General features: G+C 54.1%; 50 protein-coding genes (1 of these 50 running past the window's edge). 27 read left to right on the forward strand and 23 right to left on the reverse strand.

Annotated elements, in window-relative coordinates:
* Positions 1 to 338 precede the first annotated feature (338 nt).
* The gene (locus tag SHEW_RS15575) at positions 339 to 1352 is read right to left on the reverse strand and encodes an IS110-like element ISSlo1 family transposase (RefSeq protein ID WP_011864733.1); all 1014 of its coding nucleotides are present in this window, start codon (positions 1350 to 1352) and stop codon (positions 339 to 341) included.
* 390 nt (positions 1353 to 1742) lie between these two features.
* Between SHEW_RS15575 and SHEW_RS15580 the strand changes: the two genes are divergently transcribed.
* On the forward strand, positions 1743 to 2534 hold the full coding sequence (locus SHEW_RS15580) for a DUF4344 domain-containing metallopeptidase (RefSeq protein ID WP_223294730.1): 792 nt from the start codon (positions 1743 to 1745) through the stop codon (positions 2532 to 2534).
* Positions 2535 to 2820: 286 nt separating this feature from the next.
* The gene (gene mgtE / locus SHEW_RS15585; RefSeq protein WP_011866807.1) at positions 2821 to 4176 is read left to right on the forward strand and encodes a magnesium transporter; all 1356 of its coding nucleotides are present in this window, start codon (positions 2821 to 2823) and stop codon (positions 4174 to 4176) included.
* A 6-nt stretch (positions 4177 to 4182) separates the two neighbouring features.
* On the opposite strand, the gene SHEW_RS15590 is transcribed toward mgtE, so the two are convergent.
* Positions 4183 to 5076, reverse strand: coding sequence for a mechanosensitive ion channel family protein (locus SHEW_RS15590; RefSeq protein WP_011866808.1), 894 nt, complete (start codon positions 5074 to 5076; stop codon positions 4183 to 4185).
* Positions 5077 to 5679: 603 nt separating this feature from the next.
* Between SHEW_RS15590 and SHEW_RS20855 the strand changes: the two genes are divergently transcribed.
* From SHEW_RS20855 to proC, 5 genes are read left to right on the forward strand one after another with little or no spacing between them, the layout of a single operon-like run.
* A complete protein-coding gene (locus SHEW_RS20855; RefSeq protein ID WP_186300604.1) occupies positions 5680 to 5856 on the forward strand; it encodes a hypothetical protein in 177 nt (58 codons plus the stop codon).
* Between the two features lie 4 nt (positions 5857 to 5860).
* Positions 5861 to 7357 (forward strand): sodium/proline symporter PutP, encoded by a 1497-nt coding sequence (gene putP, locus SHEW_RS15595; protein ID WP_011866809.1) that lies wholly within the window; start codon positions 5861 to 5863, stop codon positions 7355 to 7357.
* 12 nt (positions 7358 to 7369) lie between these two features.
* Entirely contained in the window at positions 7370 to 8470 is a 1101-nt protein-coding gene (proB, locus tag SHEW_RS15600; RefSeq protein WP_011866810.1) for a glutamate 5-kinase, read from the forward strand.
* 2 nt (positions 8471 to 8472) lie between these two features.
* Positions 8473 to 9720 carry a glutamate-5-semialdehyde dehydrogenase gene (locus SHEW_RS15605; RefSeq protein WP_011866811.1) on the forward strand — a complete coding sequence of 416 codons (1248 nt, stop codon included), beginning with the start codon at positions 8473 to 8475 and terminating at the stop codon, positions 9718 to 9720.
* Positions 9721 to 9743: 23 nt separating this feature from the next.
* Entirely contained in the window at positions 9744 to 10601 is an 858-nt protein-coding gene (gene proC / locus SHEW_RS15610; RefSeq protein ID WP_263053319.1) for a pyrroline-5-carboxylate reductase, read from the forward strand.
* 79 nt (positions 10602 to 10680) lie between these two features.
* Here the strand turns inward: proC and SHEW_RS15615 are convergent, their stop codons facing one another.
* From SHEW_RS15615 to SHEW_RS15625, 3 genes are all read right to left on the reverse strand, one after another.
* On the reverse strand, positions 10681 to 11976 hold the full coding sequence (locus SHEW_RS15615; protein WP_011866813.1) for a glycerophosphodiester phosphodiesterase family protein: 1296 nt from the start codon (positions 11974 to 11976) through the stop codon (positions 10681 to 10683).
* Positions 11977 to 12045: 69 nt separating this feature from the next.
* Positions 12046 to 12834: an alpha/beta fold hydrolase gene (locus tag SHEW_RS15620; protein WP_011866814.1), complete on the reverse strand. Its 789-nt coding sequence runs from the start codon at positions 12832 to 12834 to the stop codon at positions 12046 to 12048.
* Positions 12831 to 13853, reverse strand: a complete 1023-nt coding sequence (locus SHEW_RS15625) for a M14 family zinc carboxypeptidase (RefSeq protein WP_011866815.1) — start codon at positions 13851 to 13853, stop codon at positions 12831 to 12833. Before SHEW_RS15625 ends, SHEW_RS15620 begins: the two co-directional genes overlap by 4 nt.
* A gap of 311 nt (positions 13854 to 14164) precedes the next feature.
* On the opposite strand from SHEW_RS15625, the gene SHEW_RS15630 reads away from it, so the two are divergent.
* Positions 14165 to 14692 (forward strand): acyloxyacyl hydrolase, encoded by a 528-nt coding sequence (locus tag SHEW_RS15630; protein ID WP_011866816.1) that lies wholly within the window; start codon positions 14165 to 14167, stop codon positions 14690 to 14692.
* Between the two features lie 68 nt (positions 14693 to 14760).
* Here the strand turns inward: SHEW_RS15630 and SHEW_RS15635 are convergent, their stop codons facing one another.
* A complete protein-coding gene (locus SHEW_RS15635; protein ID WP_011866817.1) occupies positions 14761 to 16422 on the reverse strand; it encodes an endonuclease in 1662 nt (553 codons plus the stop codon).
* 256 nt (positions 16423 to 16678) lie between these two features.
* Positions 16679 to 17359, reverse strand: a complete 681-nt coding sequence (locus tag SHEW_RS15640; protein WP_011866818.1) for an energy-coupling factor ABC transporter permease — start codon at positions 17357 to 17359, stop codon at positions 16679 to 16681.
* Between the two features lie 243 nt (positions 17360 to 17602).
* On the opposite strand from SHEW_RS15640, the gene SHEW_RS15645 reads away from it, so the two are divergent.
* Together SHEW_RS15645 and SHEW_RS15650 are read left to right on the forward strand one after the other, a co-directional pair.
* Complete coding sequence (locus SHEW_RS15645; protein WP_011866819.1) at positions 17603 to 18691, forward strand: GGDEF domain-containing protein; 1089 nt, start codon at positions 17603 to 17605, stop codon at positions 18689 to 18691.
* Between the two features lie 136 nt (positions 18692 to 18827).
* Positions 18828 to 20498, forward strand: a complete 1671-nt coding sequence (locus SHEW_RS15650) for an amidohydrolase (RefSeq protein ID WP_011866820.1) — start codon at positions 18828 to 18830, stop codon at positions 20496 to 20498.
* A 55-nt stretch (positions 20499 to 20553) separates the two neighbouring features.
* Here the strand turns inward: SHEW_RS15650 and SHEW_RS15655 are convergent, their stop codons facing one another.
* Positions 20554 to 22065, reverse strand: a complete 1512-nt coding sequence (locus SHEW_RS15655; protein WP_011866821.1) for a hypothetical protein — start codon at positions 22063 to 22065, stop codon at positions 20554 to 20556.
* Positions 22065 to 23717: a hypothetical protein gene (locus SHEW_RS15660; protein WP_011866822.1), complete on the reverse strand. Its 1653-nt coding sequence runs from the start codon at positions 23715 to 23717 to the stop codon at positions 22065 to 22067. The genes SHEW_RS15655 and SHEW_RS15660 overlap by 1 nt, the downstream gene beginning before the upstream one ends.
* A 249-nt stretch (positions 23718 to 23966) precedes the next feature.
* Here SHEW_RS15660 and SHEW_RS15665 point away from each other — a divergent pair, with 249 nt between their 5' ends.
* Positions 23967 to 24266, forward strand: coding sequence for a DUF1840 domain-containing protein (locus SHEW_RS15665; RefSeq protein ID WP_011866823.1), 300 nt, complete (start codon positions 23967 to 23969; stop codon positions 24264 to 24266).
* 662 nt (positions 24267 to 24928) lie between these two features.
* Positions 24929 to 26374, forward strand: a complete 1446-nt coding sequence (locus SHEW_RS15670) for a phospholipase D-like domain-containing protein (protein WP_011866824.1) — start codon at positions 24929 to 24931, stop codon at positions 26372 to 26374.
* A 65-nt stretch (positions 26375 to 26439) separates the two neighbouring features.
* Here the strand turns inward: SHEW_RS15670 and SHEW_RS15675 are convergent, their stop codons facing one another.
* From SHEW_RS15675 to SHEW_RS15685, 3 genes are all read right to left on the reverse strand, one after another.
* Positions 26440 to 26910: a cupin domain-containing protein gene (locus SHEW_RS15675; RefSeq protein WP_011866825.1), complete on the reverse strand. Its 471-nt coding sequence runs from the start codon at positions 26908 to 26910 to the stop codon at positions 26440 to 26442.
* Between the two features lie 228 nt (positions 26911 to 27138).
* Complete coding sequence (locus SHEW_RS15680; protein WP_041407409.1) at positions 27139 to 27384, reverse strand: hypothetical protein; 246 nt, start codon at positions 27382 to 27384, stop codon at positions 27139 to 27141.
* 232 nt (positions 27385 to 27616) lie between these two features.
* Positions 27617 to 28969 (reverse strand): phosphatase PAP2 family protein, encoded by a 1353-nt coding sequence (locus SHEW_RS15685; protein WP_049766539.1) that lies wholly within the window; start codon positions 28967 to 28969, stop codon positions 27617 to 27619.
* Between the two features lie 215 nt (positions 28970 to 29184).
* On the opposite strand from SHEW_RS15685, the gene SHEW_RS15690 reads away from it, so the two are divergent.
* On the forward strand, positions 29185 to 29670 hold the full coding sequence (locus SHEW_RS15690; RefSeq protein WP_011866828.1) for a hypothetical protein: 486 nt from the start codon (positions 29185 to 29187) through the stop codon (positions 29668 to 29670).
* 140 nt (positions 29671 to 29810) lie between these two features.
* Here SHEW_RS15690 and SHEW_RS15695 read toward each other — a convergent pair whose 3' ends face one another.
* From SHEW_RS15695 to SHEW_RS15715, 5 genes are all read right to left on the reverse strand, one after another.
* A complete protein-coding gene (locus SHEW_RS15695) occupies positions 29811 to 31997 on the reverse strand; it encodes an OsmC domain/YcaO domain-containing protein (RefSeq protein ID WP_011866829.1) in 2187 nt (728 codons plus the stop codon).
* Between the two features lie 224 nt (positions 31998 to 32221).
* Positions 32222 to 33790 carry a sensor domain-containing diguanylate cyclase gene (locus SHEW_RS15700; RefSeq protein ID WP_011866830.1) on the reverse strand — a complete coding sequence of 523 codons (1569 nt, stop codon included), beginning with the start codon at positions 33788 to 33790 and terminating at the stop codon, positions 32222 to 32224.
* A gap of 221 nt (positions 33791 to 34011) precedes the next feature.
* A complete protein-coding gene (locus tag SHEW_RS15705) occupies positions 34012 to 34260 on the reverse strand; it encodes a hypothetical protein (RefSeq protein WP_011866831.1) in 249 nt (82 codons plus the stop codon).
* A 163-nt stretch (positions 34261 to 34423) separates the two neighbouring features.
* Positions 34424 to 35251 (reverse strand): class II glutamine amidotransferase, encoded by an 828-nt coding sequence (locus SHEW_RS15710; protein ID WP_011866832.1) that lies wholly within the window; start codon positions 35249 to 35251, stop codon positions 34424 to 34426.
* A complete protein-coding gene (locus SHEW_RS15715) occupies positions 35236 to 36189 on the reverse strand; it encodes an ATP-grasp domain-containing protein (protein ID WP_011866833.1) in 954 nt (317 codons plus the stop codon). The genes SHEW_RS15710 and SHEW_RS15715 overlap by 16 nt, the downstream gene beginning before the upstream one ends.
* A gap of 206 nt (positions 36190 to 36395) precedes the next feature.
* Here SHEW_RS15715 and SHEW_RS15720 point away from each other — a divergent pair, with 206 nt between their 5' ends.
* The gene (locus SHEW_RS15720; RefSeq protein WP_011866834.1) at positions 36396 to 38168 is read left to right on the forward strand and encodes an N-acetylglutaminylglutamine amidotransferase; all 1773 of its coding nucleotides are present in this window, start codon (positions 36396 to 36398) and stop codon (positions 38166 to 38168) included.
* 29 nt (positions 38169 to 38197) lie between these two features.
* Here the strand turns inward: SHEW_RS15720 and SHEW_RS15725 are convergent, their stop codons facing one another.
* The gene (locus tag SHEW_RS15725; RefSeq protein WP_011866835.1) at positions 38198 to 38767 is read right to left on the reverse strand and encodes an SOS response-associated peptidase; all 570 of its coding nucleotides are present in this window, start codon (positions 38765 to 38767) and stop codon (positions 38198 to 38200) included.
* Positions 38768 to 39334: 567 nt separating this feature from the next.
* Here SHEW_RS15725 and SHEW_RS15730 point away from each other — a divergent pair.
* Positions 39335 to 41050 carry a hypothetical protein gene (locus tag SHEW_RS15730; RefSeq protein ID WP_011866836.1) on the forward strand — a complete coding sequence of 572 codons (1716 nt, stop codon included), beginning with the start codon at positions 39335 to 39337 and terminating at the stop codon, positions 41048 to 41050.
* A complete protein-coding gene (locus tag SHEW_RS15735; protein WP_011866837.1) occupies positions 41043 to 41972 on the forward strand; it encodes a hypothetical protein in 930 nt (309 codons plus the stop codon). Before SHEW_RS15730 ends, SHEW_RS15735 begins: the two co-directional genes overlap by 8 nt.
* 78 nt (positions 41973 to 42050) lie before the next feature.
* Here SHEW_RS15735 and SHEW_RS15740 read toward each other — a convergent pair whose 3' ends face one another.
* Positions 42051 to 42437 (reverse strand): ribosome recycling factor family protein, encoded by a 387-nt coding sequence (locus SHEW_RS15740; RefSeq protein ID WP_011866838.1) that lies wholly within the window; start codon positions 42435 to 42437, stop codon positions 42051 to 42053.
* Between the two features lie 190 nt (positions 42438 to 42627).
* Between SHEW_RS15740 and SHEW_RS15745 the strand changes: the two genes are divergently transcribed.
* From SHEW_RS15745 to SHEW_RS15770, 6 genes are all read left to right on the forward strand, one after another.
* Positions 42628 to 42876: a DUF3297 family protein gene (locus tag SHEW_RS15745; RefSeq protein WP_011866839.1), complete on the forward strand. Its 249-nt coding sequence runs from the start codon at positions 42628 to 42630 to the stop codon at positions 42874 to 42876.
* 307 nt (positions 42877 to 43183) lie between these two features.
* On the forward strand, positions 43184 to 45250 hold the full coding sequence (locus SHEW_RS15750; RefSeq protein ID WP_011866840.1) for a methyl-accepting chemotaxis protein: 2067 nt from the start codon (positions 43184 to 43186) through the stop codon (positions 45248 to 45250).
* 245 nt (positions 45251 to 45495) lie between these two features.
* Positions 45496 to 46518, forward strand: coding sequence for a substrate-binding domain-containing protein (locus tag SHEW_RS15755; RefSeq protein WP_041406699.1), 1023 nt, complete (start codon positions 45496 to 45498; stop codon positions 46516 to 46518).
* A 187-nt stretch (positions 46519 to 46705) separates the two neighbouring features.
* Positions 46706 to 47026: a carboxymuconolactone decarboxylase family protein gene (locus SHEW_RS15760; RefSeq protein WP_011866842.1), complete on the forward strand. Its 321-nt coding sequence runs from the start codon at positions 46706 to 46708 to the stop codon at positions 47024 to 47026.
* Positions 47027 to 47312: 286 nt separating this feature from the next.
* Positions 47313 to 48380, forward strand: coding sequence for an alpha/beta hydrolase (locus SHEW_RS15765; RefSeq protein WP_011866843.1), 1068 nt, complete (start codon positions 47313 to 47315; stop codon positions 48378 to 48380).
* A 111-nt stretch (positions 48381 to 48491) separates the two neighbouring features.
* Positions 48492 to 49538, forward strand: a complete 1047-nt coding sequence (locus SHEW_RS15770) for an NAD(P)-dependent alcohol dehydrogenase (protein WP_011866844.1) — start codon at positions 48492 to 48494, stop codon at positions 49536 to 49538.
* A gap of 139 nt (positions 49539 to 49677) precedes the next feature.
* Here SHEW_RS15770 and SHEW_RS15775 read toward each other — a convergent pair whose 3' ends face one another.
* The 3 genes from SHEW_RS15775 to SHEW_RS15785 form a co-directional block, all read right to left on the reverse strand.
* The gene (locus SHEW_RS15775) at positions 49678 to 50895 is read right to left on the reverse strand and encodes an MFS transporter (RefSeq protein ID WP_011866845.1); all 1218 of its coding nucleotides are present in this window, start codon (positions 50893 to 50895) and stop codon (positions 49678 to 49680) included.
* A gap of 53 nt (positions 50896 to 50948) precedes the next feature.
* Positions 50949 to 51305: a cyclophilin-like fold protein gene (locus tag SHEW_RS15780; RefSeq protein WP_011866846.1), complete on the reverse strand. Its 357-nt coding sequence runs from the start codon at positions 51303 to 51305 to the stop codon at positions 50949 to 50951.
* Between the two features lie 98 nt (positions 51306 to 51403).
* Positions 51404 to 51892 (reverse strand): (R)-mandelonitrile lyase, encoded by a 489-nt coding sequence (locus tag SHEW_RS15785; RefSeq protein ID WP_011866847.1) that lies wholly within the window; start codon positions 51890 to 51892, stop codon positions 51404 to 51406.
* Between the two features lie 214 nt (positions 51893 to 52106).
* On the opposite strand from SHEW_RS15785, the gene SHEW_RS15790 reads away from it, so the two are divergent.
* A complete protein-coding gene (locus SHEW_RS15790) occupies positions 52107 to 53003 on the forward strand; it encodes an AraC family transcriptional regulator (protein WP_011866848.1) in 897 nt (298 codons plus the stop codon).
* A 21-nt stretch (positions 53004 to 53024) separates the two neighbouring features.
* On the opposite strand, the gene SHEW_RS15795 is transcribed toward SHEW_RS15790, so the two are convergent.
* A complete protein-coding gene (locus SHEW_RS15795) occupies positions 53025 to 54209 on the reverse strand; it encodes a serine hydrolase domain-containing protein (RefSeq protein ID WP_223294731.1) in 1185 nt (394 codons plus the stop codon).
* A gap of 314 nt (positions 54210 to 54523) precedes the next feature.
* Between SHEW_RS15795 and SHEW_RS15800 the strand changes: the two genes are divergently transcribed.
* The 4 genes from SHEW_RS15800 to SHEW_RS15815 form a co-directional block, all read left to right on the forward strand.
* Positions 54524 to 55072: a DUF2726 domain-containing protein gene (locus tag SHEW_RS15800; protein WP_049766540.1), complete on the forward strand. Its 549-nt coding sequence runs from the start codon at positions 54524 to 54526 to the stop codon at positions 55070 to 55072.
* Between the two features lie 255 nt (positions 55073 to 55327).
* On the forward strand, positions 55328 to 55777 hold the full coding sequence (locus SHEW_RS15805) for a dCMP deaminase family protein (protein WP_011866851.1): 450 nt from the start codon (positions 55328 to 55330) through the stop codon (positions 55775 to 55777).
* Between the two features lie 742 nt (positions 55778 to 56519).
* Positions 56520 to 56852: a hypothetical protein gene (locus SHEW_RS15810; RefSeq protein WP_011866853.1), complete on the forward strand. Its 333-nt coding sequence runs from the start codon at positions 56520 to 56522 to the stop codon at positions 56850 to 56852.
* A 189-nt stretch (positions 56853 to 57041) separates the two neighbouring features.
* A protein-coding gene (locus SHEW_RS15815) for a serine hydrolase domain-containing protein (RefSeq protein ID WP_011866854.1) crosses the window boundary here: on the forward strand, positions 57042 to 57671 show its 5' portion. The gene runs 567 nt beyond the window's last position; only the first 630 of its 1197 coding nucleotides appear in the window; it begins with the start codon at positions 57042 to 57044; its stop codon lies off the right edge, out of view.

Raw genomic sequence — 57671 nt, forward strand, 5'->3', positions numbered from 1 at the left:
GAACTGAATTCACTTTTTGAATACCTTACCTTCGCTGTAACCTATCGCCTGCGGCGAGCCCATGTGCAAACACTATTTTGGCTCGCCGCGAGCACTTATATGGACACCTCGGATAGATCAAACATTTTGTGAGTAACAGAAAGTAATACTGCGTACGTATATCCGACCTGTTTGTGAGCATCATTGTGCTCTGGCCTTAATGAGAACCGCGCCTTCGCTGCTTATCGTCCGTTCGGTGTTACAACACCTTGTGCTCTCTCAGCATTTACGAAGGCCGGTATTACCTGTTACTTCATTAATTGTGTTCGGTTTTTAGGGTATGTAATTGTTCTTGTTGTTTAGCTAGGTCTGTACTCCGTTTTGTAGTAAAGCATCGCCCAAATTATCCTGGCGAGTTTGTTGGCCACAGCTACCGCCGCTTTCTGTTTGCCTCTTCGTTCAATGACCTTTCTTGCCCAGACAGATAACCTGTCGTCATTATTCTTTGCATAGCGTATGACAGACCAAGCACCTTGAATCAGCTGTCGTCTTAGATAGCTGTTTCCCCGCTTGGTGATAGCTCCTAATTTCTGTTTTCCACCACTTGAGAATTCTTTCGGTACCAGCCCCAAATTTGCCGAGAAATGTCGCCCATTTTGATACCCAGAACCATCACCAGCGAACGATACCGACGCCGTAGCAATAATTTCAGCGACACCTCGTATGGCGGTTAACCGCTTGGTATCTTCATGATTTCTTGCCTGTAGTCGAATCTCTTTTTCCAGTGCTTTAATCGAAGCATTGATGGCATATAGCTCATCAAGTAACTCTCTGATATACCTGCGGGCGGTGGTGGTTAGTGAGTTATCGGCATCTTCGAGTAACTCAGGTAGAGCAAGGTTGAGCGGGTCGCGGCCTTTGGGAATAACAATGCCGTATTCACTCAACAATCCACGTATTTGATTGGTCAACGCGGTTCTGACACGAATACGACGCTCGCGAATTCGATGGGAAATAATGATATCGACCTGCGCTAAGGTTCTTGGCTTAACGAAGATAATGTTGGGGCGCATCGCAGCCTCACAGATTGCAAAGGCATCATTGCGGTCATTTTTATTGCCTTTCACGAAGGGCTTCACATGCTGTGGTGGGATAAGTTTTACCTCAAATCCACGCGACAACAGCTCTCGGCCCCAATAATTTGAGCCACTACAGGCTTCCATGGCAATCACTGCATCTGGATACTGAACGAGCGTTTTCAACAGTTGAGTGCGTTTAACGGTGCGATTAAAGAGCGTTTTACCGACTTGATTGACACCGCAAACCTGAAGAACATTTTTTGCCAAATCGATACCAATTAGAGTAACTTTCATAGTGGACACCTTTTGTTGACATTGAACCTTGTAAATTCAATATGGCGCTTTTGACGCCGACTTCACAAGAGGTGTCCATCTCATCATCCGTGTGGGCTCTACGAAATCATCCCTGATTTCGAAGGCCAAAATTGTGTTTACACTGACTTCTATCGTCTCTTCGATTTAACTTCATTTATCACAGACACACTAAACAAAAAACATAAAATACTACTTCTCATAAGCCTAACGTCCCTGATTCTAAACCCATAATAATAGACAACAAATCAGCTAGATATCGCAAGTATTGATTCCGCCATTTCTAGCTTTCATTGATCTACATCGAGTTAAAATCCCATAATACAGTTTGGCTGGCGAGGTTAAGGTCCTTTTACCTAGTAAGGAACAAAATTGAATATCGTAAAATCTTTATCGCTTGCTGTGGCGGGTGTGGTCTTGATGGCTTCGTCAGCCTGTGCTGACGTTGGTGTGCGTCTCGAGTATGGCAATCCTAGCGACGCGGCAGATAAGGCGGTGAGAGAGGAGCTTATCGCATCTGATGTCATGAATACGGGCGTTAGCTTTATCAATAACCACTTCAAACTCGCAGAGCCCCTTGTGGTTGCCTTTGGCGGCGATGATGGCCCGCTGTTTGATGGCGAGAGCGGCAGCATAATGATCCCCTATGCTTTCGTTGACGAGGTCAGGCACAGATTCAAGCAGGCTAACTATGATAAGACTGGCGTAACACCCAAGCAGGCGACAGATGATGCCTTGCTGCACACCCTGTTTCATGAGTTTGCCCACGCCCTCATCGACATGTATCAGCTGCCAGTTCTCGGAAAAGAGGAAGATGCTGCCGATGCCCTCGCCACAACGCTACTCGTCGAGTTTTTCGATGATGGTCAGGAGATAGCATTAAGCGCCGCCGATCTGTTTGATATCGAGAGTGACGACAGAGAGGTGCTTGAAGATGAAGACTTTTGGGACGAGCACAGCCTAGACGATCAACGCTATTTTACGACCCTATGTCACGTCTACGGCAGCGCTCCCGACAAGTATGCAACCATAGTTAAAGAGGGGCTGCTAGGGGAAGAGAGGGCCGAGCTATGCATCGAAGAATATGCCGCCATCTCACGCAGCTGGCTGTCAATACTGGAGCCTTACATCAAGGCCAACGCAACGGAAAAGCTCAGCCAGTAAAGGTGGTGAGCCCCCAGAACATCACCTAGGCAAAACGCACCTGATCGAGGGAGCTGTCGGCGCTTTAAGGGATGGATTATATAAATCATCCAACTTGCCAGCTCCCCTATCTTACGCCATCGACTAAGCACTTTAGCTAACAGCTTAAGAAGCAAAGCTATCACTAAGGCTCTAAATTCGTTAGCGTATACTAAGCTTGGCTTATTCCTTCCGTCACTTGACAGATAAGAGTCCAACTCACAACGGACAGGCCGAGTCGTGCAACCCAAGCAGTAAAGGATATCGAATGACCGACAAATTTCAGCAGCTTGCAGACAAGATAGATGCCGCCCTACTCACAGGCGATAACACCGCCATTGCGACCATCTTAGCCGAGATAGCCAGCGCCGAAATCGCCAGGCTGCTGGAGTCCCTGCCACCAAAGGAGAGACTAAGCGTCTGGGCCCAGGTTGCCCCCAAGCGCTGCGCCAAGGTGCTCCTGGCCCTGCCACAGCCCCAGCGCCGGGCGCTCATTCACCATACGGATAAAGCCAAGCTGATCGCCGGTCTTAGCCAGATGCAGATGGATGAGCTGGCGGATATCGACGCCGACCTGCCCATGCCAGTGGTCTCGGCCATGGTGCAGGCAATGGACTCCCAGCGCAGGCAGAGATACGAGCTGGTCAGAGACTACCCCGACCAGAGCGCCGGCGGCCTGATGGATGTGGATATCAGCGCCCTGCGCGCCGATGTCTCGATCAAGGCCGCGCTGCGCTATCTGCGCCGCCTGCGTCAGCGCGAAGGCCAGCTACCGGAACATCTGGACAGCTTAATGGTGGTCGATAGAAACAACACCCTGGTCGGCATCATCCCCCTGAGTCTGCTGGTTTCCAGCGAGATGGACACCAGCATAAGCGAGCTGATGTCCACAGAGATCACCAGCTTTACCCCAGAGATGTCCGCCAGCAAGGTAGCGCAAGTCTTTAAAGACAAGGATCTGCTGTCGGCCCCCGTGGTGGACGCTGAGCATAAGCTGATTGGTCGCATCACAGTGGATGATGTGATCGACGTGATCCAGGATGAAGCCGACAAGGCCCTCTATTCCCAGGCGGGCCTGAACAATCACCCAGACCTGTTTGCCCCTATAGTACGCAGCGCCAGCCGCCGGGCACTCTGGCTCGGCATCAACCTGCTCACCGCCTTTCTGGCGGCCTGGGTGATCGGCTTGTTCGAGGCGGCTATCGAGAAGGTGGTCGCCCTCGCCGTACTCATGCCCGTGGTGGCCAGCATGGGCGGCGTCGCCGGCAGCCAGACCCTCACCATGGTGACCCGAGGCCTGGCACTGGATCAGATCAATCGTAATAACATCATCAAGTTGATTGGCCACGAGTTTGGTATCGGCGCGCTCAATGCCCTGCTTTGGGCATCCCTGGTCGCCTTCATCGCCCTCAAGTGGTTTGGCGACTGGCAGCTGGGGCTGGTGTTTGGTCTCGCCATGGTGATAGTGCTGATCACCGGCGTGTTGGCGGGCGCCAGCATCCCTGTGCTGCTAAAGAAGATAGGCATAGATCCGGCCCTGGCGGGCGGCGTGGTGCTGACCACAGTCACAGATGTGGTGGGCTTCTTCGCCTTCTTAGGATTGGCGACCCTGTTCATTCTTTAAAGCTGATTATTCAGCGGCTTTATCCTCAGAGTTGCCTCGCTGGGCCTTGACTATCTTAAGCTCGCCATCCAGATGCAGATCCCGCTGAGGAAAGGCGATCACTATGCCGGCCTGGGTAAACAGCTTGTAGATGCGAAAACGGATATCGCTACGGATCCGGCGAATGTCCGCCTCTGTGTTGGCACACACCCAGAAGATACCATCGAAGATGAGCGCGTTATCACCAAAGTCTTCGAAGATGGCGACCGGAGACGGCGTAGTTAAGATCTCCTCATGCTCATCCAGGGTCTGCTTGATGATATCCGCCACCCGCTCCACATCCGACCCATAGGCAACCCCTACCCTCACGGTCGAGCGGGCGATGTTGTCTATCAGGGTCCAGTTGGTGACAGTATTTTCCAGTAGCTGGCTGTTGGGCACCAGCATATGCACCCCGTCGTTGCGGCGGATCAGAGTCGAACGGGTATTGATGCTCTCCACCACCCCCTTGGTCTCGCCTATCTCCAGAAAATCGCCGATGCGGATCGGCCGCTCCCACATCAAGATCCAGCCGCTGATGAAGTTGTTGATGATGTTCTGCGCGCCGAAACCGACACCGATTGCCACGGCGCCCGAGACGAAGGCGAAGGCCTTAATGGGAATATTGAGGATCTCCAGGCTGGTCACCAAAATGATGGCGATCGCCAGGATGAGATAGATGCGGGAGAAGAGATGCACCGCATCCGGGGCCACCTTACGGGCCAGCAGGGCGCGGCGGATCAGCTTGCCGATGCGAGTCACGATAAACCAGGCCAGTAGCAGGAGCAGCGGCACCTGTAACACCTGGGAGACGGTGATCGCCGAGTCCCCATAGGTGAAGAGAACGAAAGATAAGATCTCTTTAATATCCTGCCAGCTCATGCCCCGCCCCTCACTTTGCGCCGTTCATTGAGTATAACAGCCGGGGCGAAAAGCGTGATTTATCTATCGGGGTCAATCACTTGGGCATTAGATCCCATTATGCCTTCACCGTTAGACGCTACAACTCCAGACTCATAGCAGCCAGGAGGCCTGCATATATCTTTACCTCAAGGTCTTTAGGCTTGGCACGCCCGTCAAAGCGCCAGCCAAATAGTTACAGATATAACAAAATCCGAGTTTAACCAGCTCTCCTGCATAGGCAGTCTAGGCGCTGAAATCACTCACATCCTGTCGCTATTGCAGCGCTAGCTAGCAAACTCACCCGCGTTTACGGCAGCAATCACACAATGCAAATCCGTCTATAGGCCCTAATAAAATTAGGCTTATTATCTTTTTATGTTTTTATTTTTCGTGATAGCGCATCCACAGCAATCCCTTTACCAACATGGGATACAGGCTGATTTCAACCAGATACCTTTAAGGTCTCATCCAAAACCGGGGTGGAAAAATAGATCGAACGAATGTTAATATAGTTCGAGCACTAACTATTAGTTGTGTAATTAATTTTTCATAAGAAACACTCACTTCGCTCGGGAGGGCACTATGTCGTCAGACAATGCAACGGAAGAAAATCTCATCTCACAGGTGTGGCAAACCGCCCGCCGCAAGGCCACTTACGCCATGCAACTCACCTGTCTTTTCGCCATCTTAAGTACCTATCTTTTTGTCATGTTGAAACCCGGTGGGATTCAAAATAACAAAGCGTTAGGAGGCCACTAACTCAATGCATTATTTAACCTACATCTCCCTCGCTATCTATTTTCTTGCCATGTTGGCCATAGGACTGTTTGCCTACCGCCGTTCGACCGATGATGTGTCGGGCTACATCCTGGGCGGCAGACAGGTGAGCCCTCAGGTCACCGCCCTCTCAGCCGGTGCGTCCGACATGAGTGGCTGGATGCTGATGGGTCTGCCCGGTGCCATGTTCCTGGTGGGCTTCGAGACCATCTATATCGCCTTAGGCCTGTTACTTGGCGCCCTGGTGAACTATCTGATCGTCGCGCCTAAGCTGAGGGTCTATACCGAGGTGGCCAACAACGCGCTGACGATTCCGGAATTTTTCGCCAAGCGCTTTCATGACCCCAGCTGCAATGTACGCATCATCTCTGCGGCCATCATAGTGATCTTCTTTACCCTCTACACCTCGGCAGGCCTGGTGGCGGGCGGTAAACTGTTCGAGTCGGCCTTCGAGGTCAACTACGAGCTGGGATTGGTGATCACCCTAGGGGTCGTCGTCTCCTACACCCTGCTCGGCGGCTTCCTGGCCGTCAGCCTGACCGACTTCGTCCAGGGTTGTATCATGTTTGTCGCGCTGATCTTAGTGCCCGTGGTGGCCTATCAGGAGTTCAGCAACGCCGATAAGATGATGAACTTCGCCTACGAGTCTATCCCTCATTTCGGCGAGGCGATGCAAAACGTCACTCTGCTGGGACTGATCTCTGCGCTCTCCTGGGGCCTGGGTTACTTTGGTCAGCCCCATATCATAGTGCGCTTCATGGCGATCCGTAGCGTGTCTGACATCAAGACGGCCAAGAACATAGGCATGAGCTGGATGACGGTCACCATCATAGGCGCCCTGGCCACCGGCCTGGTGGGTATCGCCTATGCCAACAAGTTCGACATGAAACTGAGCGACCCAGAGACCATCTTTATCGTCTTCTCTGAGTTGTTGTTCCACCCCTTGATCAGCGGCTTCCTGCTGGCGGCGATCTTGGCGGCCATCATGAGCACCATCTCGTCTCAGCTACTGGTGTCATCCAGCTCGCTGACCGAAGATATCTATCGCGTGGTGTCGAAGAAGGAGGCCAGCGAAGAGGAGATGGTGAAATTGGGACGCTTCGGCGTAGCCGGGGTGGCCATAGTCGCCAGCCTACTGGCACTGGATCGCTCCAACAGCATCTTATCTTTGGTGAGTAATGCCTGGGCCGGCTTCGGCGCCGCCTTCGGTCCGCTGGTGCTGTTTAGCCTGTACAAGAAGAACCTGACCCATAAGGCTGCCGTAGCCGGTATCGTCGCCGGTGCCGCCACCGTACTCTTCTGGATCTACGCACCCGTGCTGCCCGAGGGTAAGGCTCTGAGCTCCATGCTCTATGAGATGATCCCTGGCTTTATGGCCAGCAGCCTGGTGATCTGGGGCGTGAGCGCCTTAGATGGCGATCCATGTGAAAACACCATAGAGACCTTCGATGAGGCCGGGCGTCAACTAGCCGAGCAGAGATAAGGCGGGGGAAACATGGCAAACATACACTGGAAACGCATCGTCGTTAAGGTGGGTAGTGCCCTGATCGCGCCCCATAAGCAAGGATGCAGCAGCCACTATCTGCTGGGTATCGCCCAATTTATCGCGAACTGCCGCGCCCAAGGCGTCCAGGTCGTCCTGGTCTCCTCGGGTTCTGTGGCCGCCGGCTGGCACCGACTGGGTGACGTCAAACAGCCAAGCGTATCGCAGAAGAAGGCGATGGCCGCCGCGGGCCAGGCCGATATGATGGCCACCTGGGATAAGTTATTCGACTTTCCCTCGGCCCAGCTACTGGTTACCCATGGGGATCTCAGGGATCGCGAGCGTTACATCAGCATCAAGAACACCCTGTTTAGCCTGCTGGACCACGGCCTGCTGCCCATAGTCAACGAGAACGATGCGGTCACCACAGACACACTGCGTGTCGGTGACAACGACAACCTGTCGGCCATGGTCGCGGCGGCGGCCGATGCCGACGCCCTGATCATCTGCTCCGACGTTAACGGGCTCTACACCAAGAATCCCCAGCTGCACGATGATGCCAAGCTGATCAAACAGGTGAACGAGATCAATGAAGCCATCTACGCCATGGCTGGCGGAGCCACCAGCGAGGTCGGCACCGGCGGCATGCGCACCAAGATAGAGGCGGCCGAGAAGGCGATCGCCCACGGCATAGAGACGGTGATCATCAATGGCTTCGACCCCGATGCCTTCAACCGTCTGCTCAAGGGGCAGAACCCAGGCACCCTGTTTACCCCATTCGACCAGCCCATGCAGGAGCATGTGCACTGGATGACCCATACCTCACAGGCCCAGGGCGAAGTGATTGTCGAAGATAACTTCGACGCCCCCCTGGACGACCAGGAGACGCAACTGACCAGCGACGATGTGGTGGCCGTAAAAGGCAACTTTTCCGTCGGTGACACCATCTTAGTGCGCAAAGGCGATGGCACTAAGCTGGCGAAGGCCCAGGCCAATTACAGCAGTTGCTTACTGAGTTTTATCGCCAAGCAACCGGACCGAGCCTTTGCCCACGATGTCGAGCAGCAAACCGGTCCCATCTTAAGCGATGAGAACATCGCCATATTGGAGTAAATATGAGCATAATTGAAACCCTATCTAGGGATGCCGCCCAGGCCGCCAAGACGCTGGCCCAGGTCGACACCCAAACCAAGAACACCATCTTACTGGACATGGCACGCAGCCTGCGTGACAACAGCTTCGAGATCCGCAGCGCTAACCTAATCGACCTGGCCTCCGCCGAGCAGGCGGGGCTGAGTCACGCCATGATAGACAGACTCACCCTGGACGGTGATCGCATCGAGGCGATGGCCCATGGAATAGAAATTATCGCCACCCTGCCCGACCCTATCGGTGTCCAGCGCGACCTGAGTACCCGTCCCAACGGCCTCGCCATCAGCAAGATGCGGGTGCCGCTCGGCGTGGTTTGCATGATCTACGAGGCGCGCCCTAACGTTACCGCCGATGCCGGCGCCCTCTGCTTCAAGTCGGGCAATGCGGTGATCTTAAGAGGCGGCAAGGAGGCGCTGCACACCAGCAAGGTGATCGCCTCTGTGCTGCAGAAGGTCCTCAAACAATATGGCCTGCCGGCATCGCTAATCGCCGTGGTGCCAGACCCAGACCGCGCCCTGCTGATGGAGCTGATGCAGCAACGTGACACCATAGATGTCATCATCCCCCGCGGCGGTGAAGGCCTGATCAACTTCGTCACCGAACACAGCAAGGTGCCTGTGATTCAGCACTTTAAGGGTGTCTGCCACCTGTATGTGGATAAGGATGCGGACCTGGACAAGGCACTGGCCCTGCTGCTGAACGGTAAGACCCAACGTACCGGCGTGTGTAACGCCCTCGAGGGCCTGCTGGTACACAGCGAGGTAGCCCCCAAGTTTCTCGCCATGGCGGCCACCGCGCTGGCCAAGCACCAGGTGAAGATCAACTGCTGCGCCAATACCCAGCAATACTTCGCGGCCGCCCAGGTACTCAGCGATGAAGAGTTTGGCCAGGAGTATCTGGATCTCGAACTCGCCGTGCGTCAGGTGAAGGATTTTGACCAGGCCGTCGCCCATATTCACCGCTTCGGCAGCCGTCATACCGAGGTGATCTGCACCGAAAATGAGCTGACCGCCAAACGCTTTCAGCGCACGGTCGACGCCTCTGTGGTCATGGTCAACGCCTCGTCGCGCTTCTCCGATGGCGGCGAGCTGGGCCTGGGCGCCGAGATCGGCATAGCCACCACTAAGCTGCATGCTTACGGCCCCATGGGGCTGGAGTCCCTCACCACGGAGAAATACCTGGTCAATGGCGACGGTCAGATCCGCGCCTAGCAAACATTCATAGGAGGCCCAACATCTCTTATCAAGACCCGGGGTTAAATCCCCAGTTACGCATCGCCTTCATCGGCGGCGGCAACATGGCCAGCGCCATCATTCGCGGCCTGATCAAGCACGGCCACAGGAGCGCACATATCTTGGTCTGTGCCCCCAGCCAGCGCACACGCAGCCGCCTGGTGCAGGATTTTAATGTCAGGGTGCACTCGGACAACAGCGCCGCGGTGGCCTTTGCCGACATCATCATACTGGCGGTGAAACCCTTCATCGTCCCCTTGGTGTGTGACGAGTTACGCCCCCTGCTTGGGCAAGTTAACAACGGCAGAAGCGAGCAAAAATTGCTGATCTCCATCGCGGCAGGGCTAACCCATGCCAGCATTTCAGACAAGCTGCCCCAAAATGTTCAGCTGGTCTGCGCCATGCCCAACCTGCCAACGGCCATCGGCAAGGGACTCACCGGCCTCTTTGTGCCGGGCCACCTGGACAGACAGGCCGTCGATGATGCCGAGCAGTTGATGCGCGCCGTCGGCGATACCGTCTGGCTCGAGGATGAGCAGCAGATGGCCAGCATAGTGGCTACTGCCGGCAGTTCGCCCGCCTACTTCTTCCTGTTTTTAGAGGCGATGGAGAAGGCCGCTATCGCCCAGGGGCTGCCAGCCAAGACCGCCAGCAAGGCGGTGCTGCAGAGCGCCATGGGCGCCGTCTCTATGGCGATGGCCAGCAAGGAGGGGCTCGCTAATCTACGCCATCAGGTCACCTCCCCTAAGGGCACCACTGAGCAGGCGGTGCTGGCCTTTCAGCATGGGGATCTCGATGCCTTAGTCGCCAGGGCGATGGACAGCGCCGCCCGCCGGGCCAAGGAGCTGGCGCTCGGCTAAGCCGCGCCTTTTACTGTACCGCTAAAGCGAAGAGGCGCGCTCATTTGAGCGCGCCTCTTGTTTAATCGCCTTGAAGCATCTATTTCGCCATGCAGTTGGCGTAGTAGGTCACGGTCGCCGGCCAGTCGCTAAACACGCCGATCACCCCAACATCCTTCGCCAGCACATCCAGCAGCTCGAAGGCCTTGCCTTCATCCTCGATCGCCTCGGTGATGCTCTGATAGTACCAGCCGCCGCCCTGGGTCAGCAGGCCCGAACGCTCAAGGGTCCAAGTGATGATCTTAAGGCCCGCCGCATTGGCCGCCTTGGCATATTCCGACGGCACTATCTTGCCCTCATCGTCCAGCGTAACCAATACCCAGAGGGGCGGCGCGATGATCTGCACGCCATCGGTTGCCAGGCTATCCATGCCGGGTGACCAGGTGCTGCTGTCCTGGGGGGCGAAGTCGCTCAGATCGTATCTGTCATCCAAGTAGACCGCCTGCTGACCAAACTCGGGCGCATTGGCAATCCAATATTTCACGTCATCGAGGTTGAACGACTGAGGATAGACGCTAGATGGCGAGACACCGGCCGCCTGATACTCATCCAGCATCATCTGGGCATAGTCTGCTTGCGTCATACCATCAAACGGCATGGTCACGCTCGGCGCCTTCAGCTCTGGGGTCATCTTGACGCCCGCCGTCTTAAACATGGCGATGCTCTCGGCGTGGGTCATCAGGGTGCCCTCGCCGGCGTAGAGATCCGTGCGCCAGCTTTCGGTGCCCGCCATATACTCTTGCACATTGGTGGCCTTAGGGTTGGCGCCATCCATCTTGCCCTTGAGGCGCTTGAAATCTGCCAGAGTGATGTCGCTGGTACAACAGGTGGCACTGGCGCTCACGCCGTTAACGGCATCGGCCGGGGTGAAAGGCACACTGCACTTGGCGGCGATATCATCGATGGCCAGAATGTTGGTGGTAGTGGCCAGGTCGCACTGGGAGTGACGACACACCAGCGCCTTGTCGGCGGTAAAGGTCACGTCACACTCCACCACGCCGGCGCCCGAGTCGATCGCCGCCTGGTAAGACTCTTTCGTATGCTCGGGAAACTGCATCGCCGCGCCGCGATGGCCGATGGCAAAGGCGCTGCGATAGAAAGGCCCCTGACGGCATTGCTCCAGCTGACTCTTGAGTTCACCGTCGACCATCTGATCCACCAGAAACAGAGGACGAACACCCACCTGGGCAGGAACCTGCTTATCGATACCCATCACTTTGATGAGGGGATTGCTCGGTTCCTGACTGTCATCATCATTGCTATTACAAGCCGCCAGGCCGAGGCTTCCCAGTAGGATGCCCGCTAAGGCAGTTAGATTAGCTGATTGAATTCGCACTTTATTATTCCCTTAATTAACCATAGTCGGCCAGGGATACTAGCCAGTGCAGATGACAGTTAGACAACATTAATGTGACGATTGGCCGCCATCATCAATGATGTTCGCCTGCAAACTGGCCAGCAGCGCCTCGGGAGCGTCCAGACTGATATCGTGGCCGCAACTCGGCAACACCAGCGCCTGAGTATGGTAGAAGCTGGCCAGGGCTTGGCTGCAGCGGGGATCGGCCAGACGATCCTCGGCGGCGCAGATAACCGTCACGGGAATACTCGACAGCGGCGGTGCCTGAAAGCGGGCGCAGGCGATAAGCTGACGAATCCCGTTGCAGAGACTGGTATGGCCCTCATCTCGCCAGCGGCTCCAGTTAGCGATCAGCGCCAGGTTGTCGCCATGATACAGGCTGGTGTATTGCAGCACGCAGGCCTCCACCAGGCTGAGGCCCGCGCCCAGCTGGGTCAGCTTGAGGCGCACTCCGCCTAACATCGCCCTCAGCAAGGGGAGCAGTCGAAAACGGCGATACCAGGGGGAGAGATTGGCGGCGCTGCTGTTAAGAAGCACCACCTGACGGATGCGATCCGGATAGCGACTGGCCAGGGCCAGCGCCGTCATGCCCCCCATTGAGAGGCCAATCAGCACTACAGACTTGCCCCTAAAGGGATTGATATGGGGTAGTACCTGGCCCCAGACGCTGTCGCAGTAGGCCTCTATACTCGTGGGGCTCTGCTCAGATGCCAGGCGACCATTACCGGGCAGATCGACAGTGATCACCCGCTCGCCGGCAGCAATCAGGCGCTCGACAAAGCCCTGCCAGTGGCGTTCGTCGCGCATCAAGCCTCTAAGCATTACCCAGGTGGTCATCTTGCTCCTCGATTAAACCAAAGCCGCTGCCCCTCGGCGGTGAGCATTGACAGCTCGGACGGCGAGAGGCGCTCCAGCACCCTGCCATAGGCGGCGTCGAGCAGAAACTGCATCAACACCACATGACGACGCAAGATCCTGTGGTGTCTGTGGGGCGCCTGAGGATTGAAGTAGCCGGGAAAGTTAAACAGCTGACGCGGATTCTTGCGTACCCAGGCCCAGGACCCCATCTCTAAGGTTAGCGGTACGAAGGGGGTCTTGCCGTCAACCTGGGTCACCAGATAGTCCCAGATGTCGCCGTGGGTACGATAGAAATGGCTCTGGGGCGCCAGCTGATAGTGACCGTGGTGGGGGTAGCCCTTCTCAAACAACTTATGCAGTTGATAGACATAGCCTATGCCGGCAAAAGTTTCGCGGGTGTGAGCATGGGGAAACCAGAGGTGATCCTTGAGCCCGAAGCCCGAGTGGGCATCCAGCGCCAGCAGGCTACTGCTGCGCCCCTGTAGCGAGGTGACATAATCTATCAAGGCCTTGGTTTCCGCCGCCATCGCCTCGCCGCGATACCAGGGCAGATGACGGGAGAAGCGCTGCCCGCCGACCAGGAAGGTGACTCCCTCCTGCGCCTCAATCGGGGCATTGCGCATCAGATCCACATCCTGACCGTTGCCACGGCTGCCGCGCAAGAACCCCGCCGGATTCACTATGGGGACGAAGGCCAGCCTTACTCTTCTCAATAGCGCCTGCAGGTGCGTGTCCCAGTCGAGACGGTTAAGCAGGCTGCCGAGAAACGCCAGCACCACCTGGGCGCCGATACGCTCGACCCCATGCACCCCGCCGACAAAGAGCACGCAGGGCGCGTCGCTTTCTTGTGCCCCCAGCTCGATGGCGGTCACCGACAGCGCCTCGCCGCGGAAATAAAAGTCCAGCAGTGAGCGATGCCGAAAATGCGCCTGATGCTGGGCGATCAGCCGCTTTAGGGTATCGATCTCGAAGGCATGCTCGAAGGAGAACCGGCTCATTGCCCCAGCTTAACACTGCTTATCCATGGGCTTAACTTAGCCTGACAATGCGACAGGGAGATGACACTCGCCAGACCTAGATTTGGGCACTTTAACGAGAGGCCCAGTGATTTAGACTAACCTTAATTTAAGCGCTTTTATTTAAGAGCTTTTATTTAAGAGCTTTTATTTAAGAGCTTTTATTTAAGAGCTTTGCTCTAAAGACTTTCACCTAGCGGTCTTACCTTATCGACTTTACATTAGCGGCTTTCGGCCGGCATCAGGGTTTTAGCTTATCTCCTGATAAGGCCACATCTTCTAAGGATAACCCAATGAAAACTTTGTTTATTATCTTGGGCCTCTCACTCTTGCCGCTATCGGCATTCGCCGACTGGGGCCTGAGCTACAGCCTGGGGCAAACCAACCCCAAATGGCATGGCTCGGATAACGCCAGGGCCCACCGACTCGCCCTGGTCTATCCTATCCCCATGCAAGACAATCTGCTGACCCGCCACAACCTCGGCATCAATCTGGAGCTGGCCTATCACTACTGGCAAGACTACACCCCGAGGGACAATCATGGCGTGTCACTCATCCCAGTGCTCAGCTATCAATATCCCCTGGAGAGCCTCAGCCTCTACTTCGAGGGAGGCATAGGCATCACCTATATCGACAGCGAGCACTACCTTGACCGCAGCCTGGGCTCCCACTGGCAATTCGAAGACAAGTTAGGCGCCGGCGTGATACTGCAAAAGCACCACAAGCTCGGGATCGCCTTCAACCATTACTCTAACGCCAATCTCGCCAGCGAGAACGATGGCTTCAACGTGGTTGGTCTCAGCTATGGCTATTTCTGGTAGTCCTTTTGGGCATAAAAAAGCGCAGCCCTGAGGTTGCGCTTTTCATCAAACGGATAGGCTAACTAAGCCTAGGGACAAGATGCGCCGTAGATCTCGCTCACCCAACTGCTGTTGTCGATGAAAGGATTACGGTTCTTCTGCCACTCGAACACACGGTTGTTGCGGCGGCGCTCCCAGTCGCTGACCGGATCTTGCTGGTGCCAGCGATACAGGGTACAGAGATCTCCAAGCAGAGCCTCACCATTACCGGTAACACCACTCACCACGCTGAGATCCGGCGTGCCACTGGCATCGTTACCCTCATACCTGACATCCATATAGAACACCATACGCGCCACATCGCCCTTCACCTCATCGCGCGGCTCGAAGCTATCGGCATCAGTAAAGTTGCCCGGCGCCTCTGAGATCTCATCGCCGCCGGCGGCAAAGTCTTTGTTGCTGCGGCTGCTGTTCACCGTAACATCTGCCGGACGCAGGTGATGCAGGTCGGTATAGGCATACTGACTGCTGCTAGGGAAGCCATGGCTCTTGGCCCAGACGTGTTCACGGTTCCAGGCATCAAGTGAGGTACTCAATCCGGCCCGATTCGTCTTAGGCTCAGAGCGGCCCGAGTACAGCAAGATCACATTGTTGCTGTTGGCCGGATCTTCATCGGCATAGTTAAGTCCATCCCACACCTGGCTATAGCTGAAACGGGTATGGCCCTTAATGATCCCATTCAGGCTGGCCTTTAGCGCCGCGCCGCTTTTGCCTATCGCATCGCCATAGTAGCTGGTATAGACATAATCGCCATTGTCGCCGGCCGAGCCGTCACCGCCAGTGCCCGAGCCACTACCTGAACCATCGCCAGAGCCAGAACCATCGCCGCCACTCGCCACGTTATAACTTAGGCTGAGCGACACGCCACTAAAGGCCTCATAGGCATTGATGTTCACATAGTAACGCCCGACCACAGGCGTGGTGACGCTGCACTGCTCGTTGTTGCCAGTAAGATAAGGGGCACAGTCATACTCTGACAGCGTAGGCTCGCTGCCCTGGCGCAGATAGAGATCGGCATCCCCTGTGCCACCACTCATGGTGACCACCACATCGCTCGCCCCTTGAGGAAGGTCGAACAGGTAGCTGAGGCTCAGCCCCTTGGCGGCGTTAAGGTCAGATTTTGGCTGACCATTGCCCAGCTGATTGTCGCTGCCACCTGCGGAGGTGTCGCAGCTATCCAGGCTACCCGTGCCCGGCGTGCCGGCGTTATCCATGGCGCTCCAGTCGGCCTGTGACTTAGTGTTGATCACAGTGGTTCGTGCCAGAGAGACGTCGCGCACATTCAGCGACCAGCCACTCAGGCCGCCTTCCCAGGCGACCAGATCCACCTCTTCGCTGCCCTTCGACAGGCGCACGAAGTCACCCGAGTTACCCAAAGTTAACGACATGGGAGATTGATCTGGATTGATGTTGAACAGGCTGTAGAAACCCGCCTGGTTGGCCGCCACCGTATAGTAGGCGCCTGGGGCGAGCATGCCCTGCAAGGCCTGGCTGCTGCCGTTGTCGCTGAGCTGGTACTGACTCAAGTCGATACTGCTGCAGCCGGCGTTATACAGCTCGACATACTCTTCGACGCTGTCATTGTTGGGCGCATCGTATAACACTTCGCTGATCAGCAGATTGGCATTGGCATTGGCATTGAAAGCCAGGCCAGCCACTAACGCAGCCGTTGATAACTTATACATATCCATCGTAAATTTTCACTCTAGTATTTTTATTATTGAGCCCGGCCTAAGGCCTGGGCTGACCCCGTACGCCCCGAAGGTAAATCCCTTCGGGGAGCACAAGGAGGCATACTAACGCCCCAAGGTTACAAATTGAAACATTTAAGCCATCATCTTGATAACCTTTGATTAAAATCAAGCTAACAGGCAGTTTTCGCAGGATTTTTACAGTAGGTACTTTTACGGCCAGTGCTTTTACAGCCAGTTCTTTTACAGCAGGTGCTTAGAAATAAGTTCTGTCCGAGTAGTCATAGAGCCATTCGGGACGATAGACCACCATCAGGGTCATCGCCATGCCATTCAGCAGCGCCTCGGGGAAGGCCAGCAGCGGGATCAGCAGCAGGTAGTTATCCGTCAAATAGGCCCAGTCATAGTCGGTCGTCAGGTAGAGCCAGGTCGACCAGCTGAGTATGTGAAACACTATGCAGAGGAAGGCGTTCATGAAGGCGCCGCAGAAGATGTAGACGAACAGATGGTGCGGCAGATACTTAAACACCTGACTGTAGACCACATAGCTGAGAAACAGCGGCAAGGCGATAGCCACCAGGCCATAGATGGCGAAATCCAGCGGCAACTTGAGCATGAAGGTGGCGAAGAAGGCGACTGGCAACAGCAGCGCCAGGGTAGCCAGGCGCCAACCAAACATCAGCATCAATGTCACCAGGCCGAGAAAGTGGGCATGAATCCCCGGGGTGATGCTGGCGTCGATAAGCCAGAGGGCATTGACGAAGAAGATGGCCAGCAGCAAGCGGGTCTGCAGCGCCTTATCCTTGAGTAGCGCCTTCACATCCTCGACCGGCCAGATGGCCCAAAGCCAGAGTGCCAGCACGGCCATGGTCAGCAGCTGGGCGCCGCCAAGTTGCCAATCAATCTCACTCCATCTTTGTAGCAAGAATGCCGTCATCGCCTTTCTAACCCCATCAAAATCCTAGCGGCCCGCTTAGCGCAAATGTCCGCTAATATCTTTCGCTAAACCGCTTCCCCTTGGCGCTCACCCTAGCATAGACACAGACACGGCGTCATCAATCCTTAGCTAGCAGGAGTAAAAGCTGGCGAAAACCAACCGAAAAACCACCTCGATATAAGCCACTGTTAATCTACTTAATTTTGGGTAATAATCCTCTGACGCAGTGAGGAAAGGGACATCATGCTAAAGTACTGGTACAAAGACTTTGCCCAATATCCACCGGGCCACAGAGACTATTGGCGCACCCGTTTGATCGGCCATACCCTGCTGCTCAGCAGCAGCTTCTTCCTGGTGCTTACCCTGCTCAACATCTTCTATTTCGAGAGCTATGAGTACGCCACCCTGGACGCCAGCGGCTTCGTGCTTTCCCTATCGATTCTGGCCTTCTTCAACCGCACCGCCAACGTCAACCTCGCCTCCTGGGCGGTGACCCTGATGGTCACCGGATTGATCTTGCTGTTCGTTGCCTCTGTGGGCGGCTATGCCCACTCCCTCTATTGGGCAACCCTGATCCCGCCGTTCGCCTTCTTCCTCCTCGGACGGCAACGAGGCAGCCTGGTCTCTCTAATCGCCTTCGGGGTATGCGCCTATATCGTCTATAACCAGATCCAGGAGGCTAGGCCCGTCACCTTCGGCATGGGCGCCCTGTTCAATGTCATCGAGGTATCGATTGCCCATATCTTGCTGTTTCGCTTCTACGAGGGCACCCGCTCCTCGGCCTATCGTCAACTGGGCGAGCGCAACGCCAAGATCCAGAAACTGGCGGAAACCGACAAGCTCACCGGTCTCTACAACAGAGAGAAGCTCGACATCACGCTGGAGGAGTATGTGCTGCAGAGCCGTCACCGACAGACCCCCTTTAGCCTGCTGATTCTGGATGTGGATTACTTCAAGCAGATTAATGACGCCCACGGCCACCTGACCGGCGATCGCGTGCTGGTCCAGCTGGCCGACAGCCTCAGGAGCCTCTGCCGTGAGGGGGATTTTCTGGCCCGCTGGGGCGGTGAAGAGTTCGTGATCCTGTTGCCCGAGACCCAACTCTCAATCTGTGTTGCCGTGGCCGAACAGCTACGCCAGGATATCGCCGCACAGAAGTTTGATGGCCAGTCTCTCACCATCAGCCTGGGAGCCGCCCAGCTCAGGGAGGATGACACAACCAAGACCCTGGTCAACCGCGCCGATAACGCCCTTTATCAGGCCAAGCACACGGGCCGCAATCGAGTCGTGGCCGAAGCCGCAAGCCCCCACATCCGCGCCGTTAACGACTAAACATCAGCAATTAAGGCCGCTACTGCGGCTTTAGCTCAGGCTGTCCTGGCACGTGCCAGTCACTACCTATGGCTAGTTTGCCAGCGGCGCTTAAGCTGCTAGTATGAAACCAATAACACCCTAAAAAACCAATAATATGAATACCCTAACTAAAGTAAGTCTCGCCATTGACCTGCTGTTTTCCGGCAGTGCCCTGGCACAAACCACCCTAATCCATAACCTCAAGGGCTACACCCTGGAGCAGGGCAAGCTGACCCAATTTAGCGCCATCGCCTTTAGCGGAGACAAGATAGAAAAGATCTACCAGCAGCCGCCGAATGAGCTGCAAACGCAATCTACTAACGTCAAGGTGATCGATGCCAAGGGGCAGACCATGTTACCTGGACTCATCGATGCCCACGGTCACGTGCTCGGCTGGGGGCTAAATTTGATCCGGGTCGATCTCAAGGGTAGCGAGTCTGAACAGGCCGCCGTAGCGAGAGTTCAGGCCTTTAGAAAGCAAAACAGGGATCTTAACTGGGTGCTAGGCCGAGGCTGGAACCAGGTGCTCTGGCCAGAGAAAAGCTTCCCCACGGCCAAGACTCTGGATAAGGTCTTTCCCGACACTCCTGTGTGGCTAAGACGGGTCGATGGCCACGCCGGCTGGGCCAACAGCGCCGCCATGAAGCTAGCGGGCATCAATGGCGACACCCAGGCCCCCAGCGGCGGCGAGATAATCCGCGACGATAAGGGACAACCCAGCGGTGTGTTTATCGACAATGCCATGGCGCTGATCGAGCAGCAGATCCCAGCCCTGACCCAGGCCGAGCAGGCCCGCGTACTGCGCGCGGCCATGACAGATCTCGCCCGTCTCGGCCTCACCAGTGTGCACGATGCAGGTGTCGGTCACGATACCCTCGCCGCCTACCGCCAGCTGGCGGACGATAAGCAGATGCCGATCCGCATCTACGCCATGGTCGCCGCCGACGATAGTCAGTTCGACAAGACCCTGGCCAAGGGCCCCTATCGCCATCCTGGCAGCATGCTGGATATCAGCAGCGTGAAGATCTCCGCCGATGGCGCTCTGGGCAGCCGCGGCGCCGCCCTGCTACAGGACTACTCGGATCTGCACGGCCATAAGGGACTGCTGCTCTACAAGGAAGATGAGCTGAAGGCCTTGATGCTGAAGTCGATGCAGGCGGGATTTCAGGTGAACACCCATGCCATAGGCGATCGTGCCAACAAGCTGGTGCTGGATGATTACCAGAGTCTGATCGCCAAGACCCACACCAAGGCGCTGAGACACAGGGTCGAGCACGCCCAGATACTGCAACTGAGCGACATTCCCAGGTTTGCCGAGCTTGGGGTGATCGCCTCCATGCAAGCAACCCACGCCACCAGCGACATGAACATGGCCGAAGACAGGGTCGGCCCCCAGCGGATCAAGGGCGCCTACGCCTGGCGTAAGCTATTGGATAGCGGCGCGGTGATCGCCGCAGGTTCAGACTTTCCCATCGAGTCGGCCAATCCCTTCTTTGGCCTACACGCCTCGATCACCCGCCAGGATCACGCCAATAAGCCCGAGCAGGGCTGGTATCCCGGCGAGAAGATGAGCCTCATCGAGGCACTAAATAGCTTTACCCATGACGCCGCCTACGCCGCCCATCAGGAAACCCAGATAGGCGAACTGCTGCCCGGCATGAAGGCCGACTTCATCCTGCTTGAGAACAACCCCTTCACCATGGACCCGCAGCAGCTATGGCAAACTCAGGTGAACCAGACTTGGGTCAATGGCAAGAAGGTGTTCGACATCCAGAGTAGCCGTTAGAGTAAGCCAACAAGGCATCAGCCAAGAAAAAACCCGGCTTGATTGCCGGGCTTTTTTATCCTCGCGATGACACCAGCATGGCGCGATACTCGCTGTCCAGATAGGCATCCACCACCTCGGCGTCGATATGGCCGGCGTTATACCAGGCATACATCTCCTTAAGCGCCAGGTGACCGAAACGGCTCCAGCCCACCAGGTTAGTGCGCAGCAGAAACTGCACCATATCCCCACCGGAGCGTAGCGCCGCTTCGCCACCATCGATCAGACACATGCTGCCGTGAGCCACCAACAGCATCCGCCTAAGCTCGGGATTGCTAGCCAGAGGAACACACTCAGACCAGGGCTTTTGATGGTAACAGCGCTGTTTCACCGTCCAGCCAAGACGGGTGATCAGCTCGGTCACCAGCACGGGCACACAGAGGCCCAGCCCATGGCGCAGATCATAGCCTTGCTCGAACACCTTAGTGCAGACCACGGCGAAGCTCTGCCTATGCTGACCAAACTCGCCGACGTCCATAAACTGCAACAGGTTATAGAAGGGAATGGGGATCCCCGAGCCTCGGCCATAATCGGGGCGGTTTCTGTCTATCCCCGACGAGCCGGACACGTCCGACATCAGATGTCCAAACCAGTTGGCCACGCCGCAGAAGATCTTAGCGATGAAGTTATGTCCCTGTAGCTCCGCCTCTGCCGAGATGGTCACCAACTTGCCCTCGCTGACGAAGCTGGCGCTATGGGTAAACTGGTTGATGATGGAGAAGAACAGCCCCACCAGGCAGGGACTATGGGCCAGACTCTTGAGGTGATGATTCTTAGTGCTTAGATTTTTCACCGCGCCGCCCGTGCCATTAGGACCGAAGGAGGTGGCCTGATCATAGTTCACCTCAAACAGCCCCTCGAGATAGCTGATGGCGCTGGAGGTCTGATTACCTCGCCCTCCCTGCCAGCCGTTGAAGCGGGCAAAGTTTTCCACCGCTTTTTCGGCCAGCTTGTCGGCGCCCCTGGTCAACTGGCTCTCTTTGGGCGTACCACCGAAGGCGAGATCGATGAGGCCACCAATCACACCTGCCGTGCCCGCTATGAGATAGTCATACTTATCGCACTGGGCCCCCTTGAGCGAAAACTCTTCGGCGATCCGCTTCTCCAACGCCACGCGCTGACTCAGGGTCATCAGTCGGCGGTATGGGTCGCTGCTGAGATCTATCCCCTGCTGCTCGGCGTAGTGCTCCACCGAGGCGATGTAAGCTTGCCAGCTCATCTGCTCATTGAAGTCCAGGCTGGCTAAAGGCGTCAGCGCCCCGATGCCTAAGGTGATCTCCTCCTGGGTTACCTCGCAGTAACGGCTCACCTCGCAAGAGATGGCGATCTCCTCATCGAAGGCGATGCCACAGCTGTCCAGAATCGACTGCATATCCTCTAGCATGGTATCCAGCGCCGCATCGTTTTGTGCTTGATGCTGATGCAGCGCCGACAAGGCGGCGTCCAGCTCGGCCATGCGCTGCTCCGACGCCTCGAGCTGATGCTGCTGGGCCAACAGGGCGGCCGCTTGCTCATCCTTGCTCGCCATCAGGAGAAGATCCCTGACAGCTTACCCTTAATCACATCGGCCGCCTTAAAATAGCCAATGGCATCGAACACGGCGGCCAGTTTATCCAGCTCACGGGTCGAGATGTCCGGCTTGATCTTAAGCACTGTGACATTAACCGACTCATCCCCCTGCTGAACCTCCTCTTCCACCTCCTGGTAGTATCCCATCACTAGGGCGTAGAACTGCTTCTTCAGCGGCTCCTGAGTCAGCGACTTCAACTTGGCCTCGTCCAGCTTGATAGGGCAGCGCAACTTGATGCAGGAGTTCTGCATGACACCCGACTTCCTGCTCAGCACATCGGCGGCGCCCGTCAGCGATGTCATCATCTTCATCAGCTTCTGCACCTTGGCATCTTGAATACCGTAGCTGGCCACCGCCTGATTAAACTTGTCGGTGATGTAGTTGAGATCACTGATGAGCAGCGACAGTGTCGCCTGGGTCTGCTTAATCACCTCATTGAGCATCAGCTCCCGGCGCTTGGTCTTATCAAGCTCGTTGGCACCGGTGAAGTGCTTGATCCCCTTATAGGCACCGACTCCCAGCAATACAGCAACACCTATGCCGGTTGCCATGCTGGAGAAGCCCAGTGCGCCACCCAGCCCAAGGGCGGCAAGCCCAGAGGTCATGCCCGCCGCCGAGAGTCCCACCACTGAACCCGACAGATAGACGGCGGCCAGCGGCACACCGACCGCGCCGGCCTTGGCCGATAACTCCTTCATGCCACGCTTGAGGGCGTCATCGGTAAAGTCTTCCCTGAGCATGTTGAAATCGTTCTTAATCGCCATCAGCGCCAGCTCCACCTCATCATCGGAAACACCAAACAATGCTTGATGCTCGTCGAGGAAGGCGAAGTTTTCATAGGACCCATCGTTGACGCTCATGTAGGTACTGATAAGGTCTTTCACCAGAGAGATCTTCACTGCCTTGTTGTGGCTGGGCACGCACTCGGCGTCAATGGTGGCCAGCAGATCAACCAGGGGAACTTGATTGTGCTCGCTGGACAGATAGCTGCGCAGCTCGAAGCGAGACTCAGTGGTCAGCTCCAGCCGGGTCATCAGCATCAGAATCTCGGAAAACTCCTTCTTATCCACCTCACCATCGTCGGCAAAAGCCATGTTGGCGATCACTTTGACATAGGCAACCTTTAGCGCCTCAGACATCTCCGCCAGGGTGACTATCTGATTCTCCTCCTCAAAGCTGTCGCACTCGGTCACCGCGCGATTGAGGATCTCGGCCAGCAGCCGGTAGTCGCAATCGATTAGGCCGTCTATGGTGTTACGTGAGCCATCCTTTCTCAGGAGCTCGACAACGACCTCCTTCTTCTCCTTACCCTTATCGTTTGTCGAAACGTATTCGACATAGTCCACCTTCTCGATATCGCTATAGGGGAAGATCATTGGATCATCGAACATAGGCTTAAACACCAGGTGTTCCCCGGTAAAAGCCAGGCCATCCTTAGCGCTGCCGAACAAGGTGTTGTCATAGATGGCGATGATGGTATTGACCCTGTCCGTCAGCCCCATAGACTTGGCCGCGTTGTTGAGTTTTTTCTCTGGGATCCCAGGAGCGACGAAGACATTCTTACTGACGCTGCCTATGTTTTCTTTAATGAAGGTATTGATCTCTTGCATCTTGCTTCCTTGTGAAAATGCCGGAAAAAAGGTGGCTAGGTCGAACTCTGCCCGACCAAACGCCCGCTTGATTGGCACCCGAAATGACTGGGCTATTTATAACATGTCCCTCGTCGGGCAAAAGAAACCGAAGTCACAATCTCATCGAATGAAATTTAACAAAACGTTTAATAGACAATAGGTTATAATTCAATCGACAGGCTATTGCTAGTCGAGTCATAGTCCCGGCGCACACCAAGGAGTCGCAACATGCTAGTCACCTTTAAAACCAAGCACTATGCCAATATCACCCTGTTTGGCGATGTGGCACAGACCTTCCTTAAGATACTCGGCCACAGCACCTCGGTGCCCGGTGCGATACGCGCCGAAGATGTACCCGCAGCGCTGGCCCGACTGCAACAGGCAGTGGCCAATGCACCAACTCAGCCCCCACAGACAGAAGATGACGAAGATGATAAGGGCCCCTATGTGAGCCTGAGACAAAGGGCACTGCCCCTAATCGAGTTATTCGAGTCGGCGGTTAAGAATAATGACAACGTGATGTGGTAATAATCTGTAATACGAAAATAGGCACACATAAAATCGGCTCGTGAATATCCCTTATCGAGCGTGAATGTCTCTTACGAGCCGATTTTATACTTTTTACTATATTCATGAACTCTTTATTTCTGCCTCAGAAATCCAGGTTATTTTTATTCAAAATCTCGCCGACAAAACAATCCTATACATCCCGCCTGTTTTCAACACAAATCAATTAACAACTAATCAACAAGTAAACCCCACCCAAATAAAAAAGCGCCATTGAAAACTTAAACAAAATAATATTAATCAGTTATAACTCATTTACCTAAACCTTCCCAAACTCACTGCCACAGCTTAACCACAGGCAAGAGTCATTCTACTTATTTAGCTGTTTTTAAAGCAAAACAATCGCGACAGAATGATTAGTCATTTTAGTCGAATAACCGAGCAAATTTTATTCAACACACTGCATAACTAACAGATAACGCGCATAATTTTAAAATGTACAAAAACTGAGACATTTGTATGACTTTTGTTAAATCACACCTACTAATTGTCATAATAGGCTGTTAGTATGCTGTCGAGTTTTTAAACTAAGGATGGTTAAACGTAGCTAAAACCTACAATGAAAATTGGATTCAGATTACTCATTTTCGATTTACACTTTTATTATAAAAATAAGGTAAAACATGAAAATTAATAAACTGAGTATGGGGTTGTTGTTATCGCTAGCTTCGTCAATGAGCTATGCCGATGATGTTGAAGTTTACTTTAATCACGTGGTCAATCCACCGGCCGTTCAAGCCGACCTTGAACAGAAAATTATCCAGCTTATCGATTCCGCCAATAGCACCTTGTATATGGCGATCTATGATCTCGATCTGCCCGGTATTGCCAATGCCATGGTGGCCGCTAAACAGCGCGGCGTCGATGTAAAGTTTGTCACCGACGAAGACAACATCGCCGGCGAGAATGACCAGGCCATCGCCATCTTAAATCAAGGCGGCGTCCCCTGGATCGACGACACCGAAAACGGTAGCTCAGGCTCCAAGATCCAGCACAACAAATTCATCGTCGTCGACGGCAAGAAGGTACTCACCGGCAGCACCAACTTTAGTCAGTCTGGCGTGCATGGCGATCTGGATGCCCAGGGCAACCTGATCAGCGAAGGCAATGATAACCATATCGTTATCATCGACTCTAACCAGCTAGCCAGCGTCTACACCCACCAGTTCAATCTGATGTGGGGCGACGGTCAGGGCGGCGCCAAAGACTCACTCTTTGGCCTGGGTAAGCCTGATCATCAGCTGGAGACCGTCTACACCAACAACGACAATATCCGCATCGATGTACAGTTCACCCCGCAGTCGCCAAGCGTCTACGTGGGCTCGACCCTATACAACATGCAGCAATACATTCGTAACGCCCAATATCGTATTCACCTGGCGCAATTTGTTATTAGCGCCCAGGATGTAGCCGATGAAATGGAGCTGAGACACGATGCCGGCGTCGAGGTACAAGGCCTGGGCGATGCGTCTTTCTTCTCTCGCTACTACTCTGAATTTCAGGATATGTTAGGCATAGAGAAGCCTAACACCTCAGGTGAGATCGAGGTGGACAGCTACACTGGCGCCGCCAACAACATCTGGGAAAACCCTGCCGATGTGCGCGTAGCCAAGCTAAACAGCAACGATAAATTCCATCATAAGTACATGATTATAGACGATATGGTACTGACGGGGTCCCACAATATCAGTGGCGCCGCGGCCTTTGGTAACGACGAAAACATAGTGGTTATCCACGACGCCGAGACCGCCGCCGAGTTTGAGGGACACTTCAGCTACACCTATTGCGTAGCAGGCAACGGAACTGAGTGCGCCAAGCCCGCCTATGAGGAAGGCACCTGGGAAGGGGTCTTCTTTAGCGCCAGCGAAGTGGGTGTAGTACTGGATATCGTCAACAACGCGACCCTGACCGAGCTGGATATCGACGCGGCCATGAACAAGACAGCCGCCAACAATATCATCGCCGCCAGACCGATTGCCGACATGGATGCCCTGGCCGCCGTGCCTTACGTGGGTAACGCCGCCATGATAGATCTGAAAGACTATATCGCTCAGTGGCAGAGCAAGTAGTCACTCGCTAGGTGAGTTAAGGCGCGGCCCGCTTGGGTCGCGCCTTTTCGAAATAGCCCCCACGATTAGCGGGTCAGACGCTCTATGATCGTCTTGTGCTGTGGATAGGCCTCCAGCAGCGGCTGGCGCTCAAACAGCTCGAAATCCTCGAAGGTAAAGCCTGGCGACACCATGCAGCCCACAAGAGAAAAGCCCGGGTTATTCATGGCAGAGCCGAAGATACAGCCTTTAGGCACCAGAAACTGCGGCCGTTGACCTGCGGCCACGTCCAGCCCCAGCTCAGCCGTAGTCAGCTCACCCGCCCCGTCGATCATATAGATGGTCAGTGGCTCGCCACCATGGAAATACCACATCTCGTCGGCGGTCAGGCGATGAAAATGGGACACCTCGCCGGTGCGCAGCAGGAAATAGATGCTAGTCCACAGCTGGCGCCTGTCATCGAAGGCCTCCGCCGCCCGGTAGGAGGAGCGATAATAGCCCCCTTCCACATGTTGCTCTAACTGCAATGCATTGATGAAATCTTCCGCGCGCTGCATAACTTCTCCCTCTTCATGTTCTAACCGACTCAGCTTTAGGATTCTTGCCCTTGAGTTAATGGCCCTAAATCAAACCTAAGTCAATGGCCTAGCACTCTAACCTATGTTGATACTTAATGCTGTGACTCGAGCTGAGCAACGAGGCAAGCGTGTCGCATCATAGCCTAAATAAAAAAGCCCAGAGCGTTAGGCCTTGGGCTTTTATTATCTTTACTAATTCGCTAGATCTCAGTGCTTAGAGACGCCGTGACGCACCATCTCTTTGCCCTGCTCGAACACTTCATCTGTGACCCAACGGGCATGCAGGAGTTTGTGGTTCTTGTCGAACACGGCCACAAAATGGCGGCCATCGGCGTTATTGGTCGCCATCCCAACCCCTTCGACCCCTTCCAGTCCCAGGCCACCGTTTTCTACCGCCAGCAGGAAGCTGGCAAGATCGTCCAGGTTGTCGATAACCGTTTTATCATCACTCATGACTTTGCTTCTCATCTTCATCCGCCCGCAAAAGGGCCTTACTCAATGTCGCGTACTCTACCCTGAGTGAGCCAAGATGTGAACCCATTGCCCCTGCCTTTCCCAGACCAAACAGCTTCTACCAACAAGGTTTGCGAGATTGAAACTTCATACACACCGCAAGTTGCCCTAAGCAGACAGGCATAAAACCTTGCGTTCTGGGTCAACTCATCCGTCACCTGCGTATAGCAGGCTAAAAACGATTCTCTACCGTAAGCACTATGGAGTCCGTCTGATACTCCATGTTAAGCGCATCCCATTTGGCCTCTGAGTAGGCATACTTGAGTCCCATCACCCACTCTTCTCCCAAGGCGTAGCTTAGGCCGGCTTCCGCTGCGACCAGTTGATTACCGGACCAGGCCTGAAAACGTGCCATGGCATCGGCCGACAGTCCGCCACCGATATGATAACGGGTTCGCCCTTCGATAGAGGGCATGACCTCCAGGCTACCCTCACCGGCATACTGACCGCCGGTCAGATAGTCCACCTCCAGCTCGACCCAATAGGCGTAGAGACCGCCCCCTAACTTGAAGTGCCAATCCCCCTGGGGCGCGAAACGATAGAAATATTGCGAACCCAGGCTCCACTGCTTGAAAGCCAGATAGAGAGAGTCACCATCCTGATACTGCTTACCATCCAGCTCGAACTCCCCCGAGAGGGTGCCAAACAGGCGTGTCTCGTTAGGCGAAAGTTCGAGTTGTAGCGAGGTCTTACTTGAGTCTAAGTACTCGTACAAAAGATAGGAAAACGGCTGATGATCGTCCACCAGCTGACTATCTGGCAGCAGATCTTTCGCCCCTGCCATACCCAGAGAATCTGTCATGTTAAAGCCGAGATTAACGGCAAAGCGGTGACGCTTGGGGCCATGAACCGCAGGCTGAGCACGCTTCTCGGCGCGCGGGCCAGCTCGGCCATTCAGGGGCCCATCCAGGGGCATAGAGAGATTAAATTGCAGCCCACCTTCATCATTGGGAAAGAGAGATACGGCCAGACCTTGGTTATCGTAGCGCTCGACGAAATACTGGTTAACCAGGATGGCAATGCCCGCACCACCGAGCACATCATCGGCGTAGTGCCGTCTGCCATGCACCCGACTGGCGGCCACCACACCGGCCCCCAGATAGGCGGGGATCCCCCAGCGGCTGCCATATCGCGACTGCAGAAAGGCGGCACCAGAGAAGGCCCCGGCGGAGTGGCCAGAGGGAAAAGACTTATAACTTCCACCCGCCACATTTGAGTTGGGTCGATAGCGCCCCACAGTGCTCTTGGTCGCCTCGACGATAAGCTGGGTCGTGAGCACAGAGAAGGTCAGCTGCTTGGCGCCCTCAAAGTCATCATAGAGCCAGGACGCCAGGTATCCGGTCGCCGGAATGGCAATCACCAATATATCTCCGGCCTCGACAAACCCATCGTCTATCGACTCATTGATGGCGTTATAGGGCGCCGCCATGGCGACAAGATTCAGGCTCGTCCCCAACAGAGCACTGGCTTGTAGTAGCCTGGCTTGTAGTAGCTTGGCTTTTAATCGCGTGGCTTTTAATTGCATAGCTTTTAATCGCAAAGCTTTGATTGGCATAGCTGACTCCCGGCAAAGCAGATACTTGCCCAAAGTGTAGATGCAAATGCTTTATCCTGTGGCTAATCACTAGCCCTGAGACGCTAAATCGCATAAAATGTCGCCGCCTAATTCATAGGCCAAGTATCTGATCACAAAAGCCCTTAGCAAGGAAATGGCTAAGGTTAACCACTTAAGGACGAGTCATGGACCCTATCTCCCAGCTGTTTGCCGCCTATCTGGAAATGGTCAGCAGCAACATTGTCGCCAGCTATGAAGATGCCGCCAACACCCGCCTTGTCAGCCAGCGTCTGGTGTATGAAGACACGGCCATCGGCTTTCAACATCAGCTGTGGCGAATCCGGGAGCAGAGCGTCTGCGCCGACATCAAACAAGACGTCACCCAATATGCCTACTGCACCCGCAAGGCCAAGCGCTTGTTCAGCAGTCTATGTAAGCAGCTCTCCAGGCATGACGATCTCAATCAACACGGCAGACGCCTGTCGACCATGTACTGTAACGCCTCCCTCAGCTATAAGCCGATGATCGCCCATATAGGCGAGCCAAGCTTGCGCAGCGAGCAGCAAAGAGCGCAGAAGCGCTGTAACGAGTTGATCCTCAAGGCGATGCAAGACAAGCGCCCAGAGGTGCAGCAACAAAAGGCAGCCGCCTGCGCCAAGGCTAACGGCTAACGGCTAACGGCTCGGCCAGGCTCGGCTAACCGACACCCAAAAGCGAGCACCAAACAGCAAGCACAAAAAAGCGAGCACCAAGGCTCGCTTTTTTAACTCGTTATCTGTAACTCAATATCTGTAACTCACAGTATTAAAGGTTAAAGTCCGGCTTTAATTTTACGGGCCTGATGCAACTTCTTGTAGCTCTCGATAAGACGCAGATGCGGCTCTATGCCTTCAAGCGCCATGCTGGTCTCGGTAAGGCCTGAGAAACGCACCTCGCCGTTCACCGAACCAACCACCTGAGCCATCACCTCTTCACCAAACATGCGGGTAAAGTTACCGATAAAGTCCTCAAGCTCGAGCTCCTCATCCAGAGTCACCTCGAGCACCGCGCTCATCGCCTGGTAGAAGAGACCGCGCTGAACCGTGTTGTCGTTGAACTGCAGGAAGTCTTCCACCAGCTCAAGCGCCTCTTCGTGAGCGCCCAGGGCCAGATAGATGAGGATCTTCAGCTCGATAATGGTCAGCTGTCCCCACACGGTGTTTTCGTCGAAGACGATGCCGATCAGGGTGCGGATATCCGTGTAGTTATCCAGCTGACTCTCTTCCAGACGATTGACCAGATCGGCAAGCTCATCATCGCTCAGCCTGTGCAGGTTGAGGATATCTTCACGATAGTCCAGCGCCTTGTTGGTGTTGTCCCAGATGAGGTCGTCCACAGGATAAACCTCAGAGTAATCAGGCACCAGGATGCGACAGGCAGACGCGCCAAGCTCTTCAAACTCGGCGACATAGACCTCCTTGCCCAGGCTCTCCAAGATGCCGAACAGCCCCTTGGCCTCCTCCTCGTTGGTGCCGGAGAAGTCCCACTCGCAGAACGCATAGTCCGCCTTGTTGCTGAAGAAGCGCCAGGAGATCACCCCGGTCGAGTCGATAAAGTGCTCGACGAAGTTCTCTGGCTCGCTTACCGCCATACTGTTAAAGGTCGGCTTAGGCACATCGTTAAGTCCCTCGAAGCTGCGGCCCTGCAAAAGCTCGGTCAGGCTGCGCTCCAGCGCCACCTCGAAGCTTGGGTGCGCACCGAAGGAGGCGAACACGCCGCCTGTCTTAGGGTTCATCAGGGTCACACACATCACGGGGAATTGACCGCCGAGGGAGGCGTCTCTCACGACTACTGGGAAGCCTTGCTCCTCGAGTCCCTTGATACCGGCAAGAATGCTAGGGTACTTCTCCAGCACGGCCATAGGCACGTCCGGCAGCACTATCTCCTGCTCGATAATCTGACGCTTCACCGCGCGCTCGAAGATCTCCGACAAACACTGTACCTCGGCCTCCTGCAGGTTGTTGCCCGCACTCATGCCGTTACTGAGGAACAGGTTCTCGATCAAGTTCGATGGGAAATAGACGGTCTCACCGTCCGAGCGGCGCTTGTAGGGGATGGTACAGATACCGCGCTCAATATTGCCCGAGTTGGTATCGATCAGGTGCGAGCCGCAAAGCTCGCCATCCGGGTTATAGATCTCCAGGCTGTAATCGTCCAGCATGCCTTCAGGCAGCGAGTCATCATCGGTGAGGGCGAACCACTTCTCGTTGGGGTAGTGCACAAACTCGCTGTTTGCGATATCCAGGCCGAAGAACTGATCGTTGTAGAAGAAGTTGCAGTTCAGACGCTCGATAAACTCGCCCAGGGCCGAACAGAGGGCACTCTCCTTGCTCGCGCCTTTACCATTGGTGAAGCACATGGGCGAGGCCGCATCACGAATATGCAGCGACCAGACGTTGGGCACTATGTTACGCCAGGAGGAGATCTCTATCTTCATCCCGAGTCCAGCCAGGATCTCCGTCATGTTGGCGATGGTCTGCTCAAGCGGCAGATCTTTACCCAGAATATAGGTGCTGCTGTCACCTTCAGGCTGACCCATCAACATGGCGTTGGCATCGGCGTCCAGGTTTTCTACCGTCTCAATCTTAAATTCTGGGCCTGTCTGCACCACCTTCTTCACGGTACAACGGTCGATGGAGCGCAGGATCCCCTCGCGATCTTTGTCGGAAATATCGTCGGGCAGCTCGACCTGGATCTGGAAGATCTGGTTATAGCGATCTTCCGGGTCGACAATGTTGTTCTGAGACAGACGAATATTGTCGGTCGAGATATCGCGCGCCTTACAGTAGACCTTTACGAAATAGGCCGCACACAGAGCCGACGACGCCAGGAAATAATCAAAGGGGCTAGGCGCCGAGCCATCACCCTTGTAGCGGATCGGCTGATCGGCGGTGACGGTAAAATCGTCGAATTTGGCTTCGAGTCTGAGGTTATCGAGAAAATTAACTTTGATTTCCATGGGGTGGTTTCCACTGCGCGCCTGTACCCTTGGGCCAGCATGCTTTATTTGAAAATGAGACAATTGAGGGGAATTATCGGTGTTTTTGCCCCATTAGTCTTGGGTTAATTACCGAAAAAGGCCAAATGGGCCGAATTAACCACCGGGGCGACGAAGAAGCAGCGCCGCGCCGGTGGTTAATTTAGAAAATAGATAAAATAAGAGAAACAGATGAGTAGAGCGGATTAAGGCAGCAGCTGGTTCTTCTGCCCCGTCTTGTGTTCATACATCAGGCTGTCGGCCCGCTCTATGATGCTGTCCACATCGTCGGTCTCATGCAGCAGCTGGGTGCAGCCGAAGCTCAGGCTCCACTCCTTACCCGTCTTGCCAAGCCCCATGACGCCATAGGCGGCCTGGATCCGCTCCATGATCTCGCTGGCGCAGCTGCCGTCGCAGTCCACGAAGACGATGAGAAACTCATCGCCGCCGATGCGGGCAGCAAAGTCACCGTCGCGGATCGACATGTTGATCACGCTAGCCACGCCCTTGAGCAGATCGTCCCCCGCCTCATGACCGTGCAGATCATTAGTCTTCTTCAGATCGTTCACGTCGATAAAGCTCACCGCCAGCTGCGCCTTTTGACGTCGGCTGCGGCTGATGCTCTTGCCCAGATACTCTATGATGGCGCTGCGGTTATACAGGCCAGTCAGGGCATCGTGGCGGGCATCGAAGGTAAGCTGACTAAACAGGCGCTGCTGCTCAACCTGAGCGCCAGCCAATTTATAAGCCAGGAAGATAAACATGGGTGACACCAATAAAAAGGCGATGAGAGCACTATTAGTCAGATTTTGCTGAGCAGCCTCAATCGTACTCTCGGGCACAAACATCACCAGGTAGGCGCTCTCCCTATTCACTATATTAAACAGCGAATGGGGCGCAAGCTTGAAGCGGCTGAAATAGTACTCGCCATCGTCCGTCACCACCTTGCCCAGCTCCGACTGCTGCATGCGTCGCCAGGCTGTAGGGTAGTCACTGTCAAAGCCCAGCTGCTCACGTTCGGGGAACATGAAACGCCACTCCTTGTCCGGCTGATCACCCTTGAGATAGAAACCTTTGTGATTCAGCAGATAGACCCTGTCACCCTCATGCACATTCAGATCGTCGATGATCTGCAAAAGATCTTTGCCCTTATAATTGATCACCCCGGCGCCGATAAAATCCCCCGCCATGCTGTAGATGGGCGTGGCGAAACGTATGGTGGGCTTAAGAGGCTGCTCCACCTCTCCATGCTCCACATTGAGATCGAACGGCGAGGCGTAGATCTCTTCGGGTTTGAGCCCGGCAAGCTCACGGAAATAGTAGCGGTCCGCCTTATTCTGCAACGCCTCGTCCGGCACCAATTGGAGGCTGTTATCCCGCAGCTGATCGATACGGATCACCTCATCGCCCCTGTCATCAAGCAGGCGGATCTGATCGTAATGTTTATAGAGATTACCTATCTGGAACATCAGCGAGGTGAGATAGCGCTTAGCCTTAGGATCTTTATCCTCCAGGGTCGAGACGGCCAGTTCACTGTGAGCATAATAGGCCAAGTCAGTGCCGACGATATTGAGTTCTGTGAGTAGGCTAGCCTGCATGTTGCCAAGCTCGGCATATTGGCGCATCTCACGTTCGCGGGAGATATTGCTGCTAGTCATCAGATAGACAATTGACAATACGGCAGACAGGAACAGCAGGAGCAGCAACGAATAGAGCATGCTCTTCTTGTATTTAGCGTAGGTCAGCTTAGCTTCCTGAGGGGCATCTCTATCCATAACGGCGATATATTTTACTCATCCAGATTAATCAAGATGGCCAGCTAAATGGCCCATTTTCGGCATAGTATAAATTACCTTGCCTTTCAAAACCTTAACCTTGTACCAAAAACTAACTATTAAATTAAGCTTTTGCTAACTATATATAAGAATCGAACAATTAGCCGAAATGGCCTTGAGCTAGATAACGTTAAGGTAACGGTAAGGACAAATTGGCAGGCTTAATTGTCCCGATTTTCGGCTTCGCGCTTAACCAGGATAAAGGTGAGGTACATCTTAGTGGGCAGTGAGAGCACCATGCCGAAGGCCACACAGACGGCGCTGATGATAATGCCGGTCACCCCCATGGCCTCCATGGTTTCACTAAAGTTGTGCAGATAGATCCCCAGCAAAATCAGGCAAAGCCCGATGACGATACAGGTCTTTAGCAGCCGAATCAGCTTAGCATCCGCCTCCTTAGCTTCTGTCACTCGAGCCTCCTCTGGCCGCACATCTAAACTGCCTAATATACTGACCACTTATGAAAGAAGTGGCATTGATTCAGATCAATTGGCTATCTCAAGGGAACTGCGGAAGCCTTTCTCTAGGCCTCTAGCCGCTGGGCACACAGAGGATAGAGCGACATCTGACCCATCATAAGAAGGTTTCGCTACTCACCTGATTCGCTTCTATGGTCGCAAAGGTGTTGGCTGGGATAGGTTTCCACTTATCACTGGCCTTATCCAAAGGTTCCGAAACCACAACAATACTTCCCTGTGGCATCAGCTCAAATTGATCATCAAAATCTTGGATGCACTCGGTATCCGACGAGTAAAACTGGGTCATCGCCTCCTCATTATGGGAAAACCTTAGGGTATAGAGCCTGTCACCATCGGAGAGTGCACAAGATAGATTCAACACTCCCTTAGGATTAACCCGCTCCAGGGCCTGCAGCACTCGCTCGACCATTTTTTGCAGCGCCAACTTAGGGTTTTCTTGCAAACCATAGGTGAGAGCCAACATAAAAAAAGTCTCACTGTCGGTAGTCCCCCTCAGATAGGGATACAACTCGGGTGCGATATCCAGCTGGAGTTCTCGGCGGATCTTCTCAAAATCGCTGACATGACCATTGTGCTGAAACAGCCAGTTTTTAAATTGAAACGGGTGACAGTTAGTGCGTTGCACATCGCCAGTGGTAGTGGCCCGAATGTGGGCAAAGAAAATATGCGACTCCACCTGATGGCAAAGATTTTTCAGATTCTCATCATGCCAGGCGGGTTTATCATCGCGAAACACGCCTGGCTCGGCACGTCTGTTATACCAGCCGATCCCAAAACCATCGCCATTGGTGCTGAGCAATACGCCCGCAGGGCTAATGTTCAACTCACTGTTTAGACTCTGCGCCACTAGCGAGTGACTCGGCTGTGTCACTAAGGTATCCAAAAAAATGGGGCGCCCCGAATAGGCTAGCCATCGGCACATAGCAGATCTTCCTCCCGTCGCACCCGGCTAGCCATTAACCTCTGATGTCGATAGAAGCCCTTGGCCTCACTCAGGGTATAGTCGATGATGGCGGCGGCAATATTACAGTTAGTCACGGTTTCCAGGCCCTGTTTACCGGTAAAGTCGGGGGAGACATTGATCTCCAGCAGCAGAGGCCCACGAGAAGAACGCACAAAGTCGACGCCAGCAATATTGACGCCTATGCTTTGGGTCGCCCTTAACACCACCTGCTCCTCTTCTGGTGTCAACTGCACGGCGGCCGAGTGAGCACCGAGAGAGACATTGGCTCTAAAATCATCGTCCTGGGACTCCCTCTGCATCGCGGAAACCACCCTATCCCCCACCACAAACGCACGAATATCTTGCCCAGCAGCCTCGGCTATAAACTCCTGTATTTGATAGCTAACCCCTGCCAGAGAGAAGGTCTTACATAGGTTATCGACCTCCTTTTTAGTTTTAGCTAAAAATACTCCAGTACCCTCGGTGCTCTCGATCAACTTTACCACCAGCGGCAACTTTAGATGGCCGACCAGCGTCTCTAAATATTCTGGGGTATAGGCAATGGCAGTCGCCGGAAATGGCAAGTCCTTACTCAAGAGATATTGCAAACACTTAAGCTTGTCCCGACCCAGGCGCAGGGCCTCTGGCGATTCGCTGACATAGATCCCGGCACAGATAAATTGCTGCAAGATATTGATACCGAAATCGGTATAGGAAACATTTAATCTGGGGATCACAATATCGAATTGATTCGTAATAACTTCATTTTGATAGTAAATTTCTGGATTACTGGGGAGCAACTCAATACTAATTTGGCGCAGATCGAGCAGAAAGGCGTCATGTCCCTTGGCGCGAGCTACTTCAACCAATCTGTTGTCATCGTCGACCTGATTAGTTGTCAGGATAGCTATTTTCATAAGTCCTTCATTAATTGTTGAGTGAACAAATTTTTAACTTGTTTAAAAGTGTAGCAGCCTCTGCTCATATTGCCCCCGCCAATTTGCCCTCGGTAAGACAATAAAATGATTCGCCTCTTTTTCATTGATTTCACTTGAGAAGCCAGTGAGTTTCACTAAGGTAAATAGTTATAACTGATATTAAATTCGAGTTAGTAGGAGTGACTATGTGCGGGATTGCCGGAGAACTCTCTTTTACCACTAGCGCCAAGGTCGACCAAGTCGCCGCCATGCTGGATAAACTGGCGCCAAGGGGACCAGACGGACAGGGCCTCTATAGCCTAGGACCATGCTGTCTGGGCCACAGGCGACTAAAGATCATCGACCTGAGTGAACATGGCGCCCAGCCTATGGTCGACGCCGAACTCGGGCTTACCCTGGTATTCAACGGCTGTATCTACAACTACCGCGCATTACGGGCCGAACTGTCTGAGTTGGGCTACCACTTTTTCTCCCACAGCGACAGCGAGGTAATACTCAAGGCCTATGCCCATTGGGGTCGCCAATGTGTCGAAAAATTCAATGGCATGTTTGCCTTTGCCATTCATGAGCGTGATACAGGACGGCTCTTTATCGCCAGAGACAGGTTGGGCATCAAGCCTCTCTACTACTTCAAAGATGGCCACAGTCTGGTATTTGCCTCCAGCTTACCCGCCCTCTTGCGTCATCCGGTCGCCGATACAGAGATAGACCCCCAGTCTCTCAACCACTATCTCTGTTTTCGCGCCATCGTCGGCGACAAAACCTTGTTTAAGCAGATCCATAAACTCGAGGCGGCACATTGGATGCTGGTGAGACCCGACGGCCAGGTTGACCACCAGTCCTACTGGCACCTCTCACCAGGCTCTAGCCTTGAGACGGAAACCGAGGAGACCTGGTCTCAACAACTGGAACAGAAGCTGTTTGACAGCGCCAAGCGCCGTTTAGAAGCCGACGTACCTGTTGGAGTGCTCCTCTCCGGCGGCTTAGATTCATCATTGATCGTGGGCTTGTTGCACGAGCTGGGTCAAAAAGAGATCCATACCTTCTCTATCGGCTTTGATGATGTCGCAGACGAGCAAGGTAATGAATTCAAATACTCAGATCTGATCGCCGAGCATTACCAGACTCGACATCAAAAGATAGTGGTCAGTCATAGTGAGCTTATCTCTCATCTGCCCGACTGCGTGATGGCGATGTCTGAGCCCATGGTGTCTCACGATGTCATCGGCTTCTATCTGCTCTCTAAAACTGTTAGTCAACACGTCAAGGTGGTTCAGAGTGGCCAAGGGGCCGATGAGGTCTTTGGCGGTTATCACTGGTATCCTCCTATGGTCGACGCCACCGCGGAAGATGAGGCACAAACCTATCAAGACGCCTACTTCTCCTGGCAATATCCAGAATACCAGCAGCTGGTCGCCGAGCCGCTCCTCGATGGCGATCATGCAGGCGATTACGTACGGCGCTACTTCGCCCATTGCCCGGCCGAAACTGCCATCGACAAGACCCTGATGTTGGATACTCGGGTGATGTTAGTCGACGACCCGGTTAAGCGGGTCGATAACATGACCATGGCCTTCGGGCTCGAAGCCAGAGTTCCCTTCTTAGACCATGAGCTGGTCGAACTGGCCAGTCGCATCCCCTTCGATCTCAAGCTCAAGGAGGGCGGCAAATACCTACTCAAACAGGTCGCCAGACGCATCATCCCCCATCAGGTAATAGACAGACCTAAGGGCTACTTTCCTGTGCCCGGGCTGCGTAACATGCAGGGGCCTTACCTGGCTCTCGCTAAAGAGGTCTTTGCCCGTCCACAGGCCAGAGCAAGGGGAATCTTCAATATGGACTATATCGACGCCATGCTCGCTAGCCCTGAGCAACAACTCACTCGCTTCGGCTCACGTCTGTGGCAGGTGACACTCTTAGAACTCTGGCTGCAGCTTCATCTAGACCATGAAAGCTAGCCTCTGGTCGACGCCAGCTGATGTGGCCCCTAGCAGGCTTGGATCGATAAAGGAGTCTCGGAGGCTATCAGCAGCGCGTCCAGCTCATGGGGCTGTGAGTGAAACCAGAAATCCAGCGCCTGGGGCTCGATAAGCAGCGGCATGCGATGATGATAGGGCGCGCAGCTAGTAACCGGCTTAGTGGTAAGGGTCACCAGCGCATGGCTGCCATCAATCTGAGGATAGAGGATTCCCGCCATCAAGAGCGGCTGTCCGTCACGGCCTTGAAACAGATACTTCTGCTTGGCGCCGCCTGCCTGCTGCCACTCATACCAACCGCTACAGGGCACCACAGCCCTATGCTGGGCAAAGGCCTGGGCAAAGGTGCGCTTCTGTCTCACCGTCTCGGCCTGGGCATTGATCATCAGCCGCTTGGCCCAATCAGGCTTAATCCCCCAGCTGGCATCCACCTGCTGCAGTGCGCCGCCGTCCAGCGCTATGGTCCCAAGTTGCTGGGTGGGCCTAAGGTCGTTATTGGTCTCGCTATGAAACTTGATCCCCAGCTGACCCGACACCCAGTCGCACAGGGGATCGCTTATCACGTTGAGTCGACCACACATAGTCCGTTCCCTCTTCACCGAATGCTTTCAGCTGGTTTCTCCCCAATTTGAGCCGAGCCAAATGATTGGCTTGCCCTAAGGAGCAAAAAAGATAGGCTTCAAGCTAAATCACTCGGCCTGCGCTGTCCAATCTCGCTTTGGGCTAGGCTCTTTATACTGAATCTTAGCAGCGCTCTTAACGCCTCTCTTAACGCCGCTCTTAACATCAAGAGAAAATCTGCTTTGCCATTGCCGTTTCAGCGAAAGGTGCTAAGTCAGGATGTGGCGGGCAGATAATCTTCTAACCCACCCAGCTCCTATCTCTAAAACCATCCTCACAACCTTCATCATTGCCTCTTTGCATCACCCCTTCATTCGTTCGGCAATACAGGCCACCAAGCCGAGACCTTAATGACAGCAATGTTAATCTTCTGTGATTAATCACACACTTAGGCTAATGCTTAGGTTTCTTTTCGCCGCGGCTATAGGTATAGTTTTTAACAAAAGTAACCCCAGTTCGTGGCGCATCGAATCTATCACTCAGTCCAACTCGCGCCATGACACCTCAGCTCGGACACGGAAGAGATAATGATAAAACTGATCATTCTTGGCTGTTTTGTGGCATGGATGTTTATTCGCAAGCTCAGCAAGTCTAAACCCGACTCGATTTGGCGACTCAAGCTAAGACGACTCGCCCGTTACCTGATGATAGGCGCCGCCTCTTGGTTTGTGGTGATCGCCTTCGGCTCGGTAAAATATCAGATCTACACAGACAAGACCTTTACCTACAAGAGCAAGGTACAAACCGTGTTCGCCTGGGAAGAGAACCGCCTGCTGCCCATCAAGGCACTGGCCAAGCCTGTACTGCTGTCGCTGGATTATCAGACCAGCTTCCCCATGAGCAAGGCCACAGAGAAATCCCTCAGCAAGCAGTTCCCCTACGCGCCGCGCTTTCAGGGAGTAAGCAAATTCTTAGGCACCTTGCTACTGCTCGTCTGGCTCACCGCCTACCTGTCTCGCCACCGCCATACCGATAAGCGCTGGCAGGAGGCCGTCAGCACAGACACCAAGGCAGGCTACCGCGACTTCTTAACCTGGGCACGCAGCAATCCCCTCAGACGTGCCCACTGCACCGGCTTTATCAAGAAGGCGGATGTCGCCATGCAGTCTATCGATCAGCGTGGGCGCCTGAAGCTCGAGATGTACCGCAAGGGCTGGGCCGAGCGAGGACTCAACGCCGAATTCCTCGACATGCTGCATAAGGTGATCAAGACGGGTCATTCACAGATCAGCGTAAAAGCCACGCACATGAACTGCACCAAACCGGTTAGCGACATAGACATTAATTTGCTCGTCGGCGGCTGGAGTGGCTTAGACCCGCAGTATTTCATGCAACGTTACTACGCCAATCGCAAGGCGCGCGCCGAGCAGAAGGCCGAGCCCGATGCCTTTGAGGCTCAACTGCTCAAGACGCCGGAGCACCTGCGCTTCACCTACCCCGAGCCCCAGGTTGCCGGCAGAATCATCGAGAAACAGCTTGCCAGCGTGCTGAACCAGGGCAAGAAACGCTTCCTTGGCGACGAGCTGGTGCAGTTCACTCCACATAGCGACATAGGGTTTAAACAACCTGAAGTCAGCCTGGAGTTCACTTACATGCAGTCCCTCAACGAACAAAACGGTAAACGCTCATCCGGCGTATGGACTGGCGAACTCAGGCACGAGACCATTACCATGGGAGATACCCAATATCCCGGCGGTAATATTCTCTGGCTGGTCTTTGGCCTGGTCTTCGAATGGCGTCTTGTGATAGACGGCGTCGAGGCAGCCAAGGGAGAATATAGATGCTTCCCAGATGCCAACATCTGTAACGTTAGCCGACCCAGCAAACAAAAGATGCCGGAAAAAGCAGAGATCGAAAAAAATATCTTCGACGTGGTCGCCCTCTCCAACATCAGCTCCCTGTTTGCCCAGATGATGGGCATCAAGGAGGCGCAGATTAACGACCATACGATCGAGTTTAATAATCAGACCGCATTTGAGGTCAAACGCCAGACGGAGACTTCGAACCAACTAGCCCAGAAGCTCGAAGATGCCCTCAGAGGCGAGGCGCTCGATGAGCTGATCAAGAGCAGCGGTGAGGAGCTTTACAAGCAAAACAAAGAGATGGTCGATGCCATGATCCGCGACTATATCGTCAACCACGGCGATACCGATACAGTATTGATGATCATCGACCTACTGGGCGATGCCGCCCCAGAACTGGCCGCAGGACTGCTGCAGATCATCGGAGGTTCAGATGAATAAATGGATTTTACCTTGCTGTGCGGCGCTGCTACTGATCCTCGCCCCCGAGATCGCCCACGCCGATCTGAAACAGAAGATCAAAGACAAGATTGAAGATGGCATCTTCGAGGCCTTCGCCGGTGAACTGGCTCAGCTACCGGGGCTGTCACACCTGATCGCACAGGTAGAGAGTAACCAATATCAACTGGTGAGCACCAACCAGAATGCTGGCCTGCTGGACCTGGGCCGCAACCCAGATCTCGACAAGGCGACCCTGTCGCGCCAGGCCAATGGCACCGGGATAGCGATCAGCCGCCGCGCCTATCTGGCGCCCGGCACCTATTGGCTCAAGGCCAGCCCTAAGGACAAGAAGAAGCAGGCCATCACTCGCAAAGTCTATGTTCAGGCCAAACGCCGCAACATTGCAACCCTCACCTTCTGGGAGAAGGGCCGTAAGAGCTTCCCGCTGGAGATAGTGACCCAGCCGACCACGGCAAAGGTCAGGGTGATGAACATAGGGCCCAAATATGAGTTCGGCATGCCACTGGCCGCCGGAGACTACCAGCTAGAAGTTAGCGAGAAGGGTTATAAGACCCGTAATCTCAAGGTCAGGCTGGACCACAATCAGAACCAATTCGGCGTCATCCTGCAATCGATCGATGGCAAGGCGGTCACAGCCGACACCAGCAGCGCAGATGACGGCAAGGCGAGCACTAAGGCCTCAGAGCCAGAGCAAAGCAGCCAAACCGCGGCCAGCGAGCAGGCAGATGAGAAAACAGAAAAAGCGACAGACAAGGCCAAGAAGAAACCTTCGACCACGGTAGAGGTGATGGTCTGGGTGCTGATGATCGGTGGCTTTATCTTTTTCTGTTGGCTCACCTACAAGCTGTTCACCTTCATCTTCACCCTGATGGGCGGCGCCTGGCGCAGACTGAGCGCCTAGCGCCTTTTAGTCTGATCCATAATCACAAGGGGATAGCCAAATAGGCTATCCCCCTTGTTTCTAAATTAAAAACTTGCCTTAGCTATCGGCATCGAACCTGGCCTGGCGCGCCTCGATAATGGTGCACTTGGTCTGCTCCATCAGCTCCCCTAGGGTGATGCCCGGGGTCTCGCGGATCAGGCGCACCAACTTGACGGGCAAGGGTTCTAGCTTGTCGGCATGCAGCAACAGACCCGCCTCGAGCTTAGCGATCAGATAGGGCGCCATCGCCGGCTGACACTGCTTAAGCGTCAGGGTAAAGGATTGCACATCCACAGCGCCGCCAGTCAGTTGCCAGTTGCGCGAACGCCGCACCCGCTTCAGGCCGCAGCCAAATTCCACCGCCAGGGTCTGCGCCTGAGTCACCCGCTCCCGGCCGATACGGTGGATCAGCGAAGGTAAGGCGATGACGATCGCTTCATTCATGGCGACAAAATCCTCAAAATGTGGGCGGCGATAGTAAACAGGCAGGCCATTTTTCCAGCCCAGACACAAAAACTCAAGGCGAACAATCAACCCTGCTCCTCGCGGTTTCGCCTACCACCTGTTATTTCTTGAGCCCACCAACACTATTGCCTACAATAGCGCACAACTTTTTTGATTGAAGATAACCACTATGACTGACACTAAATCACTACCTGCATTGCCCGATCGCCTATCTGTCAATCCACGTAGCCCACACCATGTGGCCGACTACTTCGAGCACGACATCGGCATTCTCGTTAACGGCAAAGAGCGCTTCAACGTCGAAGAGTATTGCATCAGTGAAGGCTGGGTGAAGATCCCTAGCCCTAAAGCCCTAGACCGTCACGGCCAACCGCTGATGATGACAGTCAAAGGCACCATCGAAGCTTTCTATAAGTAAATAGAGAAGCTGAGATTAAGACACGACACTAAAGGGGAGCCTAGGCTTCCCTTTTTCATGCCTGCATTTCTTCTCTTATCCTATAGGTCTAGCCATATTTACTAATCTAGCCAATCAGTTAGATTCAGCTTAAATGCCACTTACCTCACCTCTTGGCCATATCTGTTAATCAACTCTCATTTGCGCCAAACAAGTTGCATCCACATCACGCTTCTGTAAACACCAGATTGCCTTTGGGTTAATTTTGCCACTTAATATCCATTAGATTTTTCTTATATCTAGTCAAAATTGTCTTAGGCTGGTTTTTATGAAAATAACAATAAAAGCTAAACTAATCATATTAGTAGGTGCTTTACTTGTCGCGGTATCGGGCTTGTTTATCATCAACACCTATATCATCGCGCAAGAAGTCCTGAAGCAGGAACAAAGCAACATCAACCAACAGGTTGAAGCCCTCATCAAACAGAACCTCATCGGCCAAGTCGACACCCTAAGCCGCTCCGTCAACGACTTCTACCAACAATCCCGAGAAGCCAACATCAAGCAGGCGCTGGGGGATGAGATAAAGATGTTCCGCGATGTCATTAATCGCATGTACGAGAACAACCTCACCGACGATGCCGCCATGATGGTCTACACCTTCCTCAATGAGTATCAATGGGGTAACGGCCGCTACCTGTTTGCCTACAACGCCGACACCCTGGAGAATGAGGCGTCCGGCATGGGCGGCGTCTCCATGGGTAACAGCCGCGACGCCCTGGACGAGAAGGGTAACTACTATGCCCGGGACATAGTCGCCGCCGCTAAGTCCAAACCCATAGGCTTTACCAGCTACTTCTTCTCCAATCCCTCGACCGGTCAAGTGGAAGAGAAACTCTCGGCCTCCTTCTACTTCGAGCCGCTCAATCTGGTGATCGCCACCGGGGAATATGTCAGCACATTGAAACAAGACAAACTCAATAGTGCACTGCAGACCGTGCTGGCGGCCAAGTTTGGCGAAGACGGCCACTTCTGGGTACAGGACAGTGACGGCAAGATATTAGCCCACTCGCAGTCATCTCAAATAGGGCGAATCACGCCAAACGCCGCCAAGGCGAAACAGGCACTCGGCAACCAAGCGGATGCCTTCGTCGCCTTACCTGTCACCGACCCTAAGACCCACAGCCAAGAGACGCAGATCGCCTATGTCAGAAAGATCCTCCCCGAGTGGGGCTGGGTGATAGGCACCGGCACCTATGAGTCCAACATCAGCGCCATCGAACAGAGGCTCACCGCCGGTACTGAGGCGATATTCAAACAGAAAATTTACCGCAGCATCGCCATTGCCAGCCTGCTTATCATCATCGCACTGGCGTTTTGCGTATTCCTGCTCAACAAGATCATCGCCGACATGGTGATGCTGAAAAACCGCATCGACACCCTCTCCACCGGCGACGCCGACCTCACCTCCAGATTGGCCATCACCAGCAAGGATGAACTGGCGGCCATCGGCCACTCGGTTAACAGCTTCATCGGCTACCTGCAGGCCATGATGCTGGAGATCTCCCACGCCTCACAGAAGATCACCCAGGGGATAGGCCAACTCGACAGCCACTCGGAAAACAATCGTCAGGCGCTGAGTAAACACAGCAGCGAGACAGAGCTTGTGGTCACCGCCATCAGCCAGATGAATGCCTCGGCAGACGCCGTGGCCCAGAGCGCGGGCAAGATGGCCGCCAGCACGCATCAGGCCAACGAAGAGGCCAAGACCTCGACCCTCACCGTCTCGGATGCTGCCGGCAGCGTCCAGGCACTGGCGAACGAGATGAACTCGGCCAGCCAGAGCATTCACACCATGAGCGAGAACACCAATCAGATCATCTCGGTATTGGGGGTGATCAAGGAGATCGCCGATCAAACCAACCTGCTGGCACTTAATGCCGCCATCGAGGCGGCCCGGGCCGGCGAGCAGGGACGCGGTTTTGCCGTGGTGGCCGATGAGGTGCGCTCACTCGCCTCTCGCACCCAGTCCTGCACCACACAGATAGAGCAGATCCTCACCACCCTGAGACGCGACGCCGACACCGCAGAGCAGCTGATGCTGGAAACCCAAAACAGCTGCCAGCAAGTCACCCAAAATACCGCCCGCGTCACCTCAAATCTGGGCGCCGTCACCGACTCCATCGCCGAGCTCAACGACCTGGGCGGCCAGATCGCCAGCGCCTCAGAGCAGCAGAGTGTGGTAACGGCCGAGATCAGCCAAAACATGCACACCATAGAGGCGATGGCCCAGACCCTGCTGCAAAACGGCCAGCAGACACTGGAAAGCACCCAGAGCCTGTCGGCCGCCAATCAACAGCTAAGCGCCATGGTGAGAAAATTCAAGCTAGCCTAGGCCAGTTTCGGCGCCTCTGCTCTGATAGAGGCGCCGACACCTTTAGCCCGCTTAGTTTTACGCACATTTATCACCGAAAATTCTTGATCCAACACATATCTTTAGCCGTATCACTTTGCTACATTTGGTTATCAAAATGTAAAATCTTGACCTGGCTTGATATGGCTATGCTTATCAAGACGTTAGTTGCTAATACCTTAGCTACGACTAACCTAGTTATTAGGAAATGGATTCGAGAGGCTATTGTGACTCGGTTACTCATCACCCTCATCTCGCTGACCTTACTGGCCACCACCACGCTCAGCGCCGATGTCAGTGCCAAAACCCTGAGATTCGCCGTAGTGCCAAAATTTTACGGCGCCTTCTTCGATCAGAGTAAGCTCGGCTGCGAAGCCGCCGCCAGACAGCTCAAGGATGTCGAGTGTATCTATCTGGGGCCAGAGATCTCCAGCGTGCGCCTACAAGATAAGGTGATCGAGCAGCTTATCGACCAAGGCATAGACGGCATTGCCGTGGCCATCACTCAGTCTAAGTTTCTCGCCGAAAACAGTCTCACCAAGGCCAAGGCCGCCGGCATCCCGGTGATCACCTATGACTCAGATTTCGACGCCCCAACCCTGGCCGAGCATCAAGATCTACGCCGCGCCTACATAGGCACAGACAACTTTGCCTTTGGCCTGGCACTGGGCGAGCAACTCAAAAAACTCAGGCCCAATGGCGGCACCCTGATCATCCAAACCGGCCGCCCCGACTCCCCCAACCTCAACCTCAGGATCATGGGCATTCGCAGTGCACTATCTGGCAAAACCTATGAAAGCCCTCCGGGCAAGCGGCTGCAAAACGATAACGGCTGGACAGAGATCAGAGAGCCCTTCTCCAACTTCGATCAGCTCAGTCAGGCGGTGAAGCAGATGGAGTCTGTCATGAAAGGCAAACCCATCAAGGCCGACTCCTTTATCGCCGTAGGTGGCTGGCCGCAAAACGATGAGGCCCTGTATCGCAAGATGATAGCGCCCTATAAAATCAAGCTAAATAACAAAGAAATAGTCGTGATTATCTCAGATGCGGCGCCGCCACAACTGGCCATGCTACAAGACCACCTCGCCCATACCAACATAGGCCAGAGCCCCTACGAGATGGGCCGCCAGGCGATCTTCACCCTGCACAAAATTGTCAGCGACCAGGCCTTCGAGCAGATAGTCTTTACCCCCATCAAACTCTGCACACCCGAAAACGCCGAGACCTGCACCAAGAGCGTCAGCGACTGAGGCTCAGGTTCAGGCTCAGGCTCAGGCTCAGGCTCAGGCTAAGCGCTATTCTCATCACTCCCCACCATTCGCTAAATTCGACATCTCGCACGAACAAGCAATGACGCGACAGTTTCAGGCAAGCGAAAAAAACGGGAAATGGCCTACCATAATCGATGAACAGACTCATTGTATTTAGGAGGCAGAGATGTCTAAAACTCCAGGTGTCGCCCAGCAAATTTTTGGCGAGTTTGCCCCCAAGCTCGCTCAGTTAACCGACGAGGTGCTCTTCGGTCCAGTATGGGGCGGCGATGAGCTATCCCAGCGAGACAGAAGCCTGATCACTGTGGCAGCCCTCATCACCCAGCACAGACCCGACCAATTGCGCTTTCACCTCGCCAAGGCCAGAGAGAATGGTCTTACAGAGCAGGAGCTGATTGAAGTGATCACCCAATTGGCGTTTTATGCCGGTTGGCCAAGCTCGATGACGGCGATTCAGGTCGCCCAAGAGGTCTTCGCCGAAGCCTAAACTGATTCGAGAGGCATAATCCACCTCACCTAGGCCAGCGCAAGGCCGTAGACAATAAGCCCCATTGCCTTGCCCTGACCATCTTACGCTGACATGCAAGATCAGCGTAAAGCCAAAGCCCAAAACGAAATCGCCCAACCCCACGTCCAAGCAAAACCCAAATCCAAATCCAAATCAAGCATTCGGACTTTTAGGCAAGCATGCACGATTTTCGTGTATTCAAGTCGACGACCAAATTATCAACAATTTAGCCATAGCCAATTTAAACCAATACGCAGGAATCGAGATGAAGAAAACGCTAACCGCATTAGCCCTGGCGACCCTGGTGGGATCGGCAGGCTTAGCCTCTACCGGCGGTGCCATCGCCGCCACACCTGACTATCAAGCAGACCTCTCCCGAGGTGCCAACAATTTCTATCACAGCGAGCAACTCACCATGAAAAAAGTGACCTTTAAGAATCAGTACAAGATGAATGTTACCGGCAATCTCTACCTGCCTGGCAATATCAAGCCCGGTGAGAAACGTGCCGCCATCATAGTCGGCCATCCCATGGGCGCGGTCAAAGAGCAGAGCGCCGTGCTCTATGCCCAGCAATTGGCCGAGCGTGGCTTTGTCACCCTGGCGATCGATCTCTCCTTCTGGGGCGAGAGTGAAGGCGAGCCACGCAACGCCGTGTTACCCGACATGTACGCCGAGGATTTTAGCGCCGCCGTAGACTTCTTAGGCACCCGCGACTTCGTCGAGCGTGAGCGTATCGGTGTGCTGGGCGTGTGTGGTAGCGGCGGATTCGCCATCAGCGCCGCCAAGATAGACCCTCGCATGAAGGCCATCGCCACAGTAAGCATGTACGACATGGGCGGCTTTAGCCGTCACCTGTATGGCAAGGTGCAAACCCTCGAGCAGCGCAAGCAGATCATCGCCGCGGCGGCCGAGCAACGTTACGTCGAATTTACCGGCGGTGAGACCCAATACACGGGCGGCACACCCCATGAAGTAGATGAAAACTCTCACCCTATCGCCAAAGAGTTTTACGACTTCTATCGCACGCCAAGGGGTGAATACACGCCAGCAGGCTCGTCTCCCGAACTGACGACTCACCCTACCTTGAGCAGCAATACCAAGTTTATGAACTTCTATCCCTTTAACGACATCGAGTCTATCTCGCCGCGTCCACTGCTGTTTATCGCTGGCGAGCATGCGCACTCTATCGAGTTTAGCCAGGAAGCCTATGCCCTCGCCGCCGAGCCCAAAGAGCTCTACCTGGTCGAGGACGCCGGCCATGTCGACCTTTACGACAGGGTCGAGCTGATCCCCTTCGACAAGATCAGCACATTCTTCACCAATAACCTTTGATTTAGCCCCGGCTATTACGCGAGATTCTGATGCTCAGTTTGACGTCACCAGGGTATCGGAATCTCTCATTTATTCAGCCAATTAACGGCTGACAGCCTAAATGGAGTCAAGATGAAAACCATCGGATTTGCCGCCGAGTCGGCCCATAGTCCATTACAACCCTATGAATATGACTGCCGCCCCCTCAGAGAAGATGATGTCGCCATCGAGATCCTCTACAGTGGCGTGTGTCACAGCGACCTGCACACGGTAAACAACGACTGGGGCTGGACAGTCTTCCCCACAGTGCCCGGCCATGAGATCGTCGGCCGCGTGGTCGAGGTCGGCAGCCAGGTCAGCCGTTATAAGGTTGGCGATCAGGTGGCCGTGGGTTGCATGGTCGACAGCTGCCAAAGCTGCAGCCAGTGCCATAGCGGTGAGGAGCAGTTTTGCGAAGCGGGATTCACCCAGACCTATAACAGCGTCGATCGTCACACCCAGGCGATCACCAAGGGCGGCTTTGCCAAACACATAGTGGTGAGACAGGAGTTTGTACTCAGCATCCCTAAGTCGCTGGATCTCGCCAAGGCGGCCCCCTTGCTGTGCGCCGGGATCACCACCTACTCGCCCCTAAGAACCTGGAACGTCGGCCCCGGCAGCCAGGTGGCCATCATAGGCATGGGCGGCTTAGGTCATATGGCGATTAAGCTCGCCGTCGCCATGGGCGCCCATGTAACAGTGATCAGTCGCTCCCAGGATAAACAGGGGGATGCCCTCGACTTGGGTGCCAACGATTTTCTGCTCTCCAGCGAGCCAGAAAGCATGGAACTATCGGCCAATCGTTTCGATCTGATACTCGACACTGTGCCGGTAAAACATGACATCACCCCTTACCTGCCGCTGCTCAAGGTAGACGGCACCCTGACCCTGGTCGGCCAGGTAGGGCCGATTGCCGAGGTCAATACCGTGCCTATGGTCATGGGACGCCGCCGCATCGCCGCATCGCTCATCGGCGGTATCGCGCAGACCCAGGAGATGCTCGACTTCTGCGCCAAGATGAACATTCTGCCAGAAGTGGAGATGATCAAGATGGAGGAGATCAACCAGGCATTTGAACGCCTCGAACGGGCCGACGTGCGTTATCGTTTCGTCATCGACATGCAGGCATCAAGCTTCTAATCCGGCTCGGTGGCAATCCAGTTCAGCGAGCCAGCTGAGCAAGGCATCTGAGCAAGCCCACCAACAATTGATCCAAACTAAAAAGGCGCCCATCAGCGCCTTTTTTATCACTTGCTTCATCATTTCAACTCTCCCCGCGTCAAGCCACTTCTGCCGCCCGATCACAAGCTGTAATCGGCTCGAGCCTGAATGATGTCAACATAGCGGCGATGGCCGCCGCCACTCCCAGAACCACATAGCCGACACAGATCTGAAACACACTAAAGCTGCTCGCCGCCAGGCTGGCCACCAGCCCAGGCACCACGGCGCCGGCGTAGGAGATCACGAAGACGCTCGAGAGTAAGCCAGCCCTTTGCTCCACCGTCACCCCCGCCAACAAGACATTAAAGCAGGCCGTGGTCGCCGCCCCTTGGGCTATGCCCACCAGCAGGCTGGCGCACAGGAAAGCCGGCAGCCAGCCATTGTCCAGCGAGACGAGAATCATCAGCGCCGCGCCGATATAGAGCAGCATGCCAAGCAGCACGGCGCGCCTCGGTGTCAGGCCACTGGTGAGATAGCCGCCCATAGGTGTCAGTATCATCACAGAGGAGAAAGCCAGCGCAGCCAGGATGGGGCTGTTAGTGCCGAGCTGCTCGGCCACAATCGAAGGGCCAAAGGCTTGATAGAAGGCGCCCAGCGACCAGGTGGCAACGACCACACCGGCCAGGGTCAGAAACGCCCATTTTCGCTCGGCCGGAAAATAGAGGCGCGGGCGCAGCGAGGCCAACGCACGAGCATGCACATCAGCACGCGCCTTGATGCTTTCTGGCGAGAATAAAAACAAGAGTAAACAGATAGATAATATAGCAATCAGCAAGATGAAGATCAGCATCCTAGGCATGGGCGCCCAGGTGACCAAGGCTCCGCTTACAATGGCGCCACTTGAGATACCTATCATGGGAGAGGTACTGGTTATCGCCGCCACCAACCAGGCGGGGCGACCGCGTGAGGTATCCACCACATAGGCGCCTATGCTGCCGGTGGCGATACCACAGGCAAAGCCTTGCAGCACCCTGGCGGCAAACAGCACAAGGATATGCTGCATATTGAGCAATAAACAACAGGAGGCTACGGCACACAGCAGCGCGGTGAGGGCCATTGGCTTACGGCCAACAACATTAGACAAGCGACCAAACACGATAAGCGCCGTGGCGGCGGAAAAAAAATAGCCTAAGGAAACCAGACCAAGATCTGCATTAGAAAGACCATCGTCTAGCCGGTAGCTATTAAATAGCGATATGGGGGCGCCGGCTGTCGCAAACACCAAGATAAAAGCCGTTGCGGCAATCACAAATGCACTGCCCGTTGCTAATCTCATGGTGTACTACTCCAGTTTCCTTAGACTAAAACTGCAATGATGAAACCTAAAACTTACTCTGCCGCCTCTATAACCACCTCAAGGCTATCTGCCATGGTGAGCGCGCCGAGATCGCCATCGATATGCGCCAGCGGGATCAGCCCGGCGGCGTAGCCAAAGTCGCGATAGAAAATGGCCAGATTTCCCCAGGGGGCGTAGTAACAGACATCGCCCAATCTGCCTTTGGCACCTTCGGGGGCCGAGTCGGTGGTCAGCTTACGCGGCAGATACGCTATCTTCTCCGTTTGGGCGTAATCTTTCAGGGTGAGCCGCTGCGGCAACAGGGCATAGAAATCCCGCGCCGTTCGGTTATCGGCCAGAGTGGCGCTCAAGCGTTCGCCCTTAACCACAAGCTGAATCTTCATCGTCATCGCCCGTCTCTGATTATCAAAAGTGTGCTTACCCAAGACTGGCGCTACCGAAACAGGGTCTGCCAAGGATTGCTGCGCCAACGAATGGTTCGCGTCACTCAATGCCCCTGATACTGGGCGGCGCTGACCGGCTCCAGCCAGTTTACGACGCTGCCCTCTTTCGCCTCCTGCACCGCGATGTGGCTCATCGCCGTCTTGTCGGTGGCGCCATGCCAATGCTTCACATTGGCCGGGATCTGCACCACATCGCCCGGGGCTATCTCGATACGCTTACCATCCCACTGTTGCACCCAGCCCAGACCACTGGTAACGATGAGGGTTTGGCCTATGGGATGGGTATGCCAATTGGTGCGACTGCCCGGCTCGAAGGTCACCATGGCGCCCGAGGTGCGGCCCTCGCCCTTGGCGCCGAACAGAGGTTCGACCCGCGTCTTACCGATAAAATAGGGCTCCAGGCCCTGCATGGGCAGCTGAGTGCCATTGCTCGCGACGCTGATCGATGGCGGCGGGAGCGTCTCCCCCACCACCTGGCCACTGAGGCCGAGTAAGGATGAGGAAATAACGAATGCAGAGATGATGGATTTCATAGACCCTCCTAGCGGGAGCAAAACGACACGCTGGCGTGCACCAGACCAGATGGCACCATTTTTTCAGCTTGCCGGGGCGATCTATAGTCCATTACTGGCAAATGCTTGCCTAATCCTCCGAAATGGCAGATTAATCCGTTAAGTGCCTGCGCGATTGGCTTACACTTATTGCAACGATAATCATCCTTTCCCCGGCTATCGAGGAGGCCAACCAATGCAAGACAAAGTGATCCCGTCTCTCTCTGCGGCCATCGCCAAAGAGGTCGAGCGCCGCACTCAGGGCGTCGACTGGTGCGAAACCGAGATTGCAGGGTTGGACTTTTATCGCCAGTCGGCGCCCACTAGCTGCTCAGTCTGCGTCGTCGAGCCCAGCATTGCCCTGGTGGTGCAAGGAGCCAAAGCGATGACCCTGGGGGAGCAGACCTTTCGCTACGATCCGTCACGCTTCTTAATCACCTCACTGGATCTGCCTGCCAAGATGCAGGTGTTAGAGGCCAGCGAAGAGGCGCCCTATCTGGGTGTGGTGATCAAGTTGGATCTGGCGGTAATGAGCGACCTGATGTTGCAGACACCGCTGACGATGCAGAAAGAAACCGCATCGGATCAGGGGATGATATTAGGCGCCACCACGCCTAAGTTACTGGGGGCGATCTCGCGCCTGGTTAACCTGCTGGATGAACCCGAATCCATTGCCGTGCTAGCACCGTTGATTAAACGCGAGATCTATTGGCGCGTGTTGATGAGCGAACAAGGCGCCCGCCTACGCCAGATTGTCTCGGCAGGTAGTCATGGGCTGCGTATTGCCCGCACCATAGAGTGGCTCAAGGTGCATTACGACCAGCATCTGAGCGTCGACAGCCTGGCGGATATGGCCAGAATGAGTAAATCCACCTTTCACCACCATTTTCGCCGGCTCACCTCCATGAGCCCGCTGCAATATCAAAAACGCCTCAGGCTGTTAGAGGCGCGCCGCCTCATGCTGGGGGAAGATATCGACGCCTCGGCCGCCGCCTATCGCGTAGGCTACGAAAGCCCGTCGCAATTCTCCCGGGAATATTCCCGCCTGTTTGGCGCCTCACCCAAGAAGGATGTGGCGACCCAGTGGCAATAAGCAGCGATTTAGACAGAGGTTCTAGTTTACCGGCCTGTAGACTTGATTGATGAGCGCCGCCGCGATCGTAGTGGCCGGGTCGCGCCCATCCACGCTAGGGGCCAGGTTGGTCCAGACCACCAGGGTAACCTTATTGTCTGGGTCATGGCCCATGAAAGAGTTATAACCCGGCAGCTCGCCTGTATGACCATAGAGCAGGCCAAACTTGGCTATGCCCAGGCCATAGTAGGCGGTGTTGGGATTGTCGGGATCGATAGGCTTAACGCTTGCCAGACGCAGTTTCTGCATCTCCTCATTTAACAGTTTGCCGCGAACCAAGGCCTCGACCCAGACCAGCAGCTCCCTGGCGGTAGAGATCCCCGCGCCAGCCGCCCAGCCCCAGGAGGGATTAGCCTCGGTCTGATCCCCCGGCATTATCACCCCATCACGCGCCTCCTGCTGCATCGCCTCGGGCAACGCCGAGTCCATGGTCAACACATTGGTGCCATACATATAGCCGTGGGCATAGGGCTCGGGCAGGACGTTATCGGTGATCTCAGGAAACAGGGTTTGTGTCATGCCTAGGGGAGCAAACAGGCGGCGCTGCATGATCTCAGGCAAGGTGCTGTCATCAAGCTTCTGGGCAATCAGGCCAAGCAATACCGTATTGGTGTTGGAGTAACCAAAGTCTGTGCCCGGCGTAAAATCCAGCGGATAGTCGAAACTCAGCTTAAGCAGCTCAGCTTGGGGCCAGGCATAAGCGGGATCCTGATCTAAGATCTGATTCAGCGCCAATGTGGTGGTGTAGTTATGCAGGCCGCTTTCCATCGACAGCAGCTGAGCTATGGTGATCTGCTCACCGCTCGGCACGCCGGTCCAGTGCATGGCCACGGGATCTTCTAGCTGGAGCTTACCCTCCTGCACCATCTGCAAAATGATTGTACCGACCCAGGTCTTGGTATTGGAGCCAACCCGGAGGTGCTGATCGAAACGGGTTGGCTCACTGCCGCTATACTGGCTCACCCCATAGGTATATTCAAAGCTACCCTTGGGGGTATGCAGTATCACCACGGCGCCCGGCACCAACATATCCTCGGCCAGCTCAGCCACCGTCTGCTGCATCTTGGCCGTGTCGATGGGGTTTAGCGCCTCCTCATCATCACTGTTACAGCCACTGACCAGGACACCGGCTAGGATACTGGCAAAGGCGACCAACAAGGCACTCACTAGGTTACTAGCCCACGCTCTTAGCCCAGCTTTATCCGTTCTAGACTTGCGCTGTACCCGCATATTTTTCAACATCATTTGGCACTCCCTTTGTCATCCTGCATCCAGGATCCGCATCCAGGCTCCTCATCCTAGCCAGCTTAAAAACCGACCATCCATTGCAATACCCCAAGCTAGTCTGGTTTCGATTGGGATTCAAGCTATGTTGGCAAAGCTGCTACTGAAAAGACTGCGAGTTGAAAAAGCGAGGGACAAGGCTTATTGTGCAAACAAATCAACCGGCAATGACGCCAACCTCAAGAGATGGATGTTCGATGAACCTCAACCTTTTATTCGCAATGGCCTTTGGCTTTATCATCATTTTGACCCTGCTGTCGCGACTAGGCAGTAGCACCAGCAGTCGCCACTACCAATATCGTAAACATAAAGCCCTGTTTACCCCCGCCGAGCGATCGTTTCTGGGGGTGTTAGATAACGCCGTTGGCGAGCAATACCGTATCCTTGGCAAGGTACGCATTGCCGATGTGATCACTCCAGAAAAGGGGATGACGCGCCAACACTGGCAAAATGCCTTCAACAAGATCTCCGCCAAACACTTTGATTATCTCCTCTGCGATAAACAGACCCTGGACGTTATCGCCGCCATCGAACTCGACGACAAGAGTCACAAGCAGGCCAAGACCATAGCGCGCGACCAACTGGTGGAAGATGCCTGTCGCACTGCGGGGCTTCCTCTGATTCGGTTCGACGCCAAACGCGGTTATCATGTCGAAAGCGTAAGAACCACTATCGCGTCGACACTCGAGCCGGATTTTGAACCCGAGATTGAAACCATTCCCCAGATAATCGCGAGTAGAGATTGACCGGCCAGGGCCTTGGAAAATAGCCAATGCCATCCCCATGGTTTTTAATGAGCCAGTGTTAATGAGCTAGCTTTAATGAGTTAGCTTTAATGAGTTAGTTTTGAGCTGTGAGTAGTAATGAATTAGCGCTAAAACACTCAATACGCCAGACATTGCTTTGTGTTGGGCGCGGCTTGATTTATCATTGTTCTCGACAGAGAATTGTTTCTGGTTAAGTCAATATATTCAGCCATATAGAATAGGAACCCTAAGTAGATGATGAGCAAATGGGCGATACGTTTTTTACAAATGGCCGAACTGGTAGCCTCATGGAGTAAAGACCCCTCCACCCAAGTAGGCGCCGTGATCACTGAAAACAACCGCATTGTCTCACTGGGATTCAACGGCTACCCGCACGGGATCTCCGACAGCGCCGAGACAGACAACCGCGAGATGAAACTGCTCAAAACACTGCACGCCGAAGAGAACGCCATTCTCTACGCCAAGCGGGATCTCAGCAGCTGCGAGATCTGGGTGACCCACTTTCCTTGCCCCAACTGCGCCGCCAAGATCATCCAGACTGGGCTAAAGGTGGTCCACAGCCCACAACCCAGCGACGACTTCCTCTCCCGCTGGGGCGACAAGATCAAAGTCAGCCAGGATATGTTTGACCAGGCAGGCGTAGAGGTCGATTGGATGCAGGTGGAGTCAGCACCAACAGAGTAAGTCACCTAACCACCTTGTAGAAACGAATTACATTAACGAGCAGGGCTTATGGATTTATCCGGTTTTCTTTTCTGAAAAAAGTATTAAAGGTGCACTTCACCAGTAGACCTAAGCAAATAACACACAATACAGGTAATATATTGAATTTTAATGATTTACATTGGAAGTACTATCAATCTTTCGAGTATGATTTAAATCGGTTATCCCGATATATTGAAATAAACCAAGATAACTTTTCGACATACTCAGTAGAACTAACACGGTTATATCTCTCTTCATGTGCAGAGATTGACACTGTCATGAAAGAAATTTGCTACCAATTATCCCCAAATGCAAAATCAGATAACATAATGGATTACATGAAGGTAATCGAAAGTAACCTGCATGCTTTCATTACAGAAACTGCAGTCATTGAAAGGTTTAGTATTAGCTGTACACCTTGGAAAGCATGGCAAGAACAAATTAGCCCGAGCTGGTGGAAAAGCCATACCGACGTGAAACACAATAGAAATAAGCATTTCACTAAAGCCAATCTTAAAAATGTGATCGATTCTATATGTGCACTTTACATAGCTAATGTATATCTTCGATATGCACACTTAAAAAGCAATGACAGTGGTATGGTTTATAGCCTTTCCGATGCCATCACTTCACTTCCGCGAGATTTAGACCTAATACGAATAGATTGCCGCTTCTCATATTTCTCAGATTGATAAACAATAGATACACAAGGAAGTAACCAATGACATCAAGGTCCAATGCCTCAAAAGCCCGCCACGCAGAATCACTGATCAAGATTGGTGAAAGTATCCATAACGCCATTATTCTCACCGTGTTTGTCGCCCCTATGATCTTTCTCAGTAAGCAAGTTATCGAAGGGAAAGTGGGTGGTATATCAGGGCTGTTGACGTTAATACTCGAAAACCAATGGCCACTTCTCTTGCTGTTTTTACTAATGCTCCCCTCTACCTATTTAGGCGTGAAATTTAAACACTGGGGATTCGACATTCTCGATGAACTCGAAAGTGCTAGTGGAAAAAAAGAGGATAACCATAAAATGCCGGAGCTAAGCTAACACAAACCACCACTGTTGCTCGCTAACTTGCCCCTTTGTTCCCAATGGGACTGCTCCCTAACACTTAATGTAACAATTGGAAATATGTAAGTGTTGGAATACATAGCTAATCCCCTTTATTGTCGATAAAACAAACGGCATACAAGTGACTTCTCAGGGACAGGAAACAAGAAGATTAGGAGCAACAAAATGAAGCTTAGCCATTTCACACTCACAATGATGTTTCTTGCTTTGGCAGGATGCTCGGTCAGCAACCAAGAATCGACAGCCGCAAATCAACAACTCGCCCGCCAACAAGCATTCGAAAGCAGCATTCGTTCAATCGACGATGATGGAAACAGCAGCGCATCAACCAATACGCTGGAAGCGCGAATGAAGGCTTATGGCGTCCCGGCGGTGAGCATTGCCGTATTTGATAACAACCAAATTATCTGGTCGAAGGGATACGGCAAACCAGACATAGAATCGAACCAAGGAGTAACTACGGATACTCTGTTTCAGGCCGCTTCCATTTCGAAAACGGTCACCAGTGTCGCAGCATTTAAAATGATTCAGAACGGCAACTTTGAGCTTGATGAAGATGTGAACTTAAAACTTAAACGTTGGCATGTACCCGAAAACCAATTTACTCAACAACAAAAAGTCACACCAAGCCGGATCATGAGCCACACATCTGGGCTGAATGTCTCTGGATTTGAAGGTTATGCCCAAAACCAGACTATTCCCTCATTAGTTCAAATATTACAAGGCAGTAGCCTGAGTAACTCTCCTGCCGTTAAGGTCTTTCAAACACCAGGTGAATCTGAGTATTACTCAGGC

This window comes from Shewanella loihica PV-4 (assembly GCF_000016065.1).
Classification (GTDB): domain Bacteria; phylum Pseudomonadota; class Gammaproteobacteria; order Enterobacterales; family Shewanellaceae; genus Shewanella; species Shewanella loihica.

Excerpts from the sequence above, each read along its gene's own strand:
- SHEW_RS15635 (WP_011866817.1), bottom strand. The coding sequence starts at position 16,422 with ATGGATATGTATAAGTTATCAACGGCTGCGTTAGTGGCTGGCCTGGCT.
- SHEW_RS15770 (WP_011866844.1), top strand. The coding sequence starts at position 48,492 with ATGAAAACCATCGGATTTGCCGCCGAGTCGGCCCATAGTCCATTACAA.
- mgtE (WP_011866807.1), top strand. The coding sequence starts at position 2,821 with ATGACCGACAAATTTCAGCAGCTTGCAGACAAGATAGATGCCGCCCTA.
- SHEW_RS15730 (WP_011866836.1), top strand. The coding sequence starts at position 39,335 with ATGATAAAACTGATCATTCTTGGCTGTTTTGTGGCATGGATGTTTATT.
- SHEW_RS15805 (WP_011866851.1), top strand. The coding sequence starts at position 55,328 with ATGATGAGCAAATGGGCGATACGTTTTTTACAAATGGCCGAACTGGTA.
- SHEW_RS15785 (WP_011866847.1), bottom strand. The coding sequence starts at position 51,892 with ATGAAATCCATCATCTCTGCATTCGTTATTTCCTCATCCTTACTCGGC.
- SHEW_RS15745 (WP_011866839.1), top strand. The coding sequence starts at position 42,628 with ATGACTGACACTAAATCACTACCTGCATTGCCCGATCGCCTATCTGTC.
- SHEW_RS15710 (WP_011866832.1), bottom strand. The coding sequence starts at position 35,251 with ATGTGCCGATGGCTAGCCTATTCGGGGCGCCCCATTTTTTTGGATACC.
- SHEW_RS15765 (WP_011866843.1), top strand. The coding sequence starts at position 47,313 with ATGAAGAAAACGCTAACCGCATTAGCCCTGGCGACCCTGGTGGGATCG.
- SHEW_RS15780 (WP_011866846.1), bottom strand. The coding sequence starts at position 51,305 with ATGACGATGAAGATTCAGCTTGTGGTTAAGGGCGAACGCTTGAGCGCC.
- SHEW_RS15665 (WP_011866823.1), top strand. The coding sequence starts at position 23,967 with ATGCTAGTCACCTTTAAAACCAAGCACTATGCCAATATCACCCTGTTT.
- SHEW_RS15775 (WP_011866845.1), bottom strand. The coding sequence starts at position 50,895 with ATGAGATTAGCAACGGGCAGTGCATTTGTGATTGCCGCAACGGCTTTT.
- SHEW_RS15760 (WP_011866842.1), top strand. The coding sequence starts at position 46,706 with ATGTCTAAAACTCCAGGTGTCGCCCAGCAAATTTTTGGCGAGTTTGCC.
- SHEW_RS20855 (WP_186300604.1), top strand. The coding sequence starts at position 5,680 with ATGTCGTCAGACAATGCAACGGAAGAAAATCTCATCTCACAGGTGTGG.
- SHEW_RS15590 (WP_011866808.1), bottom strand. The coding sequence starts at position 5,076 with ATGAGCTGGCAGGATATTAAAGAGATCTTATCTTTCGTTCTCTTCACC.
- SHEW_RS15680 (WP_041407409.1), bottom strand. The coding sequence starts at position 27,384 with ATGAGTGATGATAAAACGGTTATCGACAACCTGGACGATCTTGCCAGC.
- SHEW_RS15790 (WP_011866848.1), top strand. The coding sequence starts at position 52,107 with ATGCAAGACAAAGTGATCCCGTCTCTCTCTGCGGCCATCGCCAAAGAG.
- proB (WP_011866810.1), top strand. The coding sequence starts at position 7,370 with ATGGCAAACATACACTGGAAACGCATCGTCGTTAAGGTGGGTAGTGCC.
- SHEW_RS15645 (WP_011866819.1), top strand. The coding sequence starts at position 17,603 with ATGCTAAAGTACTGGTACAAAGACTTTGCCCAATATCCACCGGGCCAC.
- SHEW_RS15800 (WP_049766540.1), top strand. The coding sequence starts at position 54,524 with ATGAACCTCAACCTTTTATTCGCAATGGCCTTTGGCTTTATCATCATT.
- SHEW_RS15660 (WP_011866822.1), bottom strand. The coding sequence starts at position 23,717 with ATGCAAGAGATCAATACCTTCATTAAAGAAAACATAGGCAGCGTCAGT.
- SHEW_RS15735 (WP_011866837.1), top strand. The coding sequence starts at position 41,043 with ATGAATAAATGGATTTTACCTTGCTGTGCGGCGCTGCTACTGATCCTC.
- SHEW_RS15620 (WP_011866814.1), bottom strand. The coding sequence starts at position 12,834 with ATGACCACCTGGGTAATGCTTAGAGGCTTGATGCGCGACGAACGCCAC.
- SHEW_RS15605 (WP_011866811.1), top strand. The coding sequence starts at position 8,473 with ATGAGCATAATTGAAACCCTATCTAGGGATGCCGCCCAGGCCGCCAAG.
- SHEW_RS15685 (WP_049766539.1), bottom strand. The coding sequence starts at position 28,969 with ATGCAATTAAAAGCCACGCGATTAAAAGCCAAGCTACTACAAGCCAGG.
- SHEW_RS15700 (WP_011866830.1), bottom strand. The coding sequence starts at position 33,790 with ATGGATAGAGATGCCCCTCAGGAAGCTAAGCTGACCTACGCTAAATAC.
- SHEW_RS15630 (WP_011866816.1), top strand. The coding sequence starts at position 14,165 with ATGAAAACTTTGTTTATTATCTTGGGCCTCTCACTCTTGCCGCTATCG.
- SHEW_RS15750 (WP_011866840.1), top strand. The coding sequence starts at position 43,184 with ATGAAAATAACAATAAAAGCTAAACTAATCATATTAGTAGGTGCTTTA.
- SHEW_RS15695 (WP_011866829.1), bottom strand. The coding sequence starts at position 31,997 with ATGGAAATCAAAGTTAATTTTCTCGATAACCTCAGACTCGAAGCCAAA.
- SHEW_RS15725 (WP_011866835.1), bottom strand. The coding sequence starts at position 38,767 with ATGTGTGGTCGACTCAACGTGATAAGCGATCCCCTGTGCGACTGGGTG.
- SHEW_RS15640 (WP_011866818.1), bottom strand. The coding sequence starts at position 17,359 with ATGACGGCATTCTTGCTACAAAGATGGAGTGAGATTGATTGGCAACTT.
- putP (WP_011866809.1), top strand. The coding sequence starts at position 5,861 with ATGCATTATTTAACCTACATCTCCCTCGCTATCTATTTTCTTGCCATG.
- SHEW_RS15670 (WP_011866824.1), top strand. The coding sequence starts at position 24,929 with ATGAAAATTAATAAACTGAGTATGGGGTTGTTGTTATCGCTAGCTTCG.
- SHEW_RS15810 (WP_011866853.1), top strand. The coding sequence starts at position 56,520 with ATGACATCAAGGTCCAATGCCTCAAAAGCCCGCCACGCAGAATCACTG.
- SHEW_RS15720 (WP_011866834.1), top strand. The coding sequence starts at position 36,396 with ATGTGCGGGATTGCCGGAGAACTCTCTTTTACCACTAGCGCCAAGGTC.
- SHEW_RS15675 (WP_011866825.1), bottom strand. The coding sequence starts at position 26,910 with ATGCAGCGCGCGGAAGATTTCATCAATGCATTGCAGTTAGAGCAACAT.
- SHEW_RS15655 (WP_011866821.1), bottom strand. The coding sequence starts at position 22,065 with ATGGCGAGCAAGGATGAGCAAGCGGCCGCCCTGTTGGCCCAGCAGCAT.
- SHEW_RS15625 (WP_011866815.1), bottom strand. The coding sequence starts at position 13,853 with ATGAGCCGGTTCTCCTTCGAGCATGCCTTCGAGATCGATACCCTAAAG.
- SHEW_RS15740 (WP_011866838.1), bottom strand. The coding sequence starts at position 42,437 with ATGAATGAAGCGATCGTCATCGCCTTACCTTCGCTGATCCACCGTATC.
- SHEW_RS15575 (WP_011864733.1), bottom strand. The coding sequence starts at position 1,352 with ATGAAAGTTACTCTAATTGGTATCGATTTGGCAAAAAATGTTCTTCAG.
- SHEW_RS15690 (WP_011866828.1), top strand. The coding sequence starts at position 29,185 with ATGGACCCTATCTCCCAGCTGTTTGCCGCCTATCTGGAAATGGTCAGC.
- SHEW_RS15650 (WP_011866820.1), top strand. The coding sequence starts at position 18,828 with ATGAATACCCTAACTAAAGTAAGTCTCGCCATTGACCTGCTGTTTTCC.
- SHEW_RS15715 (WP_011866833.1), bottom strand. The coding sequence starts at position 36,189 with ATGAAAATAGCTATCCTGACAACTAATCAGGTCGACGATGACAACAGA.